Genomic DNA, 57,671 nt, shown 5'->3' on the forward strand with positions numbered 1-57,671 from the left:
CTGACGCCGTCGGCGGCGACTGAGACGTGGCGACCCGTACCGATGTGCCTCAGGAGGTGTCCGTTCCCGTGCGGTTCCAGGCGGAACGTCTCCTGGACGACCCAGCCTCCGGGCTGGTCGGCGGAGGCGCGGACCCGGCCGTCCTCGGCGACCGAGAGGTAGCGGCCGTCGGGCGCGCGCAGGGTCAGCACGCCCTCGCCCCAGTCGACGAGGGCGAGTTCGGTGCCGGCCCGGTCGCATGTCAGCGGGGGCAGGTCCGTACGGCCGGACAGCAGCGCCGGGTCGAGGGCGCCCTCGGCGCCGCGCACCTCGACGAGGGCCTGCGCCTCCGGGACGTACAGGAAGGCGCCGGTCGAGGTCTTCAGGCGGACGCGGTCCACGCCCTCCGCGAACTCCACCCGCTCGGCGCCGAACCGCTCGTACAGGCCCTCCAGCGGGGTCGAGCGGTGGATGAGCGTGCCGCTGTACCAGTCGAGCTTGCACTCGTCGGCGAGCAGGCCGACCACCGCGAGCCGGGTGTCGGGCGCGAGCGGCAGCAGCCCCGCGCCGTTCTTCAGCAGGACGACCGACTGCTCGGCGGCCTCCTGAGCGAGGGCGCGGTGGGCCGGGGTGTCGAAGTCCGTGGTGAGCGCGTGCGGGTCGTGCTGCGGGTCGAACTCGCCGAGCCGGAAGCGGACCGAGAGCTGGCGGCGCACCGCCGCGTCGAGGTCCGACTCGGTCAGCAGGCCCCGGTCCAGGGCGCCGCGGACGCGCGCGGTGATCTGCGAGCTGTCGGTGCCGTGGTCGGTGAAGCTGTCGACGCCGGCCAGCAGCGCGGCGGCCGTGGCTTCCTCGTGGGTGTCGAAGTAGTGCTCGGAGTCGACCAGGTTGGAGGGCGCGCCCGCGTCCGAGCAGACCAGGAGGTCCTCGTCGGTCCAGGTGCGCAGGTGCTCGTTCAGATACGGCGAGAGGTGGTTGGGGCGGCCGTTGACCAGGTTGTACGCCGGCATCACCCCGGCCGTCGCGCCCGCCTCGACCGTCTCGCGGAAGGCGCGCAGGTCGTACTCGTGGAGGACGCGCGGGCGCACCGAGGAGGACGTGACGTCGCGGCCCGTCTCGTTGTTGTGCGCCAGCCAGTGCTTGAGGACGGGCGCGGTGCGCCAGTACGTCGGGTGGTCGCCGCGCAGGCCACGCGTGTAGGCGGTGGCGAGGGCCGAGGTGAGCTTCGGGTCCTCGGAGTAGCCCTCTTCGCCCCGGCCCCACAGGGGGTGGCGCAGGAGGTTGACCGTGGGGGACCAGACGTTGAGGCCGACGCGGTCGTCGCGGGCGCGCATCGCGCGGGCCTCCTTGGAGACCGCCTCGCCGACGCGTCGTACGAGATCGGTGTTCCAGGTCGCGCCGAGGCCGACGGCCTGCGGGAAGACGGTCGCCGCACCCATCCACGCCACTCCGTGCAGCGCCTCCTGGCCGGTGCGGAAGGCCGCGATGCCCAGGCGCTCGACCGCGGGCGTGAACTGGTGCAGGAATCCGATCTTCTCGTCGAGGGTGAGGCGCGACAGCAGGTCGTCGATGCGCTTCGCGAACGGGAGTTGTGCATCGCGGAAAGGCGGCGTGTGCGGCGTGTGTGCGGTCACTTGGGGATCCCCTTGCGATGGATCGGCTTGGTTCTTTCGAAGCGCTTCGATGCTCATTCGACTGTGGGGTGGGTGTCAAGACACCTAGAAGGAATCTTGGAAGCGACTCTTGTGCACCCATGGGCGTTCACTTAACCTCGCTGCAACATCGAAGCGCTTCGACAGTGGGGTTGACGCAATGACGCCGAAAGCCGCCTCCTCCGCCTCCTCCGGACCGAGCCGGAGAAGCTTCCTCGCCTCCTCGGCGGTCGCCACCGCAGCGGTGGCCGGGGGGATGCCGCTGCTCGCCGCCTGTGGCGGAGCGGACAGCGGTTCGCGCGAGGGGACCACGTCGGGCAAGGACGCGAAGAAGATCCTGCCGGCGTACGTGGCCAGCAATGTGGTGACGCCGGACATCCCGTCGAAGAACGGCTCCTCGCTCGGCTTCACCAGCGAGCTGGACCTGGCGGACCTGAAGGCGTCGGTCCCGAAGAAGCTCGGCAAGGGCGGCAAGGTCACCATCATGTCGCCGTTCTGGGGCTCCCCGCCCAAGGGCGGCAACCCCTACTACACGGCGATGAACGACCTGACCGGCGTCGACGTCCAGTGGCAGAACCAGGACGGCAACACCTACGACCAGAAGCTCGGCGCGGTCCTCGCCTCCAGCGACGTCCCCGATGTCGTCGTGGTCCCCGGCTGGAACATGGGCGGCAAGATACCCAGTGCCATCATCAGCAAGTTCGCCGACCTCGGCCCCTACCTCTCCGGGGACAAGGTCAAGGAGTACCCCAACCTCGCGGCGATCCCGACGGACGCCTGGCAGCGCTCGATATTCGGCGGCGCGCTGCGCGGCCTGCCGATGCCGGCGTCGTACGTCACCAACATCGTGCCCCTCTACCGCCAGGACCTCTTCGACAAGGAGGGGTACCAAGTCCCCACCTCCACCGACGAGTTCCTGGCGCTGGCGAAGGACATCACCAACGCCAAGGCCAAGGTGTGGGCCTGCGGCGACATGAAGTGGACCGCGTTCAACTCCTTCGGCGTGCTTTCCGGTTCGGAGAAGCCGCTCGGCTGGAACCTCGTCGACGGCCATCTGGTCTACCGCATCGAGACGGAGGAGTACCTCGAAGCGCTGGAGTGGACGCGCAAGCTGTTCGCCGCCGGGGTCGTCCACCCCGACTTCGAGCTGGGCAAGAGCCAGGCCACCGACCCGCAGACCAAGTTCGCGGCCGGTGAGTTCCTGATCTACAACAACGACATCTCCAGCTGGTACGGCCTGACCGCCTCCCAGGCCGCCCAGAACCCGGACTTCAAGGTCTCGGGCATGGACATCTTCGGCGCCGGCGGCAGCGGCCCGAGCCCGTGGGCCGCGCAGCCCGCGGGCATCTTCGCGTTCATCAACAAGAACGCCGCCGAGTCCGTCGTCCGCGACGCGCTCGCCGTCGCCAACGTGACGGCGGCGCCGTACGGCACGAAGGAGTACATGCTCACCAACTACGGCGTCGAGGGCACCCACTACACCCTCAAGGACGGTGTCCCGGTCAAGACGGACCAGGGCAACAACGAGGTCCTCAACGCCTACGTGATGGTCGCGAGCCCCGCCTCCACCCTGGCCCACCCGGACTACCCGGCGGTCGCCAAGGCGCAGGTCGAGTGGCAGCAGCGGATGGGTGCCCGCACCAAGAAGTCGTCGTTCTGGGGCATGCAGATCACCGAGCCCGCCCGCTACACCAACCTCTCCAACGACTTCGAGCAGTTGGAGGACGACATCGCCCGCGGCCGCAAGAAGGTCAGCGACATGCAGCAGGCGGTCTCCGAGTGGAAGAGCAAGGGCGGCGACAAGCTGCGCGACTGGTACAAGAAGATCCTCGACGAGAACGGCAGCGCGGCCAACTGATCCGGGGCTCCAGACAAGGAGAAGGCCGTGTCCAACAGCACGGTGCCTCGGAGCAGGGCCGAGGCGAAGAGGAAGACCGCACGTGGGCGCACCGTGGTGGCGCCTGGCGTCGGCACCGGATCCGACGGGAAGCGTCCCTCGGGCAAGCAGAGCCGGATGGTCCGGTTCTGCCGCGACCGGCTGCTGCTCCTGATGACACTGCCGGCCGTCGTGCTGGTCCTGCTCTTCAACTACATACCGATCCTCGGCAATGTCGTCGCCTTCCAGGACTACGACCCCTACATCAGCGACAACGGCGTCGTCTCCATGCTGAACAGCCCCTTCGTGGGCATGGAGAACTTCCAGCGGATCTTCGACGACTCGGCCTTCTGGAACGCCGTCCAGAACACGCTGATCCTGTTCTTCCTCCAGCTCGTGCTGTTCTTCCCGATCCCGATCCTGCTCGCGCTGCTCATCAACAGCGTGGTCAGGCCCCGGATCCGGGCGGTCTCCCAGGCGATCCTGTATCTGCCGCACTTCTTCTCCTGGGTGCTGGTCATCGCCGTGTTCCAGCAACTGTTCGGCGGCGCCGGGATCTTCTCCCAGCTGCTGCGGCAACACGGATACGACGGCCTCGACTTCATGACCGACCCGAGCACCTTCCCGCTGCTGATCACCGCGCAGAGCGTGTGGAAGGACGCCGGCTGGGGGATCATCGTCTTCCTCGCCGCGCTCGCCTCGGTGCCGCCCGACCTCTACGAGGCCGCCGCGATGGACGGTGCGGGCCGCTGGCGGCGCATGTGGCACGTCACGCTTCCCGCACTGCGGCCGGTCATCGCCCTGCTGCTGGTGCTGCGGGTGGGGGACGCGCTGACCGTCGGCTTCGAGCAGATCCTGCTGCAACGGGACATGGTCGGGCCGGGCGCCGCGGAAGTCCTCGACACCTTCGTGTGGTGGAACGGCGTACGCAACCAGGACTTCGGCTACGCGGCCGCCGCGGGCCTGGTCAAGGGCGTGGTCAGCCTCGGACTGGTCCTCGCCGCGAACAAGGTGGCCCATCTCATGGGCGAGCAGGGGGTGTACAAGAAGTGACCGCCGTGATCGACAAGACGGTGCGGGGGCCCGGCCGGTGGGCCTCGGCGCCGCCCCGGCCCAGCTGGGAGGAGGAGCCCTCCAAGGCCGGGCTCGCCGGCAAGGGTCTCGTCCTGACGCTGGCCTGCCTCGGGATTCTCTTTCCGCTGTGGATCGTGGTCGTGACGAGCTTGTCGTCGCGCAAGACGATCGACGCGGCCGGTGGACTCGTGATGGTGCCGAAGGACATCACCTTCATCGCCTACAAGGAGCTGCTGAGCGGGGGGCAGGTCACCAGGGCGGCGGTCATCAGCGTGCTCGTCACCCTCGTCGGCACATTGTTCTCCATGGGCGTGTCCGTGCTGTGTGCCTACGGGTTGTCCCGGACCGGTTCGCTGGGCCACCGGTGGATTCTGATGGTGCTGCTGGCGACGATGTTCTTCAGCGCCGGGCTGATTCCGACGTATCTGTTGGTGCAGACGCTTGGGCTCACCGATTCCTATTTGGCGCTGATTCTTCCCAGTGCGGTGAGTGTGTTCAACATCCTTGTGCTGCGTGGGTTCTTCATGGGGATCTCGCAGGAGCTGATCGACAGTGCGCGGATTGATGGTGCGGGGGATTTCCGAATTCTCTGGCAGATCGTCATGCCATTGTCCCGGGCCGTCATCGCGGTGATCACGTTGTTCTACGCGGTGGGGTACTGGAGTGCGTGGTTCAACGCGTCGTTGTATCTGAACGATCAGGACATGATGCCGTTGCAGAACGTGATGATTCAGCTGGTGCAGAAGCAGGAGGCGCCGGTTGGGTTGGGGCAGGCCATCAAGACAGGGCAGTTGTCGGGGCTGGCCGTTCAAATGGCCGTGATGGTCATGGCGCTGCTGCCAGTTGCTGTGCTTTCTCCCTTTGTCCAGAAGCATTTCAAGAAGGGCATGCTCACTGGGGCCGTCAAGGGCTGATTGGCGGGTGCGGGTTGTTTGTGGCTGGTCGCGCAGTTCCCCGCGCCCCTTTGGGGCGCGCTCCACTCCCCCTGTTGCAGAGCGAGGTAAGTCCATGCGCACATCCGGCCTGAGCAGAAGAGCCGTCCTTGCCGGGACCGCTGCCGCCGCCGCGCTCACCACTGTCCCCTTCCTACCCGGGCGCGCCCAGGCGGCCGCCCCCACCTACCGCTGGCGTACCGCCGTCATAGGCGGCACCGGTTTCGTCACCGGCGTCCTCTTCCACCCCTCCGTCCGCGGCCTCGCCTACGCCCGTACCGACATCGGGGGCGCCTACCGCTGGGACGACCGTCACGAGCGGTGGGTCCCGCTGATCGACCACCTCGGCTGGGACGACTGGAATCTGCTCGGCGTGGAAGCCATGGCCGTCGACCCGGCCCACCCCGACCGGCTGTACCTCGCCCTCGGCACCTACGCCCAGTCGTGGGCCGGCAACGGAGCCGTGCTGCGTTCCGACGACCGCGGTGCCACCTGGACCCGTACCGACCTCGCCGTGAAACTCGGGGCCAACGAGGACGGGCGTGGGTGCGGGGAGCGCCTGCTCGTCGATCCCCGGGACAGCGACACGCTGTGGCTCGGTACCCGGCACGACGGGCTGCTCAAGTCGACGGACCGGAGCGCCACCTGGCAGGCCGCGAGCTTCCCGGCCACCCCCAGTGCCACCGGCCAGGGCGTCACCTTCCTCGTCGTCGTCGGCCGTACCGTCTACGCCGGCTGGGGCGACTCCGACGGCACGGCCGACGAGCCCAACCTGTACCGCACCACCGACGGCACCACCTGGGAGCCCGTCCCCGGCCGGCCCACCGGCACCGTCGCCAGGGTTCCGATCCGCGCCTCGTACGACTGCCACACCCGTGAGCTGTACGTGACGTACGCCGACGCGCCCGGCCCCAACGGCCAGTCGGCCGGCAGTGTGCACAAGCTGCGGACGACGGACGGGAAGTGGACCGAAGTCACGCCGGTGAAGCCCGGCGGCACCGACACCTTCGGCTATGGCGGTGTCGCCGTCGACGCCCGCCGCCCCGGCACCGTCGTCGTCTCCACCAACAACCGGTGGGCCGACATCGACACGCTGTACCGGACCACCGACGGCGGTCGCACCTGGACGTCCCTGAAGGACACGGCCGTCCTCGACGTCTCCGAGACGCCCTACCTCAAGTGGGGTGAGGGCAAGCCCAAGTTCGGCTGGTGGATCCAGGCGGTCGGCATCGACCCGTACGACTCGCGGCACATCGTGTACGGCACGGGTGCGACCCTCTACGGCACCCGGGATCTCACGCACTGGGCCCCGCAGATCCGTGGCCTGGAGGAGACGTCCGTCCGTCAGCTGCTCTCGCCGCCGGCCGGGGAAGCGCATCTGATCAGCGGCAACGGGGACATCGGCGTGGTGTACCACGAGTCGCTCACCGCGTCCCCGGCGCGTGGCATGGCCACCAATCCCGTGTTCGGGTCGTCCACCGGGCTCGCGCAGGCCGCGGCCAGGCCGTCGTACGTCGTCCGGGCGGGCTGGGGTGACCACGGCAACGGCGCCCACTCGAACGACGGCGGGCAGACCTGGGCCCCCTTCGAGGCACAGCCCGCCATCGCCAAGGACGCGCCGGGGCCGATAGCCGCCAACGCCGACGGCAGCGTGCTGCTGTGGTCCTTCGTGCACTGGGACGGCACCCCCTACCCGACTCAGCGCTCCGCCGACAACGGCGCCACGTGGTCCGAGGTCACCTCCTTCCCGAAGGGGGCCACCCCGGTCGCGGACCCGGCAGACCCGTCCGTCTTCTACGCGTTCGACACCGCCACCGGCACCCTCCACGCCAGCACCGACGGCGGTCTGACGTTCGCCGCGCGGGCCGGCGGGCTCAACTCGGGGGACAGGGAGTTCCAGCTGGCCGTGGCGCCGGGCCGGTCCGGTGACCTGTGGCTGAGCCTCAAATGGAACGGCCTGTACCGCTCCACCGACGGCGGCGCGACCTTCAGCAAGGTCTCCAGCTGCTGGGCCTCGTACACCCTCGGCTTCGGCAGGGCGGCCCCGGGCGCCTCCTACCCGGCGCTCTACATGGTCGGCGCCACCGAGAGCGTCACGGCCGTCCACCACTCCGACGACGAGGCCGGGACCTGGGTGCGGATCAACGACGACCGGCACCAGTGGGGCTGGATCGGCGCGGCCGTCACCGGCGACCCGCGCATCCACGGCCGTGTCTACCTCGCCACCAACGGGCGGGGTGTGCAGTACGGGGAGCCCGTCTGATGCCGGACCTGAGCGTCGCCACCCGTGGCCGCATCCTCTTCGGCGGCGACTACAACCCCGAACAGTGGCCCGAGGAGACCTGGCACGAGGACGTCCGGCTGATGAAGGAGGCAGGCGTCAACTCGGTCACCCTCGGCGTCTTCTCCTGGGCGAAGCTCGAACCCCGGCCGGGAGCACGCGAGTTCGGCTGGCTGGACCGGCTGATGGACCTGATGCACGACAGCGGCATCGGCGTCGTCCTCGCCACCCCGACCGCCTCGCCGCCGCCCTGGATGGGCCGCCTCCACCCCGAGACACTCCCGCGCGACGAGGACGGCCGCACCGAGTGGTGGGGCTCGCGCCAGCACTTCTCCCACTCCAGCGCGACCTACCGCCGCTACGCCGCCGCCATCACCGAGGACCTCGCCGCCCGCTACGGCAGCCACCCCGCGCTGCGGATGTGGCACATCAACAACGAGTACTGCACCTACGACTGGGGAGACGAGGCCGAGGACGCCTTCCGCGGCTGGCTCCAGGCCAGGTACGGCACGCTCGACGCCCTCAACCGGGCCTGGGGGACCGCTTTCTGGAGCCAGGGCTACGGCGACTGGTACGAGGTCCTGCCGCCGCGCCGGGCGCACTACATGAAGAACCCCACCCAGGTTCTGGACTTCCAGCGGTTCACGTCCGACGCGCTGCTGGAGTGCTACCTCGCCGAGCGGGACATCGTCGCCCGGCACAGCCCGCACATCCCGGTCACCACCAACTTCATGGCGCTGTGGCAGGGGCTGGACGCCTGGCAGTGGGCCGAGCAGGAGGACGTCGTCTCGATCGACATCTATCCGGATCCGCGGGATCCGTTCGGCGGGCAGTACGGCGCCCTCGTGCACGACATGACGCGTTCGCAGGCCCGCGGCGGGCCCTGGACGGTGATGGAGCAGGCCGCCGGGCCGGTCAACTGGCGCGGGGTCAACCACCCCAAGCCCGCCGGCCTGGGCCGCCTCTGGTCCCTCCAGGCCGTGGCCCGCGGTGCCGACGCCGTCTGCTACTTCCAGTGGCGGCAGTCCCGGCAGGGCTCGGAGAAGTTCCACTCCGGGATGGTCAGCCACGCGGGCGAGCACGGCCGCACCTTCCAGGAGGTCAAGCGGATCGGTGCCGAACTCGCCCTGCTGAGCGAGCGGGTGACGGGCACCCGGGTCGAGGCCGCCGAGGTCGCCGTACTCCTCGACTTCAACGCCTGGTGGGCGAGCCTGCAGGACGGGCGGCTGTCCGGCGAGGTCGACTTCCCGCAGGTCGTCCGCGCCTGGCACCGCGCTCTGTGGGAGGCGCACGTCGTGGCCGACTTCGCCCACCCCGAGCACGACTTGTCCGCCTACAAGCTGGTCGTCGTGCCGCAGCTGTATCTGATGACGGACGCGGCGATCGACAACCTCGTCGCCTACGTCCACCAAGGCGGCACCCTCGTCTGCGGCTTCCAGACCGGCATCGCCGACGAGGACGACCGGGTCCGCGAGGGCGGCATGGACGCCCGGCTGCGCGCCCTGTTCGGCATCGGCGTCCTGCACGACTGGTGGCCGCTCGACGCGGGCGAGACGGTGGACGTCGCGGGCTTCCACGGCACCCTGTGGTCCGAGGAGATCGAGGCGGCGGACGACGTCGACGCCGTCACCCCGTACAAGGGCGGCGAGCTGGACGGGCTCCCGGCGGTCCTGCGCAAGGGACGCGCCTGGTACCTCTCCACCCTCCCCGAGTCGCACGCCCTGCGCACGCTGCTCGCCGACATCGCCGCCGAGACGGGCGTACGACCGACCCTCGCGGGGCTCCCGGCAGCGGTCGAGGCGGTACGGCGGGGCGGGCTGCTCTTCCTGCTCAACCATGGGCGCGACGGGGTCACCGTGCCGGTGCCCGGCCGCCATCGCGACCTGCTGACCGGGGCCGACGTCACCGACGCGGTCGAGCTCGGGCGGTACGGGGTCGCGGTACTGGAGGCCGTCGCATGAGCGGGCCGGCGCACGGCACCTGGGAGCCGGCCCCCGCCGCCCGCTGGGAGGACGCCTTCCTGAGCGGGAACGGCCGACACGGCGTCATGGTGTTCGGTGATCCGAACACCGACCGGGTCATCGTCAACCATCACACCCTGGTCCGCCCCAACGGCGCCGAACACGCCCGACCGCCCGCCCTCGCCGCCGAACTCCCGCTTCTCCAGGACCGGTTGCTGGCCGGAGACGTCACCGCCGCCGAGAGCTTCACCGACGGGCGGGAACTCCAGTGGGTGCGGCCCTTCCATCCCGCCTTCGGGATACGGCTTCGCAACCAGAGCGCCGAGCAGCCCGACGGCTACCGTCGCGAGGTCGATTTCCCGACCGGTGTGGTCAGTGCCCGGTGCGGCGGCCGGCGCAGCGAGGTCTTCGTCTCCCGTGCCGACGACGTCATCGTCCACCGCGTCACCGAGCCCGGCCTCAGCGCCGAGGTGACCCTGGACCACCAACTGCCGGGCGCACCGCATGACTTGGCTGTGGGGCACAGTGCCGTCCTCGCCCCCGAAGGTGCGCTCCTCACGCTCCGCGTCCGCCGTCCCGGCAGCGACCGCGCCTACACGGGCATCACCCTCGCCGTCGTCACCGGCGGACCGGACGGCCGTATCGGCACCTCCCTCCCCGGCATCCGGATCGAGAACGCCCGCTCCCTGCTCCTCCTCACCCGCGTCCGGCGCCACACCGGCGAGCTGGACGCCCTCGCCGAGGCACGTGAGCTGCGCGCGCTCCTGCCCGAGGGCGACGACGACCCGTACGCCTCCCTGCTCGCCCGCCATGTCGCCCTGCACCGCCCCGCCTACCTCCGCGCCGGCCTCGACCTCGGCGGCGACGAACGCGAACGCACCCTGCCCGGCTCGGAGTTGCTCCGCCGCTCGAAGAGCCCCGCCCTCCTGGAACGCCTCTTCGCGGCCGGCCGCTACCACCTGCTCTCCGCCTCCGGCATGCTGCCGCCCCGCCTCACCGGCCTGTGGACCGGCGACTGGAACACGGCCTGGTCGGGCGCGTTCACCACTGACGCCAACCTCAACCTCCAGACCGCCTCGGCAGCGGCGGCCGCGCTCCCGGAGGTGACCGAGGCCCATGCCGCCCTCGTCCACGGCCAGGTGGACCACTGGCGCGACAACGCCCGCGCGATCTTCGGCACCCGTGGCGTCGTGGCGCCCGCCCACACCGACGGCGAGTCCGGGCACATCTACCACTTCAGCCGCGAGTACCCCCTGCACCTGTGGACCGCGGGCGCCGACTGGCTCCTCAAGCCCCTCGTCGACCACGACGAGACCCGGGGCGAACGCGACCCGCGCACCGCCGCCCTCCTCGCCCAAGTGGCTGAGTTCTACGAGGACTTCCTCACTCGCACCGACGCCGAGGGCCATCTCGTCGTCGTCCCCTCCTACTCGCCCGAGAACCGCCCGGGAGGCGCGAGCTGGGGCACGATCAACGCGGCCATGGACCTCTCGGCCGCCCGGCACGCCCTGCGCACGGCCGCCCACTACCACCCGGGCACCCCCGAGGCCGATCGCTGGCGCGCCCTCGCCGACCGTCTCCCACCGCACCGGATCAACGCCGACGGCGCCCTCGCCGAGTGGGCGTGGCCCGGCCTGCAGGACACCTACGACCACCGCCATCTCAGCCACCTCTACGGCGTCTGGCCGCTGGACGAGATCACCCCGTACGACACCCCGGACCTCGCGTCGGCCGCCCATCGCGCCCTCGAACTGCGCGGCGCCGAGAACGACTCCGCGCACGGCCACCTCCACCACGCCCTGATCGCGGCCCGCCTCAGGGACGGCGACCGGGTCGCCCACGCCCTCGACCAGGTCCTCGGCGGCGACTTCTTCCACGCCTCCCTGATGAGCGCCCACTACCCGAACCGCGGCGTCTACAACGCGGACGCGGCGCACACCCTGCCCGCCGTACTGATCGAGATGCTCGTGCAGTCGACCCCGGACCGGCTGGTCCTGCTGCCGGCACTGCCGCCCGACCTGCCGGAAGGCCGACTGCGGGGCATCCGCACCCGGTTCGGCGCGCAGCTCGATCTGACCTGGGCGCCCGGCGGGGTCACGGCGATCCTCAGGTCGACCCGCACCCTCCGTATCGAACTCCGGACTTCCTCCGGCGCCGCTCGACCGCTCGACCTGGTGGCCGGAGAAGACCACGTCCTCAGCCTCGGGGCGTGGTGACCCCCGCAACTCCCCCCACCCATGGAAGGGACACCATGGCACACAGCAAACTCCGCAAGATCACCATGGCCGTGCTGGCCCCGGCGATGGCCCTCGGCGCCACCGTCGGCCTCGCCTCCGCCCCGGCACAGGCCGCCGTCTGGAACTCCTGCGACCAGTGGGGCAACACCAGCCTGAACGGCTACACCCTCTACAACAACATCTGGGGCTCCGGCGCCGGCAGCCAGTGCGTCTGGGCCAACTCCGGTACCAACTGGGGCGTCTGGGCCAACCACCCGAACACCGGCGGCATCAAGTCCTACCCGAACGCCAAGAAGGTGATCAACAAGACGATCGCCTCCCTCGGCTCGCTCACCAGCAGCTACAACGTCACGGTCCCGTCGTCCGGCGCGTACAACACGTCGTACGACATCTGGGACACCGACTACGACTACGAGATCATGCTCTGGGTCAACTACAACGGCGCCGTCGGCCCGCTCGGCACCTCGCAGGGCAATGTCACCCTCGGCGGCCACACCTGGACCGTCTACAAGGGCAGCAACGGAGTGAACGAGGTGTTCTCGTTCCTGCGGACCTCCGACTCCAGCTCCGGCAGCGTGGACATCAAGCCGATCCTCGGCTGGATAGCCAACACCAAGGGCTGGATGTCCAGCGGCGAGACCATCGGTGACGTCCAGTTCGGCTACGAGATCACCTCGTCGTCCGGCGGCCTCGACTTCGTCACCAACAACCTGACGGTCAGCAGTAGTTGACCGCTTCCCGGGCCGATGCCGTACGCCCACGCGGCGCCGGCCCGGGTCCCTCGGCCGTCAGTGCTTGAGCTCCTCCAGCAGCTTGGTGGCCGCCATCGCCCAGGTCCGCTTCTGGGCCAGCGCGGAGCGGACCGTCGCGGCGTCGGCGAACGCGGCGTCCAGATGGCCGAGAGCCATCGCGATCGCCATCCTCCAGTCGTCGACGTTGGCATCGTCGTGCCGCTTCCCGTTGCGCACCGGCACCACGAGCCGGGTGATCATCTCCGGCAACTCCTGGGACAGGAGTTCCTCCAGCAGCAGACCCAGACCGCTGGCACCGCTGATCAGGACGGGCGTGCCCGAGGTGATCGCTTCCAGTCCGGCCAGCCCGAATCCCTCGACCCGTGAGGGCATCAGAACCAGGCTGGAGGTGCGCAGATCGCTGCGGATCACCTCCAGATCGTCGGTGAAGTTCCGGGGCAGCACCTTGACCGCAGGGCAGTCGGCCAGGTCCTCCAGATGCTCCTTCAGCGCTTCGGCGTTGTCCTCCGGCCGCATCCCTCGCACCATGAGCTGCACCTCACGGTGCGCAGTACGGCCCCGCATGGCTGCGCCGACCGCGCGCGCCGCCAGGTCGACGCCCTTGATCCCGTCGTCGGAGAGCCGGCCGAAGAGCAGGATTCTCGGCACGAACGGAGGCCGGGTGCGGGGTTCCTTGCTGAATCCGTCGGGTCCGTCGAACCCCGGGTCGAGCCGCACCGGCGAAGCGATGCCCGCCCTCTCGTGCACATGGCGGGCGAACCACTCGTGCAGCAGCGGCCCGACGCAGACCGTGAGCTTCGCCCCCCGCGCCAGGTCCTCCTCGGCGCTCGCGCGCTCCTCGGCCACCGCCGCCGAGTTCGTCGCGGCACCGGGGTCGCGCCGCTTGAGGAAAGGGGTGTCGTCGGCGGACATGTGGATGAAGTGCACCCGCTGCGCGTTCGGGAAGTAGCTCTGCATCACCTTGGCGTAGTAGCCGGTGACCCAGCTGTGCCCGATGACGATGTCCGGCGTGACACCGCCGGGCAGCTCCGGCTTCTGCATGAGGGCTTCCTGACGCGGCCGTCCCGGAGGCACGGGCGCGCCGATCAGCCGCACGTCGTACTTGTCGGCGTCCGCCGCCTCCTTCGCAGAGGGTTCGGGCACCAGGCAGTACGTCTCCAGGCCCAGGGCCGCGAAAGCCAGGCACAGATAGCGGCTGAACGCGCTCAGGCCTCCCTTGGCGGGCAGCCATTCGTCGGCGACCACCAGGATCCGCTTGCCAGGGGAACCGCCGCCCCCTGCCGCACCGGGCACATCCGGCTCCGGCGCGGCCTGTGCCGGCGGAACCGCCCGCCCGGCGAATCCGGCCGGCGGTGCCTCGCCCGGATGGTCGGCCCGCGCCTCCTCGGTCCACGCCGTCCCGTCCCACACCATGGGTGCGCTCGCCCACTCGCCGCCGAGCACCGGACCCAGCAGCGCGGCGGCCTCGGCGGGCGTCCCGCTGTCGATCCACGCCACGGCGCCCGTCTCCCGGTTGACCAGTTCCACCCGGACCGAGCCGGCGACCGCGGGCGGGGCCGACGCAAGCCATCCCACGATCTCCCGCGAGGCCCGGCCCAGTGACCGCTCGCCGTCCTCCCCGGCTGCGCCGAACGCGCTGACCACGACGGCGGTGACCGCATGTCCGCCCGCTCCCTCCGGGCCGCGGTCACCCAGGTCGAGACCGGGCTTGGCCTGAACTCCCGCCTTCCGGAAGCGATCGAGGAGAACGTCGGCGACGAACGACCTGGTCGACTCGGCGAACAGCCCAGCGGCAACCTGGACGATCAGAGAGAACATCGCGTCGGCCATGCCCCGATGATGTCAGAGAACCCACGGTTTCTCCCTCTGTACCGAGCTCACCGTGATTGCATGACCACGTGCTGTCGAGCCCCGGAACTCCGCTCCTGGAAACCCTGTTGGTGCCGGACGCCGTGTTCCGTACCGCGCCCGGCGAGCCGCCGGATCCGGAGCTCTTGCAGCGTGCGGCCCGGGCCGCGGCCGGACTGCACCAGGCCGCGCGGTGGCGCGAACTCGCCGGGTTCTACGGCGACCTGGCCGACGACGCCTGGCGGGACGGCCGGTATCGGCGCAGCCTGCGGTTGTTGCTCGCCGCCCGCGTGGTCGCCGTCCGAGCGGGGGACGACGCGAAGGTCGTCGGCGTCACGAGCCTGCTCGCCATGCGCCACCGGCTGCGCCGTGGCTTCCTGGTCGCCGAGATGTGGGACCACGTCCAACTCGCCCTCCCGCTGGAGGAGCCGACGGCCAGGGCGCACGCGGTCGCATGGCGGGAACTGGCCACACTGCGCGGGCTGACCGGCGAGTACCAGGAGGGCATCGCTCACTGCGAGCGGTCGCTGGAGGTGTGCCGCGCTTTCGCGGACCGGCCCGGGATGACCCTGATCCATGTACAGACCCTGCTCGAACGCAGCCTCGACGAACGGCTGTCGGGCCGGCTGGACCTCGCGACCGCGACCCTGGCGCAGGCGCGGACCCTTGCCGAGGCGCACGAGAAGGAGGTGAACGACCTCACCCGCGGCATGATCGCCGTGCGCCAGGCGCGACTTCATGTCATGACCGGCGCCCCGGAGGCGGGACTCGCGGCCTACCTGCGCGCCGAGGCCCTGTTCACCGGGGTCAGCGCCGACAACCTCGCGATCACGAAGATCTCCCGGATCGAGTGTCTGGGAGCACTGGGCCGCACAGCGGAGGCGCTGGCACTGGCCGACGAACTGGCCGAGGAGTGCGAGCGGACCGGTGAGCAGTCCCGGCTCGGCCAGGTCCTGCTGGAGCGGGCCGAAATCCAGTACGCGGCCGGGGACTTCGCGGGCGCCGAGGCCACGGCCCGCCGAGCGGGGCGAGTCCGGCCGGACGACGACTCCCTCGAAGCACTGCGCCGCCGGCGGCACCTGGCGCGCGCCCTGCTCGCCTCCGGCGGTGACCAGCGCGAGGCGGCGGCCCAGCTGGCTGTGATCCTCGCGACCGCTTCCCGCCCGGACCGCCGGGATCTGGCCCGCACCTGGCAGGCCCTCCACGACGCACTGTCGATCTCCGACGAGTCGGTGCTGCCCTCCGCCGTCTGGTTCGCTGCCGGACGTGGCGCGCTCACCGGTGCGGAGCTGCAACGCGACCTGCTGAGCGACCCGGCCGCGCGCTGGGGTGTGCACGCGGAGCGCGAAGAGGCGTACACCGCCGCGATCAGGCTCCACTGCGCCGTCTCGGATCACGAGGCCGTCGCCCAGGTCATGGAGCTGGGCCGGGCCGACCTGCTCAACCGGGTGCTGTCGGACGGGAATTCGCTCGCCGGCCCGCTGACCGGGCTGCCGCTGCTTCCCCCGCCGGCCGACGAGCACCTGTTGCACGACCTGTTCGCGCTGGGCTCCGCCGTGGCGCAGGTGCTGGCGGGAGGGGGCGACGACGAGGTCGGTGTTCTGCCGCTGCCGGGCGGGCTGCCCTCCGCCCAGGCCCTGGACGCGCTCGCGGACGTCGTCGTGATGGTGCAGCTCGGCCACGGCACCGCGGGCTGGTGGTCGGCGACGGCCGTACGGGAACGGGGCGGCCGCTGGCACGCGACGGTGGAGCCGGTGCCCGAGCGGCTGGACGGGGTGATCGGACGGCTGGCCGCCGGTGAGCTGCTGCCACCACGCGGCGTGACCAGCTCCGTGTGGCGGGCGCTGGGCGAGGTCCTGCTGCCCGCCCGGGAGATCTGGCGAGGCAGTCTGGACGCTCCGCGCTCGGTCGTTGTCTGCCCGGACCCCCGTCTGTGGCATGTGCCCTACGGCGCCCTCCTGCGCGGGGACACCGCTCTGCTGGACGTGGCGGAGGTCGTGCTGACGCCGAGCCTGCGCACCCTGTGCCTGGTCCGTGACCGGGCGAGGCCCGCCGGTTCGACGGGAGAAGGCGCAGGGCCGGCGGGCAGCCTCCTGGACGACGCGCTGCCCGCGCACACGCAGGAGCGGGCCGCGCTGGACGCCTGGCCCGGCGGGCACCGGCCGCTCGGCGGCCTGGCCGACGTGGCGGGGCTCGCGCACCCGGCCCTGCTCTACGTCAGCGGTCACTCGGCCGCCCCGGGCGATGCGGCGCTGGGCCCGTCCGCGGTCACCCTGGACTCGCTCGCCGCCCTGCCACTGCCCGAACTGCTGCTGCTCGTGGGCTGCTGGAGCGCCACCGCGGCCAGCCGCTATGGCCGGGACCCGCTGAGTCTCGCCGTCGGAGGCCTGCTCGGAGGCGCGCGGACCGTGCTCGCCGGGGTCGGGCGGATCGGCGAGCAGGCCGCCGCCCGTATCGCCGCCGAGGCCTTGCGGCAGATCGCCGACGGAAGGCCGGCGCGGTCGGCGCTGCGGACCGCCGCGCGGGAAACGCGCGACCGGTACCCCGAGCTCGGCCCGTACGACTGGGCCGGCATGTGCGTGATGGGGGCCGGGGACTGATCCGGGGTCAGCCGGCCGTCGCCGGGCGCAGCCCCGGCCGGGGCTCGAAGGCCGACGCCGAGACGTCCCGGGCGAGAACGGCGCCCTGGACGCCGTAGGTGGGGATCGCCTCGATCCGCAGAACCACGCAGAAGCGCTCCGTGCTCGCCAACCGGGCCGACAGCTCCCGGTGGGAGCGGCGCAGGAAGATCATGGCCGCGTGGTTGGCGAGGGCACTCTGGCCGCACACGACGAACACCGGCCGGGTCGCGGACGGCGGCCGGAACTTGGCGACGAGCGCGTGTTCGCGCTGCCCGCGCTCCCAGGGGAAGGTTTCGCCTCCCACGACGACGGCCATGGAGTCCGGCCGGTCGCTGAAGGGCCGGAGCTCGACCCCGGGAACGTTGTGCTCCAGATGCCCGGCGGTACGGACGTTGGAGCCGTTCTCCGGGCCGCCGATGCAGAACTCCGCGCACGGACCGTTGCTGTCGCGGAACTCCCCGCTGACCCGCATCGACACCTCGCAGCCCAGTTCCCGGGCCAGCACGACGGCCTCGACCATGGCCTGCACGTCGTGGTGTGCGGCCACCCCGGGCCGGTCCCACTTGTGGTTCATGACGACGATGCACGTCTCGCCCGGCCGCATACCGAAGAACCCTGCCATCCGATGCAGCGCACGTGCCTTGCGGCCGTGGTGCCACAGCCAGACGAATGCCGCGCTGAGCATGCTGGTGAGCAATCCGATCGCCACGTTCAGCGTGAGCCCCGCCACCACCGTCCCCCTCCGTCGAACCACCGTCTGACGTCGTTGGTGCGCCGTCATTCTCCCGGTTCGACCGGGCGCCTTCCAGTTCCCCGGAGCGGCGCCCGGCGTCGAGCGGTCCGCCGCAGTAGCCGCTACTCGGCGATCGGCAGAAAGGCCCCGTCCCGCAGGAACAGCGGTATGCGGTCCAGCGGAGCGTCCACCGTCACGGTCGTACCGCCGTCGTACGTCTCACCCGTCCACGCGTCCGTCCAGCTCGCGCCCGCCGGGAGATACGCCGTGCGGGCCGTCGCGCCCGCCGTCAGCACCGGGGCGACCAGCAGGTCGCGGCCGAAGAGGTAGGCGTCGTCGACCGACCAGGCCGGCCGGTCGTCGGGAAACTCCAGGAACAGCGGCCGCATCACCGGCAGGCCCTCCTCGTGGGCCTCCCGCATGACGTCCAGGACGTACGGCTTCAGACGCTCGCGCAGCCGCAGGTACTTCTCCAGGATCGCGCCGGCCTCCTCGCCGTACGACCACACCTCGTTCGGGCCGCCGGTCATCTCCGGGCCGAGCGGCATGCCCGGGTCGCGGTAGCCGTGCAGGCGCATCAGCGGGGACAGGGCGCCGAACTGGAACCAGCGGACCATCACCTCGCGGTACGCCGGGTCGTCCGGGTCGCCGCCGTGGAAGCCCCCGATGTCGGTGTTCCACCAGGGGATGCCGGAGAGCGCGGTGTTGAGGCCGGCCGCGATCTGGCGGCGCAGGGTCGGGAAGTCGGTGCCGATGTCGCCGGACCACAGGGCGGCGCCGTAGCGCTGACTGCCCGCCCACGCCGAGCGGTTGAGGGTGACGATCTCCGACTCGCCCTCCGCGCGCAGGCCTTCGTGGAAGGCGCGGGAGTTCTCGGCCGGGTAGATGTTGCCGACCTCCAGCCCGGGGCCCGCCCAGTAGCGCAGGTTCTCCTGGAAGCCCGGCTTCAGCTCCGGCTCGCAGGCGTCCAGCCAGAAGGCGGTGATGCCGTAAGGGTCGAGGTAGTTCTGCTTGATCCTCGACCACAGGAATGCACGGGCGTCGGGGTTGGTGGCGTCGTAGAACGCCACCTGGACGGTCGACGCGACCTCCTTGTCGGGCCAGTCGGCGTGCGCCATCGGGCCGTACTGGGTGCCGATGAAGTGGCCGCGCTGCTCCATGACCGGGTGGTTCTCACTCAGCGGCGAGACCGAGGGCCACACGCTGACCACCAGCTTGATGCCGAGCTCGTCCAGCTCACGGACCATCGCCGCCGGGTCGGGCCACTCGGCCGGGTCGAACTTCCAGTCGCCGAGGTGCGTCCAGTGGAAGAAGTCGCAGACGATCGCCGAGACCGGCAGGCCCCGGCGCTTGTACTCCCGTGCCACGGCGAGGAGTTCGTCCTGGGTGCGGTAGCGCAGCTTGCACTGCCAGAAGCCCGCCGCCCACTCCGGCAGCATCGGCGTGCGGCCCGTGACCGCGCTGTAGCGGCGCTGGCCGTCGGCCGGGGTGCCCACGGTGATCCAGTAGTCGATCTGGCGGGCGGAGTCGGCGACCCACCGGGTGCCGTTGTGCGCGAGCTCCACGCGGCCGATCGCCGGGTTGTTCCACAGCAGGGTGTAGCCGCGGCTGGAGGCGAGCACCGGGATGCCGACCTCGGCGTTGCGCTGGACCAGGTCGAGGACCAGGCCCTTCTGGTCGAAGCGGCCGTGCTGGTGCTGGCCGAGGCCGTACAGCTTCTCGTCCTCGTAGGCGGCGAAGCGCTGCTCCAGCCGGTGATGGCCGTTGCCGACGGCTGTGTAGAGGCGCGGGCCCGGCCACCAGAAGTGGGCGCGCTCCTCGGCGAGCACCTCCGTGCCGTCCTCGGTGCGCAGGAAGCGGATCAGACCCTCGGCATCGACGCGGACGGTCAGTGCGCCCACGGTCAACTGTGCCTCTTCGTCACCGATCTTGACCGAGCTCTCGGTGGCCTCAGGCTCGTCGAGCAGGGCATTCGGCAGTCCGTCGAGGATCGGTCCACCGAGCCGGGTACGCACCCGGACCGCGTCCGGCCCCCATGGCTCGACGGACACGGTCTCCTGGCGGCCGCTCCACTCCAGCGCGCCGTCCCGCTCGCGGAACGTGCCGACGGTGGGGGAGGACTGCGCGAGAGAGACCTTCGGCTGGTGTGCGGCAGGCTGAGACACGAGGCGCGCTCCTGGAGGAATGCAGACAGGGGTGTGCGTACAGGCACGTGAGGCAGGGGCCGTCAGGAGGCCGACGGCGCCGGGCCCGTGCTCGCCCGGACCGTCAGCTCGGGCGCGATCAGGACGACTTCGTCGCTGCCGCGCCCGTCCAGCTTGGCGATGAGCTGCTGCACCGCATGCCGGCCCATCTCCTGCGCGGGGATGGAGACCGACGTCAGCCGCACCGAGGCCTGGATGGCGACCTGGTCGGGGCAGACGGCGACGACCGACACGTCCTCCGGCACGGCACGGCCCTGCTGGCGCAGCAGGGCGAGCAGCGGCTCCACGGCCGACTCGTTCTGCACGACGAACCCCGTGGTGCCCGGGCGCTCGTCGAAGATCCGGGCGAGGGTGACGGCCATCGCGTCGTACCCGCCCTCGCACGGCCGGTGCAGCAGCCGCATCCCCAACTCCTGGGAACGCAAGCGGAGTCCGTCGAGCGTGCGCTCCGCGAAACCGGTGTGCCGCTCGTAGACGGCCGGGGCCTCCCCGATGACAGCGATGTCGCGGTGCCCCAGCGTGGCCAGATGCTCCACGCACAGCGCGCCGGTCGCCTTGAAGTCGAGGTCGACGCAGGTCAGGCCGGTCGTGTCGGCGGGCAGCCCGATCAGCACGGACGGCTGGTCGGTGCCGCGCAGCAGCGGCAGCCGCTCGTCGTCGAGCTCGACGTCCATCAGGATCATCGCGTCGGCGAGCCCGCTGCCGGTGACCCGGCGCACGGCGTCGGGGCCCTCCTCGCCGGTCAGCAGCAGGACGTCGTAACCGTGTGTGCGGGCCGTGGTGGCGACCGCGATGGCGATCTCCATCATCACCGGCACATACATGTCGGTGCGCAGCGGGATCATCAGCGCGATGATGTTCGACCTGCTGCTGGCCAGGGCACGGGCACCCGCGTTCGGGTGATAGCCGAGCTCGCGGATGCTCTGCTCGACCCGCTGCCGGGTGGTCGTGGAGATGGACCGCTTGCCGCTGAGGACATAGCTCACCGTGCTCGCCGAGACTCCGGCGTGCTGGGCGACCTCGGCGAGGGTGACCATCCGCTCTCCAAGCTTTGTGAAGCGCTTCGACAGTGCGCGATGCGAACATGGGCGGGTGTGAGGGTGGTTCGACAGTAGCCCCGGCAGGCTTGGGTGTCCATAGGTTGTCGAAGCGCTTCGACAGTTTTTCCAGGACGCAGGCGTATTCAAGGGCACGGGCCGCCTGGACACCAAGGCGTACTCCGTCAGTATCGGCTGAACGGACGCGCGCAGGGTGGTGGGGTCGCCCGTAATCGGGTACATACGATCGGGTAGCACCCGTCGGTAACCAAACGGCCCATGATCCCGATTCGCGGCGAGGTGAGCCTCATGTCCGCAGCACCCACGAAACCCACTGTCAGTGAGCGTGAGGCCCGTCAGGTGGCGGAGGCTGCCCGAGAACAGGACTGGCGCAAGCCCAGCTTCGCCAAGGAACTGTTCCTGGGCCGCTTCCGCCTCGACCTCATCCACCCCCACCCGATGCCCACCGACGAGGCGTCCCAGCGCGGCGAGGAGTTCCTCGCCAAGCTGCGCGACTTCGTCGAGACGAAGGTCGACGCGGCCCTCATCGAGCGCGAGGCCCGCATCCCCGACGAGGTGATCGACGGCCTCAAGGAGCTCGGCGCCCTCGGCATGAAGATCGACACCAAGTACGGCGGGCTCGGCCTCACCCAGGTCTACTACAACAAGGCCCTCACCCTCGTCGGCTCGGCGTCCCCCGCGATCGGCGTGCTCCTCTCCGCCCATCAGTCGATCGGCGTACCGCAGCCGCTGAAGTTGTTCGGCACCCCCGAGCAGAAGGAACAGTTCCTGCCGCGCTGCGCCCGCACCGACATCAGCGCCTTCCTGCTGACCGAGCCGGACGTCGGTTCCGACCCGGCGCGCCTGGCCACCTCGGCCGTACCCGACGGGGACGACTACGTCCTCGACGGGGTCAAGCTGTGGACGACCAACGGCGTGGTCGCCGACCTCCTCGTCGTCATGGCGCGGGTGCCGAAGTCCGAGGGCCACAAGGGCGGCATCACCGCCTTCGTCGTGGAGACCAACTCGCCCGGCATCACCGTCGAGAACCGCAACGCCTTCATGGGCCTGCGCGGCATCGAGAACGGCGTCACCCGCTTCCACCAGGTCAGGGTCCCCGCAGCCAACCGCATCGGCCCCGAGGGCGCGGGCCTGAAGATCGCCCTCACGACCCTGAACACCGGGCGGCTCTCGCTCCCCGCCTCCTGCGTCGCGGCCGGCAAGTGGTGCCTGAAGATCGCCCGCGAGTGGTCGGCGGCGCGCGAGCAGTGGGGCAAGCCGCTCGCCGCGCACGAGGCCGTCGGCTCGAAGATCTCCTTCATCGCGGCCACCACCTTCGCCCTGGAGGCCGTCACCGACCTCGCCTCGCAGATGGCCGACGAGGACCGCAACGACATCCGCATCGAAGGCGCCCTCGCCAAGCTGTACGCCTCCGAGATGGCCTGGCTCATCGCCGACGACCTCATCCAGATCCGGGGCGGCCGCGGCTTCGAGACGGCCGAGTCGCTCAGGGCGCGCGGCGAGCGCGGCGTCCCCGCCGAGCAGGTCCTGCGCGACCTGCGCATCAACCGCATCTTCGAGGGCTCGACGGAGATCATGCACCTCCTCATCGCCCGCGAGGCCGTCGACGCCCACCTCTCGGTCGCCGGCGACCTCATCGACCCCGACAAGTCCCTCCAGGACAAGGCGAAGGCGGGAGCGAGCGCCGGCGTCTTCTACGCCAAGTGGCTGCCGAAACTGGTCGCGGGCCAGGGTCAACTGCCGTATTCGTACGGCGAGTTCAAGCGCGGCGTCGACCTCTCCCCGCACCTGCGCTACGTCGAACGCACCGCCCGCAAGCTCGCCCGCTCCACCTTCTACGGCATGTCCCGCTGGCAGGGCCGGATGGAGACCAAGCAGGGCTTCCTGGGCCGGATCGTCGACATCGGCGCGGAACTGTTCGCCATGAGCGCGGTCTGCGTCCGCGCCGAGCACCTGCGTGCCCGGGGCGACCACGGCCGTGAGGCCTACCAGCTCGCCGACGCCTTCTGCCGGCAGTCCCGGCTGCGGGTCGAGGAGCTCTTCGGCCGGCTCTGGTCCAACACCGACGACCTCGACGGCAAGGTCGTCAAGGGTGTGATGGCAGGCACCTACGAGTGGCTGGAGTCGGGCATCGTCGACCCGTCCGACGACGGCGGCGTGTGGATCGCGGACGCGACGCCGGGCCCGAGCGAGCGGGAGAACGTGCACCGTCCGATCGGGTGACCGACCGGTGAGGGGCGCTGACGGGTCACGGCCCGCAGCGACCCCTCACCATCCTGTTACCTGCCCGATGGGGACGCCCTGTCCTCCCTGTCGGTCCGTGCGGCCACAATGGGGGGATGAGCGACAGTCCAGCCCCCCCAGGGCGCGGGTCGGAAGCCCCGTCTGCCCCGCGACGCCATGCACGCACTCTCGCCGCACCGGACGCTGACCCAAGTACATCCAGTACGAGGGTCAGCGCCCGGCACGGCGAGAGCACGCACCTGCTGTCGACATCAGCCGCTCCGCGGCGGGCGCAGGGCCCGCCCTCCGGGCGGACGACGGGGCTTCCGACCCGCACCCTGGCCGACCCGCATCTCGTCTACGACCCCGTGGCGGGCGACGGCCCCAAGGACGTGGTGATCCTAGGCTCCACCGGCTCGATCGGCACCCAGGCCATCGACCTCGTGCTGCGCAACCCGGACCGCTTCCGCGTCACCGCGCTCTCCGCCAACGGCGGCCGGCTCGCCCTCCTCGCCGAGCAGGCGTACCGGCTGAAGGCGCGGACCGTCGCGGTCGCCCGCGAGGACGTCGTACCGGCGCTGCGCGAAGCCCTCCAGGCCCAGTACGGCACGGGGGAGCCGCTTCCCGAGATCCTCGCGGGACCGGACGCGGCCACCCAGGTCGCCGCCTCCGACTGCCACACCGTCCTGAACGGCATCACCGGCTCGATCGGCCTCGCCCCCACCCTCGCCGCCCTGGAGGCGGGCCGCACCCTCGCGCTCGCCAACAAGGAGTCCCTGATCGTCGGCGGCCCGCTGGTCAAGGCGCTCGCCAAGCCCGGGCAGATCATCCCGGTCGACTCCGAGCACGCGGCCCTGTTCCAGGCGCTGGCGGCCGGGACGAGGGCCGACGTACGAAAGCTGGTCGTCACGGCGTCCGGCGGGCCGTTCCGGGGCCGCACCAAGGCGGACCTGGCTCAGGTGACCGTCGAGGACGCCCTCGCCCACCCCACCTGGGCCATGGGCCCGGTGATCACGATCAACTCCGCGACCCTCGTCAACAAGGGTCTGGAGGTCATCGAGGCACACCTCCTCTACGACATTTCCTTCGACCGCATTGAGGTGGTCGTGCATCCCCAGTCGTATGTTCACTCGATGGTTGAGTTCACGGACGGATCCACGATCGCCCAGGCGACGCCCCCCGACATGCGCGGGCCGATCGCCATCGGCCTGGGCTGGCCGGAGCGCATCCCCGACGCCGCGCCCACGTTCGACTGGAGCAAGGCGTCGACCTGGGAGTTCTTCCCCCTCGACAACGAGGCGTTCCCCTCGGTCAACCTGGCGCGCCACGTGGGCGAGCTCGCGGGCACGGCACCGGCGGTGTTCAATGCGGCCAACGAGGAGTGCGTGGAGGCCTTCCGGGCCGGCGCACTGCCGTTCAACGGGATCATGGAGACCGTGACGCGGGTGGTGGAGGAGCACGGCACCCCGCGTGCGGGAACTTCGCTGACCGTCGCGGACGTCCTCGAAGCGGAGAGCTGGGCCCGTCGGCGGGCCCGGGAACTGGCGGTACACACGGCGGAGGCCCGTGCATGACGACCCTGATGTTCATCCTCGGCATAGTGCTTTTCGCGGTCGGGCTGCTCGCCTCGATCGCCTGGCACGAGCTGGGCCACCTGTCCACGGCCAAGATGTTCGGCATCCGGGTGCCGCAGTACATGGTCGGCTTCGGTCCGACGATCTGGTCGCGGAAGAAGGGTGACACCGAGTACGGCGTCAAGGCGATCCCGTTCGGTGGCTACATCCGCATGATCGGCATGTTCCCGCCGGGACCGGACGGCCGCCTGGAGGCCCGCTCCACATCCCCCTGGCGCGGCATGATCGAGGACGCCCGCTCGGCGGCCTTCGAGGAGCTGAAGCCCGGCGACGAGTCCCGCCTGTTCTACACACGTAAGCCGTGGAAGCGGGTCATCGTGATGTTCGCGGGCCCGTTCATGAACCTGATCCTCGCGGTGGCCCTGTTCCTCACCGTGCTGATGGGCTTCGGTATCCAGCAGCAGACGACCACCGTCAGCTCGGTCTCGCCGTGCGTGATCGCCCAGACCGAGAACCGCGACGAGTGCAAGGCCTCCGACCCCAAGTCCCCGGCCGCCGCCGCGGGCATGAAGGCCGGCGACAAGATCGTCTCCTTCGGCGGGGTACCGACCGAGGAGTGGAACTCCCTCTCCGACCTCATCCGCGACAGCGCCGGCAAGGAGGTGCCGATCGTCGTCGACCGCAAGGGCGAGCAAGTGACCCTGCACGCGAAGATCGCCACCAACTGGGTCGTGAAGAAGGACGCGAGCGGGGCCTACGTCAAGGACGACTACGTCCAGGCCGGCTTCCTCGGCTTCAGCGCCGCCACCGGCGTCGTCAAACAGGACTTCGGCGACTCGGTGACCTGGATGTCCGACCGGGTCGGCGAGGCCGTCGACTCCCTCATCGCCCTGCCCTCCAAGGTCCCCGCCCTGTGGGACGCGGCCTTCGGCGACGGCCCGCGCGAGCCGGACTCCCCGATGGGCATCGTCGGCGCGGCGAGGGTGAGCGGCGAGATCGCGACGCTGGACATCCCGGCGTCGCAGCAGCTGGCCACGTTCGTCTTCCTCCTGGCCGGCTTCAACCTCTCCCTCTTCCTCTTCAACATGCTCCCGCTGCTGCCACTGGACGGCGGCCATATCGCGGGCGCCCTGTGGGAGTCGCTGCGCCGTAACCTCGCGCGCGTGCTGCGCCGCCCGGACCCCGGCCCGTTCGACGTGGCGAAGCTGATGCCGGTGGCGTACGTGGTGGCGAGCGTCTTCATCTGCTTCACGCTGCTCGTGCTGGTGGCGGACCTGGTTAACCCGGTCAGAATCTCCTAGTCATACGGAGTTCGCGGCGGCCCGGGATCGTATGTCCCGGGCCGCCTTCTAATGAGTGGGTTTACCGGGCGTGATGTGCTGGGGTGAGTCTCGGTGCCGTAATCTCGAAGCCTGGAGCCCGCTGCTGACGGGACCGGATCTTGATCCACGACTTGGGGTTGCACAGCAGATGACTGCGATTTCTCTCGGCATGCCGTCCGTTCCGACCAAGCTCGCCGAGCGCCGCAAGAGCCGTCAGATCCAGGTCGGATCCGTGCCGGTCGGCGGGGACGCGCCGGTCTCGGTCCAGTCGATGACGACGACGCGTACGTCCGACATCGGCGCCACGCTCCAGCAGATCGCCGAGCTGACGGCGTCCGGCTGCCAGATCGTGCGTGTGGCGTGCCCCACGCAGGACGACGCCGACGCGCTCGCGACCATCGCCCGCAAGTCCCAGATCCCGGTGATCGCGGACATCCACTTCCAGCCGAAGTACGTCTTCGCGGCCATCGAGGCCGGCTGCGCCGCGGTCCGGGTCAACCCCGGCAACATCAAGCAGTTCGACGACAAGGTCAAGGAGATCGCGCGGGCCGCCAAGGACCACGGCACCCCGATCCGCATCGGCGTCAACGCGGGTTCCCTCGACCGGCGCCTGCTGCAGAAGTACGGCAAGGCCACGCCGGAGGCCCTCGTCGAGTCGGCCCTGTGGGAGGCGTCCCTCTTCGAGGAGCACGACTTCCGGGACATCAAGATCTCGGTCAAGCACAACGACCCGGTCGTCATGGTCAGGGCCTATCAGCTGCTGGCCGAGCAGTCCGACTACCCGCTGCACCTGGGCGTCACGGAGGCCGGCCCCGCCTTCCAGGGCACGATCAAGTCGGCCGTCGCCTTCGGCGCCCTGCTCTCCCAGGGCATCGGCGACACGATCCGCGTCTCCCTGTCGGCGCCCCCCGCCGAGGAGGTCAAGGTCGGCATCCAGATCCTGGAGTCCCTGAACCTCAAGCAGCGTGGCCTGGAGATCGTCTCCTGCCCGTCCTGCGGCCGCGCCCAGGTCGACGTCTACAAGCTGGCCGAGGAGGTCACGGCAGGCCTCACCGGCATGGAGGTCCCCCTCCGCGTCGCGGTCATGGGCTGCGTCGTCAACGGCCCCGGCGAGGCCCGCGAGGCCGACCTCGGCGTCGCCTCCGGCAACGGCAAGGGCCAGATCTTCGTCAAGGGCGAGGTCATCAAGACCGTCCCCGAGTCCAAGATCGTCGAGACCCTCATCGAGGAGGCCATGAAGCTGGCCGAGAAGATGGAGGCGGAGGGCGTGGAGTCGGGCGAGCCGTCGGTGGCGGTGGCCGGCTGAGAGGTCCGGGGGCGCCGGGCAGTTGTATTTCAGCCTGTCCGGCGTTTGAGGACGAGGCCCTTTGGGGCCGAAGCGGGGGTCTGGGGGCGGCAGCCCCCAGGGAGGGTGCCCTGGCCGACGGTCACCGGCAAACGAACGGCAACCTCCACTGGGCGGCACGGCAAAGCTTCCGCAGGTACAGTGCGGGGACCAGCAGAACCCCAGCGTGAGGCCCCCGCACCGTGTTGACCCAGACCACCTCACGGGTCCTCGAACCGAGTGACCTGGACGCCGCGCTCGCCGTCCTCGACCGCGAGCCGGTCGCGAACGCCTTCGTGACGTCCCGCGTCCGGATCGCCGGCCTCGACCCCTGGCGCCTCGGCGGCGAGATGTGGGGCTGGTACGAGGACGGCATGCTGACGTCCCTGTGCTACGCGGGCGCCAACCTCGTCCCGATCTGCGCCACCCCCCGAGCCGTACGGGCCTTCGCCGACCGCGCCCGGCGCTCGGGCCGCCGCTGCTCCTCCATCGTCGGCCCGGCCGATTCCACCGCCCAGCTGTGGCGCCTGCTGGAACCCAACTGGGGCCCGGCCCGCGAGATCCGCCCCCACCAGCCCCTCATGATCACCGACCACATGCCGGCCGGCATCACCCCGGATCCGTACGTCCGCCGCATCCGCAAGGACGAGATGGACACGATCATGCCGGCGTGCGTGGCCATGTTCACCGAGGAGGTCGGCGTCTCCCCGATGGCCGGCGACGGCGGTCTCCTCTACCAGGCCCGGGTCGCCGAACTCGTCGGCTCGGGCCGCTCCTTCGCCCGCCTCGACCAGGACGGCAAGGTCGCCTTCAAGGCCGAGATCGGTGCGGCCACCGACCGCGCCTGCCAGATCCAGGGCGTCTGGGTGGCCCCCGAGTACCGCGGCCAGGGCCTGGCGGCCCCCGGAATGGCGGCCGTGCTCCGCTATGCCCTCGCGGACGTCGCCCCGGTGGTGAGCCTGTACGTCAACGACTTCAACACGGCGGCGAGAAGGACGTACACGAGGGTGGGCTTCCAAGAGGTCGGCGCCTTCATGAGCGTCCTTTTCTGAGCACGCCCCCTTGCGGGGGACGGCGGGACAACATCCCCCGGGGCGCGGGTAACTGCGCGACCAACCACGGACAGACCGCACCCAAACGACAACCTGTGGTCCCCTGTACGCTCCCCACATGCGACTTCCCGGTCACGCACACCGCCGCCACCCCGACGACGTCGTGATCGGCCCGCTGGACCTCCCCACCAACGTCGACGAAGCCCTCGCCGTCCAAGCAGTGGCCTTCGGACTCGGCCCCGACGAGGTGGCCGTACGCCGCCAGATCGTCCTGCGCCACATGACCTACCCGGGAGCAAGGGCCCTCGGCGCGACCGCCTCGGGCCTGCTCGTCGGCTTCGTGTACGGCATGCCGAACGACCGCACCCACTGGTGGTCCACCGTCGTGGAGCCCTACCTCCGGGCCCAGGGCCACGACGCCTGGCTCGACGACTCCTTCGTCATCACGGAACTGCACGTCCACCCCCGCTACCAGAACCGGGGCGTCGGCCGCTCCCTGATCACCACGATCACCGACACCGCCGCCGAACCCCGCTCGATCCTCTCGGCGATCGACGTCGACAGCCCGGCCCGCGGCCTCTACCACTCCCTCGGCTACCGCGACCTCGCCCGCCAGGTCCTGTTCCCGAGCGCCCCGAAGCCGTACGCCGTGATGGGCGCCCCTCTGCCGCTGCGCCGCCGATAGGCACGGGCCACGGTTAACCGATTTCCACCGTCCCGTACCACCCGGCTAACCTCCTGCCATAACCCAACCCGGCAGGAGTACGAGAACGATGGCGAACGCACCGGTCCAGCGCATGTCCCAGTTGATGGCGAAGACGCTGCGCGACGACCCGGCGGACGCCGAGGTCCTCAGTCACAAGCTGCTGGTCCGCGCGGGCTACGTCCGCCGCACGGCGGCCGGCATCTGGTCCTGGCTGCCCCTCGGCAAGCGGGTCCTCGCCAACGTGGAGCGCGTCGTCCGCGAGGAGATGGACGCGATCGGCGCCCAGGAGGTGCTGCTCCCCGCGCTGCTGCCGCGTGAGCCGTACGACGCGACGGGCCGCTGGGACGAGTACGGCCAGGAGCTGTTCCGCCTCAAGGACCGCAGGGGCGGCGACTACCTGCTCGGCCCGACCCACGAGGAGATCTTCACCCTGCTGGTGAAGGATCAGGCGTCCTCCTACAAGGACCTGCCGGTCATCCTCTACCAGATCCAGAACAAGTACCGCGACGAGGCCCGCCCCCGGGCCGGCGTCCTGCGCGGCCGTGAGTTCCTGATGAAGGACTCGTACTCCTTCGACACCGATGACGAGGGCCTCGGCCAGTCCTACGCCCTGCACCGCCAGGCCTACCAGCGCGTCTTCGAGCGCCTCGGCCTCGACTACCGCATCTGCGCCGCCACCGCCGGCGCGATGGGCGGCTCGAAGTCGGAGGAGTTCCTCGCCCCGGCCGAGGCCGGCGAGGACACCTTCGCGGACTGCCCGAACTGCGACTTCGCGGCCAACACCGAGGCGATCACGTACGAGCTGAAGCCGGTGGACGCCGCGGGCGTGGCCGCGCTCGAGGAGATCCCGACCCCGGACACCCCGACCATCGAGACCCTGGCCGCCCACCTCGGCGTCGAGGCTTCCGCGACGCTCAAGAACCTCCTCGTGAAGGTCGACGGCGAGATCGTCGCCGTGGGCGTCCCCGGTCACCGCGAGGTCGACATGGGCAAGGTCGAGGCGCACTTCGCCCCGGCCGTCGTCGAGATGGTCACCGAGGCGGACTTCGCCGGGCGCCCGGACCTGGTCCGCGGCTACGTCGGTCCGCAGGGCCTGGGCGAGAAGGTCAAGTACCTCGCCGACCCGCGCGTGGCCCCCGGCACCTCGTGGATCACGGGCGCCAACAAGGAGGGCACGCACGCGAAGAACGTCGTCGCGGGCCGTGACTTCGAGGTCGACGAGTACGTCGACGTCGTGGTCGTCCAGGAGGGCGACCCCTGCCCGAAGTGCGGCACCGGCCTCAAGCTGGACCGTGCCATCGAGATCGGCCACATCTTCCAGCTGGGCCGCAAGTACGCGGACGCCCTGAAGCTCGACGTCCTCGGCCAGAACGGCAAGCCGGTCCGCGTGACCATGGGCTCCTACGGCATCGGCGTCTCCCGCGCCGTCGCCGCCCTCGCCGAGCAGACCGCCGACGACAAGGGCCTGTGCTGGCCGGCCGAGGTCGCCCCGGCCGACGTCCACGTGGTCGCCGCGGGCAAGGCACTCCAGACCGAACTCGCCCTCGACGTCTCCGAGAAGCTGGCCACGGCCGGCCTGCGCGTCCTGTGCGACGACCGCGCCGGTGTCTCGCCGGGCGTGAAGTTCACGGACTCGGAGCTGATCGGCGTACCGCAGATCCTGGTCGCCGGGCGGCGCGCGGCCGAGGGCGTCGTCGAGCTCAAGGACCGCAGGACCGGCGAGCGCGAGGAACTGACGGTGGACGAGGCGATCGCCCGCCTGACGGCGTAAGGAACCCCTCAGCAGGGCTGCTCCCCGACCGTGGGACGTGACACAGCGTCAGTGTCACCACGGAGGGGAGCGGTCCTGCCTGCTCGGCCCGTCTCAGCCGGCCTCGGCCGCGAGGACGCGGGGGAGGAGTTCGTGGGGGAGTTCCACGCGCATGCCGCAGAAGCAGCGCAGGGGCCCGCCGCGTGAGACGGGGGCGCCCAGGTCGATCATCAGGATGTCCGCCACTTCCCGGAGCACGTCACCTGCCGGGGCGCCTCTGGCGACGCGGATGCTGACCTCGTCCGGATCCCAGACCGCGATGCCCGCCAGATTCTCCGTCACGGCAATGTGGACGCACACGACTGTCTCCCCAGGGATGCACTACAGCACGGAGTGATCCGCTCCGGGAGGTCAGCGGCTGACTGATGGTACCGACGGCGGTCGGGTGCGTGAGGAGTTTCGTCATATTCTCCCGCCGCACCGGAAGCTTCCGTCACACCCGGCACGCGGCAGCGAGAGGGCTCGTTGGCCGAAAACGCGCCGCTGACCTCACCCGATGCGGCTGACCTGAAGCATGGCTTCGGCGTCCTTCAGCAGTGCGCGCTGACGTGCCTCCGGCAATTGCCGGTACAGCTTCAGGAGCCGGGCCTCGCGCTCGTCCCCGCTGGGTCCGGGTACGGGGCGGCCCACCGCCTCGAAGAACTCCCTCGGCGTCGTCCGCACGCCCCAGCGCCGGAACACATCGACCATGGCCCGCAGCTTCTCCGGGTCTATGCGCGAGGTGCCGCGGGTGCGGTTCACCCAGGCGTTCAGCGTCGGATAGGAGATGCCGGCCTCCGCCGCCAGGTCCTTCTGGGTTCGGTCCGGCGCCTGCGCCAGCAGACGTTCGAGCAGAGTGGCCAGGTCCTCTTCCAGGCGCGAGGGATCCTGGCCCTGGTCCGGGGCTCCTGAGCGGCTCTGCTGGTTCGTCACGCATCCGAGGATCCGTCATCAATATCTACAAGCGCAAGTAGATCGCAGATCGGTCGTGAAGGGTTCGGGGGCGTGCGGGAGCGCTGCGCGGACGATGACGAAAACGCGCGCCCCCACCCTCGTGCGGATGCCCGCCTTTCCTCACGTTCCGTGGGCGCCTTGACACTATCTGCATCTACATGAAGACTGTAGATGGCACCGGATGTGGATGGCGGCTCCTGGCGTGGGCCGTGCCCGTGCGTTCAGGTAATCTACATCTACATGAATATTGAAGATTCAGGATGATGTCGACGGGAGATCCGATCGTGTCCTTACCGAACAGCGTCACCGCCGCTCCGGACGACCCGGAACCCGAGCTCGTCGCCCGGGCCCGCAGGGGCGACCGGGAGGCGTTCGCGGCGCTGTACCACCAGCACTACCGCCTCGTGTACGGCTTCCTGCTCGTGCGCACGCGCAACAGACATCTGGCGGAGGACCTGACCCAGGAGGCGTTCACCCGCGCCCTGCGGCGCATCGATTCCTTCACCTGGCAGGGCACGGCTTTCGCCGCCTGGCTGACCACCATCGCGAAGAACCTCCACCTCGACGAACTCGACCGCGGCCGCACCCGCCTGGAGACGCCGGTAGCCGAGTTCGACGAGCCCAGGGAGGCCGGCCGGGACGCCGAGACGCTCGCCCTGCGCGCACTGGAGGCCGTCGAGGCCCACGAGGCGGTCCGCACAGCCCTGCACATGCTCAACGCCCAGCAACGGCACTGTGTGGAGTTGCGCTTCCTCGACGAACTGACGCCGCAGGAGACGGCGTTGGCGATGGGCCGGAGCGTCGGCGCGGTCAAGACGCTGACCTATCGCGCCCTGCGCAAGCTGCGCCGGCCGGCCGGGGCGGTGTCCGTGTGAACAGCAACTTCCCGCACGCCGTCGGTGTGATCCGCGCGGTACTGGAGTCCGCCGCCCACGACCGTGCGACCGCCGTCGCGCACGCGCTCGACTCGGCCCGCCTCCTGGTCGACCCCCTGCGCTCCTTCGGCGTCGTACTGCACCGGACGCCGGACGGCGGTTGGTGCCGGGTTCCGCGCCCGCTCACCGACCTGGAGCACCAGGCCCTGGCCTGGGACGCCTCGTGCGCGCGGGCGCGGTCCCTCGCGTGCGACATCGAACGCAGGCTGGCCGGGCACGCCGGTCCGTCCGGCGTCCGTGTGGACGGTGACCGGGTGCGGGTCGCGCTCCGTGTCGACGGCCCCGTCGCATGGGCCCGTTGGCGTGCGTACCTGGGCATCACTGTCGTCGGGGCAGGCATCCGCCTCCACACGGTGACGGGCGAGGGGGAGCGCGGCGGTGTCCGGGTGACGGTGGTGGCCCACGGCGCCACGACGGCACCCCCGTCCGCCGTGACCGGACCACAGGCGCGTCCCTTCCGACTCGGCGGCGCCACGTACGACCTGGCGTTTCCACAGCGCGACGCGCACGGGGACGTCTGGTACTTCCAGGGCTGGCGAACCCACGACGGCATGCCCCTGATGTCCCTGGACGGCCGCACCGAGCGATGCTCCCTCGCCAACGTGGCGGCACATCTGGGGCCGTTGTCGCCGATGCGGACCGTCGGCCGGGGTGCCGCGTCCGACGGCGACGGGGCGCTGCGTACGACGTCAGCACCGCTGTCCCCACCTCCGTCCGTGATGCCGACGGGGCCCGGGCCTGTGCCGTTGAGCGCGACTTCGGCTGCAGTGCCGGCGGCGCCTGGGCCCGGGCCGTCGTCCGCACCCTCGACGGCACCGCCATCCACATCCCCGCCCGCTCCATCGTCGGCACCGTTGCGAGGCCAGATCGGGCCGGTCGGATGACCCGCAGTGAGGCGGGCCTGCGGAGCCGGGGGGAGGTCGGGGCGGGGGAGGGCTCGCGGGCGTGGGAGGCGCGTGCCGCTTGCCGGGAGCGCGACGCCGACCTCTGGTTCTCCCGCCGTTCCCGGCCGACGGCCGTCGCGATCTGCGCCGCCTGCCCCGTGCTCGATCCCTGTCGGGCCGCCGTGCTGCAACGGGAGAAGGGCCTTCCCCGGTGCCGTCGCCAGGGCGTCGTCGCCGGGCTGACAGGCCCTCAGCGCCATGACTTGGAGCGCGCCGCCAACCCGCGGGCACAGCCGTACCGACAGGCGTCGCCGCCCGCCGAGCCCACCCCGCCCCTCGATTCGGCCGGACCTCCGCCCACGCTGCTCGCCCCCTGCGGGACGCGCGCGGCCTACCAGCGGCACCTGCGCCGCGGCGAGCCCGTCGACGAGGCGTGCCGCGCGGCCAACGCCCGGGAGGCCGGCCGCTATCGCCGAACCGGGTCCACCGCCGGCACCCGTTTCACCCCCGAGTAAAGGGAGCCCACCCACCTCCACGACCCCACCCGACACCGCGCCGGGTCATTCGCCGACCCGAACTGACCCCACCCCACCCCACCCCTCACTCTCAACGCACCGGAGTACCTCATGTCCTCGCCCCCGTCGGATCCCCCGCCCGACGAATCCGGGTCCGGTGACGCCCGGACCCCGGGTCTCCTCGGCCGAACGGCCACGGTCCTGCGCAGGTTCTTACGGCCGCGCGGCAGACCCCTCGTGCCGCGAACAGGCACGCGTCGGCGCCTGGCACGGGAGATGGACGACTGCCGACAGGAACGCGACCGCTGGCAGTGGCACGCCGACTCCTACGAGCGGGAGTTGACCCACGCCCTGCGCGAACGCGCAAATCTGCTCGCCTGGTTGGCGGCGCTGCACCCGTCGAGTGCCGTTCTCGTCGCCGACGTCGGTGCCGGACCTGGCGACGTCCACCTGCTGCGCATCGAGGTCGGCGGACAGCAACTGTCGTGGCCGCTGCCACCGGCCGACCTGCCGCTGTTCGCGCACGTCCCGTACGCGTACTCGGTCACCAAGGACGGTCGTGCGGCCCCGGACCAGGCGGCGCACATCCGCGGGCACACCCGGCTGTTGGCGATGGAGGAGACCCTCTTCGGCGCACCGGCGCAGACGTGGGCGGCGGTGCGGCCCCTGCGCCCCGGCGACCGCTGAAGCCGCTCGGACGGGTGTCCCGGCGGCCACACGAGACTCCGGCCGCCAGGCTCGGGAGGCAAGACGGCCGGATCCACCACGCCCCCTGCCCCGATCACAGCAGGGGGCGTGGTCCCGGTCATGTCCCCGTACCGGGCCGCCGCTAGAGCCAGCCCGCGAATTCCAGCAACAACTCCGCGTCCTGAGCCCGCCCGACCCGCCGAGCCCGCACGCCCGACTCGACGGCCCGGAACAGCGTCCACCCGCGCAGCCGTTCCTGATCCACGTCCAGCGACTCCGCGAGGCGCTTGACCCGCCGCCGGGTCGTCCCCGCGCCCGACGGCGAGGCGATCAGGTCCTCCACCCGATCCCGCACCAAGCGCGCCAGATCGAATGCGCACTCACCGACGACCGGGTCCGGCCCCACCGCCAGCCACGGCGTCCGCTCCCCGGCCAGTACCTTGCTCTGCCGGAACGTCCCGTGCAGCAACCGCCGTTCGGGCGGCGCGGCCAGCAATTCCTCGCGGGCGGCGAGCGCGGCGTCGACCAGCGTCGCCACCTCCGCGTCCGCCGACGCGGTCGCCCGCATCGCCTCGGCCTGCCGGCCCGTACGCTCGGCCACCGTCTCGAAGTGGTGGTCGGCCGGGGGCTGCACCCACAGCCGCCGCAGCGTCCCCGCCGCCTCCAGCAACGCCTTCGCCTCCGGCAGCGATCGCACCGACAGATCCGGTTGCAGCCGCTCCAGCAGGAGCACACCCTCGGTCACGGACGAGTCCACAAGCTGTACGGCGCCCACGCCGCCCCAGTGCGCGAGAGCGGCCCGCTCGCTCTCCGGGCGGGCCCTGGGCGGCGCCAGCTTGAGCACGGCCGGGGTGCCGTCCGGCTGCCGCACCAGCATCACCAGGCTGCTGCGGCCGCCCGGCATCTGCACCCGCTCAACGGTCAACTCGCGTAGCGCGACGGCCTGGTGGGCCGCCTCCGGCAGCTTCTCCAACCAGTCGTCACCGTCCGGTGCCGTCTCACCGAGCGCCCTCACCAGACGCTGCGGCGGTTCGAAAGCCATGCGCGAGTCGTTCCTTCCCGTACTGCCCCTACGTGTGCTGCGGCCCGCGTCACGCGGAGGGCGCCGCCGACGTCGACGTGGTGCCCGCCCGCTCGGCGAGACCAGGGAAGGCTACGCTCTCGCCCCGCCAGCGCACCGCCCGCACCGCGGCTTCCCGCAGCGCCTCGGCGGCCGTGCCCCGCAGCTCACCCTCGGCTGCCCGCACCAGGTCGGAGTACACCCCGGCCACCCGGTCCTCCAACTCGGCGGCGAGCCGGACGGCCGACGCCGAGTCCGGCACCGGGAACGGCAGCGCGTACGCGGCGCTCGCGGAGACCGGTTCGGCGCCCCGGTCGCGCACCTCGCGCGCCAGCGCGTCCCGCCGGGCCCGGTGCGCCGCGTATGCCGCCTGTGCTTCCGTGCGCCGCTCCTCGCCGATCCGGCCGCCGACGACGCCGTATCCGTACACGGCCGCGTGCTCGGCGGCGAGCGCCGCCTGGAGGGCCGTGACCGTCGCCTTCTTCGCCTCGCTCACTTGGCCGCCTCCGTCAGCAGATACGCGTGCGCCGCCCCTGCCGCCGCCACTGAGGCCAGCAGCCGCGCCAGTTCACCGGGCAGGTCGAGGAGCGCCTTGGCCCGCCGGTCCGCGAGCGCCCGTTCGGCGGCGGCGAGCTCGGCCAGCGCGTCCCGCTCGTGCGCGGGAACGGGCGCGCTCGCCGAAGGGGAGGCCGACGGCGACGCCTTCCCGGCCTTCGGCGCCCCGGACGTCGTGGGCGATCCGGCGGACGGTCCGGACGAACCCCCGCCGAACGCCCCCGCATGCCGCAGGGCCTGCGCCCGCAACGGCCCCAGCAGTTCGGTCAGCACCGGATGGACGGCGAGTACGGCGTCGTACTGCCCGACCAGGCCCTCGCTGTCGCGGGCCGCACGCGCGCGTGCCCGCTCGGCGAGCGACGGGCTGCCGCTCGTGCCGCCGTCCGAATCGTCGGGCCGGGAGGTGCAGCCCACAAGGAGGGCGGCCCCGGCGGCCGAGGCCAGCAGGGTTCTTCTGCGCGGCCCCGAGGGGGAGCGCGGTGGCGAGGGGAACGGCACGGCAGACGTCCTCGGGGAGCTCGTACGAAAGCAGTTGCGAAAGCGGCTGCGGAGTCGGCGGACCGCAGGCCCGTGATCACCGTACCCGCGCATGCGCCCCGCACCACTCACCGGCACCGCTCGCCCGCAGGTGGACGGCAACACTCCTCGCGACCCGATACCCTTTGACCAGACACGCGACCCATCCCACAACAGCACACGCGGCCGAGGAGTCACCCGGATGAGCACGACCCAGAGCGAGAGGCTGCGAGAACTTCTGGAACCGCTCGTCAGCTCTCAGGGCCTCGATCTCGAAGAGATCGCAGTGGACTCCGTCGGACGCAAGCGCGTGCTGCGTGTCGTCGTCGACTCCGACACCGGGGCGGACCTGGACACGATCGCCGATGTGAGCCGCGAGCTCTCGGCGAAGCTCGACGAGACGGACGCGATGGGCGCGGGCGAGTACACCCTCGAAGTCGGCACCCCGGGCGCGGAACGCGCCCTCACCGAGCACCGCCACTACGTGCGTGCCGTCGACCGGCTGGTGAAGTTCCAGCTGGCCGACGGCGGCGAGCTGGTGGCCCGCATCCTGAAGGCCGACGACGATGGCCTCGACCTCGAAGTGCCCGGCGTGAAGGGCCGCAAGGCCACCAGCCGCAGACTCGGCTTCCCGGACATCGACAAGGCGCGCGTGCAGGTCGAGTTCAACCGCAAGGACAGCAAGAACGAGAAGGAAGAGGAGGCGTAGCCGTGGACATCGACATGAGTGCCCTGCGGGGCTTGGTACGGGAGAAGGAGATCTCCTTCCCCCTGCTGGTCGAGGCGATCGAGTCGGCCCTCCTCATCGCCTACCACCGCACCGAGGGAAGCCGCCGCCACGCGCGCGTGGAGCTGAACCGGGAGACCGGCCATGTGACCGTGTGGGCGAAGGAGGACCCCGAGGACCTCGAGGAGGGCCAGGAGGCCCGCGAGTTCGACGACACCCCGTCCGGCTTCGGCCGTATCGCCGCCACCACCGCCAAGCAGGTCATCCTGCAGCGGCTGCGCGACGCCGAGGACGACGCGACGCTCGGCGAGTACGCCGGCCGCGAGGGCGACATCGTCACCGGCGTGGTCCAGCAGGGCCGCGACCCGAAGAACGTGCTCGTGGACATCGGCAAGCTGGAGGCCATCCTGCCGGTGCAGGAGCAGGTCCCGGGCGAGGCCTATCAGCACGGGATGCGGCTTCGGTCGTACGTCGTACGAGTGGCGAAGGGCGTCCGCGGCCCGTCCGTCACCCTCTCGCGCACGCACCCCAACCTGGTGAAGAAGCTCTTCGCCCTGGAGGTGCCGGAGATCGCCGACGGTTCGGTGGAGATCGCCGCCATCGCCCGCGAGGCCGGCCACCGCACCAAGATCGCCGTACGGTCCACGCGCAGCGGTCTGAACGCCAAGGGCGCCTGCATCGGCCCCATGGGCGGCCGGGTGCGCAATGTCATGGGCGAGCTGAACGGCGAGAAGATCGACATCGTCGACTGGTCGGACGACCCGGCCGAGATGGTGGCGAACGCGCTGTCCCCCGCCCGGGTCTCCAAGGTGGAGGTCGTGGACATGGCCGCTCGCTCCGCGCGCGTGACCGTGCCCGACTACCAGCTGTCCCTGGCGATCGGCAAGGAAGGGCAGAACGCCCGGCTCGCGGCCCGGCTCACCGGCTGGCGGATCGACATCCGCCCGGACACCGAGCAGGCCGGGGAATAGATCAAGCCGCGAGACGCTTGGATCACGTCGGGTTACCGAGCGGCAACTGTTCGAATCCTGCCCCAAAGGGGTGAGGTCGGTACGGGGAGGTAGACTTAAAGGTGTCTGGCCGGACACGCGACCGCGCCTGCCCTGAACGTACCTGTGTGGGGTGCCGGGAGCGAGCGGCCAAGGCTGATCTGCTGCGGATCGTGGCGATCAAGGACGAGTGCGTCCCTGATCCTCGCGGTACGCTGCCCGGCCGGGGTGCGTATGTACACCCCGCACTGGTCTGTCTCGACCAGGCGGTACGCCGACGGGCGTTCACGCGGGCGTTGCGCGCCCCGGGAGCGCTCGACACAAAGGCGTTGCGCCAGTACGTCGAGCAGAGAACAGTTGCTGACCAGGCAACACCGTAAGAAGCGTCGTGCGGAACCCCCGCGCGGCCCAGGTACCCCGCGAGTTGGAAGTAGGTCGAGATTGCGATGAGCACTCGATGAGCACGCGATGAGTACGCCCATGAAGTAGCGACGGTCCGGACGCAACCCGGACCTAAAAGGAGCGAAGTGGCTAAGGTCCGGGTATACGAACTCGCCAAGGAGTTCGGGGTTGAGAGCAAGGTCGTCATGGCCAAGCTCCAAGAACTCGGTGAATTCGTCCGTTCGGCGTCTTCGACCATCGAAGCGCCCGTCGTCCGTAAGCTGACGGACGCCCTCCAGCAGGGCAACGGAGGCGGCAAGCCCGCCTCCGCACGCAAGGCTGCCCCGGCGAAGCCGGCAGCCCCCTCTCCGGCGCAGGCAGCCCGTCCGGCTCCGCCGCGCCCGCCGGCCCCCAAGCCGGCAGCCGAGACGCCCGCGGCCCCGGCCGCGCCGGCTGCTCCCGGCGGCACCCGTCCCACTCCGGGCCCGAAGCCCGCGCCGCGGCCTGCCCCGGCGTCCCCGGCTCCGACCGCGCCCGAGTTCACGGCACCCCCGGCGGCTCCCGCAGCTCCGGCTCAGGGCTCCGGCCCGCGTCCGGGTGCTCCGCGTCCGGGCGGCCAGGCTCCGCGTCCCGGCGCCCCCCGTCCGGGTGGTCCCGGTCAGGGCGGCCAGGGCCGTGGTGAGCGCGGCGACCGCGGTGACCGCGGTGACCGTCCCGGCGGCGGTCGTCCGGGTGGCGGCGCTCAGCGTCCCGGTGCCCGTCCGGCCGGTCCCCGTCCGGGTAACAACCCGTTCACCTCTGGTGGCTCCACCGGCATGGCGCGCCCGCAGGCGCCCCGTCCGGGCGGCGCCCCGCGTCCGGGCGGCCCCGGTGGCCCCGGCGCTCCCGGCGGCGCTCCGCGTCCGCAGGGTCAGGGCGGTCCCCGTCCCCAGGGCGCGGCGGGCGGTCCTCGTCCGCAGGCTCCGGGCGGCTCGCGTCCCAGCCCGGGCGGCATGCCCCGTCCGCAGGGCGGCGGTCCCCGTCCCGGCGGTGGCCCCGGTGGTCCCCGTCCCAACCCCGGCATGATGCCGCAGCGTCCTGCTGCCGGCCCGCGTCCCGGTGGTGGCCCCGGCGGTGGCCGTGGTCCCGGTGGCGGCGGTCGTCCCGGTGGCGGTGGCGGCGGTCGTCCGGGTGGCGGCGGCGGCTTCGCCGGTCGTCCCGGTGGTCCCGGTGGCGGTGGCGGCGGTTTCGCCGGTCGTCCCGGTGGTCCCGGTGGCGGTGGCGGCGGTTTCGCCGGTCGTCCCGGTGGTCCCGGTGGCGGTGGCGGCGGTGGCCGTCCCGGCTTCGGTGGTCGTCCCGGCGGTCCCGGTGGCCGTGGTGGCACGCAGGGTGCCTTCGGTCGTCCCGGCGGTCCCGCGCGTCGTGGCCGCAAGTCGAAGCGGCAGAGGCGCCAGGAGTACGAGGCCATGCAGGCCCCGTCGGTCGGCGGCGTGATGCTGCCTCGCGGCAACGGCGAAGCCATTCGCCTGTCGCGCGGTGCGTCGCTCACCGACTTCGCGGAGAAGATCAACGCCAACCCGGCGTCCCTCGTCGCGGTCATGATGAACCTCGGCGAGATGGTCACGGCCACGCAGTCCGTCTCCGACGAGACGCTGGAGCTCCTCGCCGGCGAGATGAACTACACGGTTCAGATCGTCAGCCCCGAGGAGGAGGACCGCGAGCTGCTCGAGTCCTTCGACATCGAGTTCGGCGAGGACGAGGGCGGCGAGGAAGACCTCGTGGTCCGTCCTCCGGTCGTCACCGTCATGGGTCACGTCGACCACGGTAAGACCCGACTCCTCGACGCCATCCGCAAGACGAACGTCATCGCGGGCGAGGCCGGCGGCATCACTCAGCACATCGGTGCCTACCAGGTCTCGACCCAGGTCAACGACGAGGACCGCGCGATCACCTTCATCGACACCCCGGGTCACGAGGCGTTCACCGCCATGCGTGCCCGTGGTGCCCGGTCGACGGACATCGCGATCCTGGTCGTCGCGGCCAACGACGGCGTCATGCCGCAGACGGTCGAGGCGCTCAACCACGCCAAGGCGGCCGACGTCCCGATCGTCGTCGCGGTCAACAAGATCGACGTCGAGGGCGCCGACCCGACCAAGGTGCGCGGTCAGCTCACCGAGTACGGGCTGGTGGCCGAGGAGTACGGCGGCGAGACCATGTTCGTCGACATCTCCGCCAAGCAGGGTCTGCACATCGACTCGCTGCTGGAGGCCGTGGTCCTCACGGCCGACGCCTCGCTCGACCTGCGGGCCAACCCGCACCAGGACGCGCAGGGCATCTCGATCGAGTCCCGTCTCGACCGCGGCCGCGGTGCCGTGTCGACGGTCCTCGTCCAGCGAGGCACCCTGCGGGTCGGCGACACGATGGTCGTGGGCGACGCCTACGGCCGAGTGCGCGCCATGCACGACGACAACGGCAACAACGTCACCGAGGCGGGCCCGTCGACGCCGGTCCAGGTCCTGGGCCTGACCAACGTCCCGGGTGCGGGCGACAACTTCCTGGTGGTGGACGAGGACCGTACGGCCCGTCAGATCGCCGAGAAGCGTGCCGCCCGTGAGCGCAACGCGGCCTTCGCGAAGCGCACGCGTCGTGTGTCGCTGGAGGACCTGGACAAGGTGCTCAAGGCCGGCGAGGTCCAGCAGCTGAACCTGATCATCAAGGGTGACGCTTCTGGTTCCGTCGAGGCCCTGGAGTCCTCCCTGCTCCAGCTGGACGTCGGCGAAGAGGTCGACATCCGCGTCCTGCACCGCGGCGTCGGTGCGGTCACGGAGTCCGACATCGACCTGGCGATGGGCTCCGACGCCATCGTGATCGGCTTCAACGTGCGCGCCGCCGGGCGTGCGCAGCAGATGGCCGAGCGCGAGGGCGTGGACGTCCGGTACTACTCGGTCATCTACCAGGCGATCGAGGAGATCGAGGCGGCCCTCAAGGGCATGCTCAAGCCGGAGTACGAAGAGGTCGAGCTCGGTACGGCGGAGATCCGCGAGGTCTTCAAGTCGTCCAAGCTGGGCAACATCGCCGGTGTCCTCATCCGCTCGGGCGAGGTCAAGCGCAACACCAAGGCGCGCCTCATCCGCGACGGCAAGGTGGTCGCGGAGAGCCTCAACATCGAGGGTCTGCGTCGCTTCAAGGACGACGTCACCGAGATCCGCGAAGGGTTCGAGGGCGGTATCAACCTCGGCAACTTCAACGACATCAAGGTCGACGACGTCATCGCGACGTACGAGATGCGGGAGAAGCCGCGGGCGTAACAGCCAACGGTTCGTGCTGGCCGGCGGGACTTCGGTCCCGTCGGCCAGCACGGCGTTTGCCGCCGGGCACCGAGACGGGCGGCGACGGTCTACGGAGCGTAATATCCGTCGATCGTCCCGGTCCCTTCGTTGTACGGTTTCTGATGTCCCTGCCCCACGGAGGGCAGGACCATCGATCCCGTACCGGCGGGTGAACCGGTTACACACATGTTCGTGGGGACACTGTCCTTCGACCTCCTCCTCGGCGACGTACGGTCGCTGAAGGAGAAGCGCTCCGTCGTCCGCCCGATCGTCGCCGAGCTTCAGCGCAAGTACGCGGTGAGCGCGGCCGAGGTGGACCACATGGACCTCTACCGGCGGGCCGGAATCGGCATCGCCGTGGTGTCCGGCGACGCCGGACACCTGACCGACGTACTGGACCAGTGCGAACGGCTGGTCGCCGGCCGTCCGGAGGTGGAACTGCTGTCGGTACGACGGCGTTTCCACGGTGACCACGACGACTGACGACCACAAGCCAAGAACGTTGAAGAAGAAAGAACGGGAGACGGACCAGTGGCCGACAACGCGCGGGCGAAAAGGCTGGCGGACCTCATCCGAGAGGTGGTGGCCCAGAAGCTGCAGCGCGGGATCAAGGACCCGCGGCTCGGCTCGCACGTCACCATCACGGACACCCGCGTCACGGGTGACCTGCGGGAGGCGACCGTCTTCTACACGGTGTACGGGGACGACGAGGAGCGGACGGCAGCGGCCGCCGGACTGGAGAGCGCCAAGGGCGTCCTCCGCTCGGCCGTCGGGGCGGCCGCGGGCGTGAAGTTCACGCCGACCCTCACGTTCGTCGCCGACGCCCTCCCGGACACCGCCCGGACCATCGAGGACCTCCTCGACAAGGCGCGGCAGTCCGACGAGAAGGTGCGCGAGGTGTCCGCGGGCGCGAAGTACGCCGGCGAGGCGGACCCGTATCGCAAGCCGGGCGACGAGGACGAGACGGACGGCGACACCGCGGAATGACGCAGAAGCACACCACGCCCGACGGCCTTGTCATCGTCGACAAGCCGTCGGGCTTCACTTCGCACGACGTGGTCGCCAAGATGCGCGGCATCGCGCGCACCCGCCGCGTCGGGCACGCCGGCACCCTCGACCCCATGGCGACGGGCGTCCTCGTCCTGGGCGTCGAGAAGGCGACGAAGCTCCTCGGTCACCTTGCCCTGACCGAGAAGGAGTACCTGGGCACCATCCGCCTGGGCCAGAACACGCTCACCGACGACGCCGAGGGCGACATCACGTCGTCCGCCGACGCCTCCAAGGTCACCCGCGAGGCCGTCGACGCCGGGATCGCCAAGCTGACCGGCGACATCATGCAGGTGCCGTCCAAGGTCAGCGCCATCAAGATCGACGGTGTGCGCTCCTACAAGCGGGCACGGGAGGGCGAGGAGTTCGAGATCCCGGCGCGGCCGGTCACCGTCTCGTCCTTCTCGGTGTACGACGTCCGGGAGGCCGTCGCCGACGACGGCACCGCCGTCCTCGACCTGGTCGTGTCGGTGACCTGCTCCTCCGGCACCTACATCCGGGCCCTGGCCCGTGACCTCGGTGCCGACCTGGGCGTCGGCGGCCACCTCACCGCGCTGCGCCGCACCCGCGTCGGGCCGTACAAGCTGGACTCCGCGAAGACGCTGGACCAGCTTCAGCAGGAGCTGACGGTGATGCCGATCGCCGAGGCCGCCGCGGCAGCGTTCCCGCGCTGGGACGTCGACGCCAGGCGCGCACGGCTGCTCACCAACGGTGTCCGCCTCGACATGCCCGATGAGTACGAGGGCTCCGGCTCCGTCGCCGTCTTCGACCCCGAGGGACGCCTGCTGGCGCTCGTGGAGCCGCAGAAGGGCAAGGCGAAGAGCCTGGCCGTGTTCGGCTGAGGCTGCCCCCCCGAGGAGCTTGTCGGGGTGCCTGCCCGTGGAGCGGCGGTCACGGGGTTGTCCTCTGCCCGCCGCTCCACGGTCCCCCCTCGGTTCCCCCACCTCTAGGGTGTATCCAACGACCCCCGCCTGTTCACCCGTCCGGGCAGGCGCTCGGAGTGAACCGAGGGAGCGGAAGGGGGCGCGTTCGCCACGTGATCTGTCCCGCTGATCACAACCCGCCTACCGTCGGAAAAAAGCGGCACGGACGAATGGGCGAACGGGCGCGGTGCGGGGAGGTTCGACGATGGCGGGACGGGGCCCGCGGGCGGGCGGTGCCCGCCGGACGCCGGAAGGCACGCGACAGCAGGACTGCGGGGACGAGAAGGACGCCGGTGCGCAGGACGCGCGCCGCTGCGACCACCGCGACGACGCCCTGGTCCGCATCCACGACCTGGCCGGCCGGCCCCGGGGCCTCGGCTTCGTGGCCGACCACCACGGCACCGTCGTCACCAGCCACGAGGTCGTCGACGGCCTGCCCCGGCTGGTCCTGCTCGCCGCCGGCGGCGACCGCAGCTGTGTGGTGCCGGCGGCCGCGGTGACCTCGCTGCCCGGACTGGATCTCGCCCTTGTGCGCACGGAGGGGCTGGGCGTGGACCCCTTGCCGGTGACCGTGCGGGAGCGGATCGGGACCGGCTCCTATGTGCGGATCGCGGCCGGTGGCTGGCGCGAGGCCAGGGTGCTGGGCGCGACGTCCGTGACGTACACGGCGACGGACCGCGTCCATCTCCTCGACGACGCCCTGGAGCTCGCGATCGGCACGGCCGGCCGGGACGCGCTGCGGCTCGGCGGAGGCGCGGCCGGAGGGCCGGTGCTCGACGCCGCGACCGGCGCGGTCGTGGGCGTCCTCGGCACGGCCCTGCAAGCCGGCCCGCGCGACGCCGGATTCGCCGTACCGCTGTGCCCGACACCGGACGGGCCGCTGGCCGACCTGATCGCCGAGAACGCGGCGACCGTGCCCGCGTACGGCGCCGACCTGAACCTCGCGGGCGTCCTGGAACTGACGGCCACCTCGGTCGGGCAGGACGGTCCGCCGGGGACGCTGGCGGGCTACGTGGGCCGCGCGGACGGTGGGGGAGCGCAGGCCCTGAAGCCGGTCGAACGGGCAGCTACGGCAAGGGAGTTCGACGCCTTCGCCGAGAGCCGGGCCTCGGTGCTCGCCCTCGTCGGGCCGCCGGGCAGCGGCCGTACGACGGAGCTCGCGGCCCTTGCCGCCCGCCGGGGCCGTGGCCCGCAGTCGGCTCCCACGCTGTGGCTGCGCGGCGCCGACCTGCAGGACGAGGACGCCTCGGTGGCCGACGCCGCGCGCCGGGCGCTGGCGCGGGCCGCCCGCATCGTCGCCGCCCCGTCCGACCGCGCCGCCCTCGGCGACACGACCCCGGAGCGCCTGGCCCACCTCGCCCTCGGCGCCGGCCGCCCGCTCCTGCTCCTCCTGGACGGCCCGGAGGAGATGCCGCCCGTGCTGGCCCACCGCCTCACGGACTGGACGGACGGCACGGCGCAGTGGCTGCGGGAGACGGGGGCGCGGCTGGTGGTGGCGTGCCGGGCGGAGTATTGGGAGGGGGCGGGGGCCGAGTTTCCGGAGGAGATGCTGTACGAGGTCCGGCATGATCCAGCCCGTCCGGCGTTTGAGGACGAGGCCGCTCAGGCCGATGGGGGCGCCGGGGGCGGGACAACCCGGCGGTTCCCCCCGTGCGTACCGCTCGACGACCTCACCGCGGACGAGGCCCGCCTGGCCCGTGTCCGATACGGCATCCCGGAAGGCGCCCTCGCCGGTCCCGACGCCGGTCACCCGCTCACCCTGCGTCTGCTCTCCGAGGTGCGCGCCGCCCTCCCCGGCACGCCCACCCCGCACGGAGTCGACCGGCACGACGTCCTCTCCGCCCACCTCGACCTCATGTGCCTGCGCATCGCCGTCCGCCTCGCCGCCGAGAACGGCCTGCGCGGCACCGCCGTACGCCGGCTCGCCGCGAAGGTCTCCGGGCAGGTCCACGAGGCCGCCCGCCGCAGCCTCGGACCGGGCCAGGGGGAGCTGGACCGCGCGTCCTTCGAGGCCGTGTTCCCCTGGGGGCCGGCCCCCGCGGTGCTCGGCGGCGGCACCGGGTGGGCGTCCGCCGTCCTCACCGAGGGGCTCCTCGTCCCCGCCGGCGACGGCTACCGCTTCGCCCACGAGGAGCTCGCCGACTGGATCCAGGGCATGCACCTCGACCTCGACGAGGCCCTGCACGCCCTCGTCCACCGCCGCCGCACCCACCCCGACGCCGCGCACCCCCTCCCCGTGCCCCATCATCGCGTCGGCCCCGTCGTCCAGGCCCTCCTGTTGCTGCCACGGCACCACGGACCCCGCCAACTCGCCTTCCAACTGGAGGAGTTGACGCACGCGCTGGACGCCGACCGGCACTCCTGGTGGGCCGCCCGACTGCTCACCGAGACCCTGCTGCGCGTCCCCGACGCGACGCCGTACCTGGACGTGCTGCATCTGCTCACCGACCGGATCGTCGCCTGGCGCCGGCACCGGCGCTCCGTGTCGCGCGAGTTCGGTCCGCACTTCTGGACCGCGCTGCCGCTCCCGGACAGCGAGCGCTTCGATCTGCTCCGCCGCCTCGTCCTCGCCGACGGCCCGCCGACCGATACCGACGACGCCGACGAGTCGGGGCACCCCCGGTATCTGGACGCCGTCGCCCGGCTTCTCGCCGCCGACCCCACCGCCGTACAACGCCATCTCACCCGCTGGTTCGACGACGACCGGCCGCTGCCCGCGACCCCCCACGCGACCGTCGCCCGAGCCGCGCAGGCCCTGCTGCACACGCACCGTCACCGTGCCCTGGACGAGCTCACCGAGACGCTCGTCGACAGCGCGCACCGCAAGGCCGACGAGCTCCTCGCCGTCCTGTCCGACGAGGAGTCGTCCGCCGTCTGCCGGGCCGTCGACCGGTGGGCCCACGACGAACGGCCCGGGCGGCGCGTCGCCGCGGCGGCGTACGGACTGCGCGCCGCGCCCCACGTCCGTACCGAGGCCGACCGCGAACTCCTGCGCTACGCCGCCCTCGCCCTGCTCGCCCGCCCCTCCGACTGCACCCTGCACGGCGCCGCGCTCGCCCTCCTCGTCCGTGATCCCCGCACCCGTGACCGTCATCTCCCGCAGGCGCTGGCGCACTTCACGGCCGCCGACCCGCAGTTCCCGGCCAGATCGCTGGTCGCCGCCCTGGTCACGCACACCGAGCCGGTCCTCGAAGCCTTCCGGGTCCGGCTGCACAGGCCGGGCGCCAAGGACGCCCTGCGCACCCTCGCCGACGTCACCATGCCCGCGCTCGCCCGCCGGGTCGCCGCCCTCGTCCAGGAGATGGTGGAGCTGCGGCCGGAGACGGCGGCCGACATGGCGGTGTTCGTCGACCGGCGCCTGGACCAGGGCCCGAGCGCCCGAGCCGTGCTCCTCCCGCTGGTCACGGGCCTGCTGGACGGCGGCCCGGAACAGGTGCGGGCCGCCCTCGCCGCCGTACTCGCCACTCCCGGCACTCCCGGGTCCCGCCCGCTGCGCCGCGAACTGCGCGAGTTCCTCCTCTCCCACGAACGCGCCCCCGGCGTGCTGGACGCCTTCCTGCACGCCACCGTCCAGGAGAGCGGCGACCGGGCCGACGACGACCTGCGCGGCCTGGTCCACCACACCGGCCTGCTGCTGGTGCGCACCCCGGACGGCGCGGCCCGGTTCGACCGCGGCCTGGTCGACCTGGGCCGTCATGTGCCCGGCTTCGCCGTGCGGGTCGCCGGCTGGCTGACCGACACCCCGCAGGACTGGTCGGCCGTGGTGGGCCCGAGCACCCGGCGGATGATCGAGAACCTGGCCGGTGTGCGGGTCCCCGCCTGACGACCGCGTCGTCGCGTGCACCCGGTCACAGCGCCCATGCCGATGAGGGCGGGAAGCGCCCGGCATGGCACCCTTAGACCTGCGTAAGACCGTATGAGCAAAGACGGACACGGGTTCGACGAGTTTGCGACAAGGAGCAGGCACAGTGCAGCGCTGGCGTGGCTTGGAGGACATCCCCCAGGACTGGGGGCGCAGCGTCGTCACCATCGGCTCCTACGACGGAGTCCACCGCGGGCACCAGCTGATCCTCCGGCATGCCGTGGACCGGGCCCGTGAGCTGGGCGTCCCCGCCGTCGCCGTCACCTTCGACCCGCACCCCAGCGAGGTCGTCCGGCCCGGCAGCCACCCGCCCCTGCTCGCCCCGCACCACCGCCGCGCCGACCTCATGGCCGAGCTCGGCGTGGACGCGGTGCTGATCCTGCCCTTCACGACCGAGTTCTCGAAGCTCTCGCCGGCCGACTTCGTCGTCAAGGTCCTCGTCGACAAGCTGCACGCCAGGGCGGTCGTCGAGGGCCCGAACTTCCGCTTCGGGCACAAGGCCGCGGGGAATGTGGAATTCCTCGCCGAGCAGGGCAAGACGTACGACTTCGAGGTCGAGGTCGTCGATCTCTACGTCACCGGTGAGGCGGGCGGCGGGGAGCCGTTCTCCTCCACGCTGACCCGGCGCCTGGTCGCCGAGGGCGACGTCGAGGGCGCCGCCGAGATCCTGGGCCGCCCGCACCGCGTTGAGGGCGTCGTCGTGCGCGGGGCGCAGCGGGGCCGCGAGCTCGGCTTCCCGACCGCCAACGTCGAGACGCTGCCGCACACCGCCATCCCCGCCGACGGCGTCTACGCCGGCTGGCTGCACGCCCAGGGCGAGGTGATGCCGGCCGCGATCTCGGTCGGCACGAACCCGCAGTTCGACGGCACGGAGCGCACGGTGGAGGCGTACGCCATCGACCGGGTCGGGCTCGATCTGTACGGGCTGCATGTGGCGGTGGACTTCCTCGCCTATGTGCGCGGGCAGGAGAAGTTCGAGTCGCTGGACGCACTGCTGAAGGCGATGGCGAAGGACGTGCAGCGGTGCCGGGAACTGATCGGGGCCGCCGAGGCACCCGGGGTCGAGGGCGGCGGGATCGCCTAGCGCCTGAACCGGGCGACGCTTTCGGACACAGGCGAGAGGGCCGGCACCTTCATGGTGCCGGCCCTCTCGCCTTGTCGTGCTACTGCTGAGTCCAGCCGGGCGGTACGGAGCCCTGCTGCGGATCCTGCGCGGGGGCCTGCGGCGGCTGTTGCTGCTGCCAGCCCTGGCCCGGTGGCGGCTGCTGGGGCGCCTGACCCCAGCCCTGACCCGGCTGCGGGGCGCCGCCGGGCTGGGCGTAGGGCTGCTGGGGCTGCTGCTGCGGAGCGGGGTACCCCTGCTGCTGCGGCTGTTGCTGCTGCTGGTACTGCATGTTCGGGTTGCCGAAGCCCTGTTGCGTACGGGCGATGTCCTCGGCGATGAGGGCCGCGAGATCGAAGTAGGCCTCGCGGGTCTTGGGACGCATCATGTCGAGGTCCACCTCGGCGCCCGCCGAGAGGTGCTCGTCGAAGGGGATCACGACGACACCGCGGCAACGGGTCTCGAAGTGCGCCACGATGTCCTCGACCTTGATCATCTTGCCCGTTTCGCGGACACCCGAGATGACCGTGACCGATCGCTGGACGAGGTCCGCGAAGCCGTTCGCCGACAGCCAGTCGAGCGTCGTCGAGGCGCTGCTCGCACCGTCCACCGACGGCGTGGAGATGATGATGAGCTGGTCGGCGAGGTCCAGCACGCCGCGCATCGCGCTGTAGAGCAGACCGGTACCGGAGTCCGTGAGGATGATCGGGTACTGGCGGCCCAGCACGTCGAGCGCGCTGCGGTAGTCCTGGTCGTTGAACGTGGTGGAGACCGCCGGGTCCACGTCGTTGGCGATGATCTCCAGGCCCGAGGGCGCCTGCGAGGTGAAGCGGCGGATGTCCATGTAGCTGTTGAGCTGCGGGATCGCCTGGACCAGGTCACGGATGGTGGCACCGGTCTCGCGCCGCACGCGTCGGCCGAGCGTGCCGGCGTCCGGGTTGGCGTCGATCGCCAGGATCTTGTCCTGCCGCTCGGTGGCGAGGGTGGCGCCCAGCGACATGGTCGTCGTGGTCTTGCCGACGCCGCCCTTGAGGCTGATCACCGCGATCCGGTAGCAGGACATCACCGGCGTACGGATCAGACCGAGCTTGCGCTCCCGCTCCGCCTGCTCCTTCTTGGCGCCGAGCTTGAAGCGCGACGGGCCCTGGTTGTTCTTGCGGGCCTTCGGCTGGTTGCGCAGCAGCCGGTCGGAGGACAGCTCCACGGCGGCGTTGTAGCCGAGCGGGGTACCGGGCGCCGCTTGCTGCTGCTGCGGAGCACCGGGACCGGCCTGGGGGCCGGGCGGGGCGGTCCAGCCCTGGTTGCCGTAGGCGGCGGGGTTCTGCTGGGCGGGGGGCTGCTGCGGGGCCTGCTGCTGCTGCGGCTGAGGCTGCGGCGGCTGCTGGGCCGGGGGTTGTTGCTGCGTTGCCGGTTGCTGCTGCTGATCGGGCTGAGGGTAGCCGTAGCCGCCCTGCTGGGGTGGGTAGCCGTAGCCGGGCTGGGGTTGGGGCTGTGCCTGAGGCTGGGGCTGGGGTTGTGCCTGCGGCGGCTGCTGCTGCGGCTGCTGTTGCGGGTAGCCGTAGCCGTAGCCGTCGGGCTGGGGCTGCGGCTGAGGCTGCTGCGCCTGCTGGGGGTAGCCGTATCCGGCGGCCTGCGGGTGCGGGGCCTGCGCGTGCGGCGCCTGTGGGGGCTGCTGTGCCGCCTGACGCGGGTCGACCGGCGCGGGCTGTCCGGCCTGGGCGGGGTATCCGGCCTGCGCGGGATAGCCGGCCTGCGCGGGATAGCCGGGCTGAGGCTGAGCCGGGCCGAACCCGCCCTGGGCCGGGGCCTGGTGAGCGGGCTGACCGGTCTGGTCGGGGTGCGGCTGGGCCGGGGGCTGAGCCTGGGCGTGGGGCTGGGGCTGCGGCTGACCGGGCTGCTGCGCCTGCTGGGGGTAGCCGTAACCGGGGGCCTGACCGGCGGCCGCGGCAGCGGCGGCGGCCTGCGGGTCCGGGTGCCCTGCCTGCTGCGGTGCGCCATGAGGCGGCTGCGCGGGAACGAAGCCCTGGGGCAGCGGGGGGAGTCCCTGGTTGCCCTGCTGCGGCGGGGGGACCTGGCCGGTGGGCTGCGCCTGCGGTTGTGCTTGCGGCTGGGCCTGCGGCTGCGGCTGCGGTTCCTGGTTCTGTGCCGTGGGCGGGGTCGCGGGGGCGGGCGGCGTCGGGGCTGCCTGGACCTCCGGCTCCGCGGTCGCCGGCGCGGGCTCGGCGTCGGGCTGTGCGGGGGAGTCCGCGTCGGCCTGGACCTGCGTCGGCTCGTCGCTCTGCGCTGCGAACACGGACCCGGTGGAGTCACCCGTCTCCGTCTCGTCGGCGCGCTCCTCCTCCGGCTCGTCGTCATCGCCGCCGAACAGCCGGGCCGCCTCCGCGTCAGCCGCGGCGTGGTTCAGCTCGACCTCCGGCTGCGCCGCCACCGGCGGTACGGGGGTGGGCTCTTCGGGAGCGGGCGCCGCCGGTACACCGGCCGCCGGGGTGGCGGTCGGGGACGGGGCCGCGGCCTGGGCGTCCTCGTCGACCGGCCGCAGCACGGGGAAGCCGGGCGCGGCGGGCGGGACCGACGACTGCTGGGCGGGTGAGGGTGCGGGTGCCACCGGCGGTACGGGGGTGGGCGTTGCGGGTGCGGCGGGCGGCTGGGCAGGCGTGGGCTGCTGCGGGTAGCCGTATCCGCCGGACGCGTCCTGGCCGGGCTGGGGAATGCCGTATCCGCCGGAGGTGTCCTGTGCCGATTGCGGAACGCCGTAGCCGCCGGACGTGTCTTGGCCGGGCTGGGGAATGCCGTAGCCGCCGGAGGTGTCCTGTGCCGTCTGCGGAACGCCGTAGCCGCCGGACGTGTCTTGGCCGGGCTGGGGAATGCCGTAGCCGCCGGAGGTGTCCTGTGCCGACTGCGGAACGCCGAAGCCACCCGACGTGTCCTGGCCCGGCTGCGGCACGCCGAAACCGCCGGACGTGTCCTGGCCCGGCTGCGGCGCACCGGCCGGTCCCGGCTGCTGGGGGTAGCCGTATCCGCCGGCTGCGGGGGCGCCGCCCGTGGCGGACTGCTGCTGCGGGAAGCCGTAGCCACCCGTGGCCTGGCCCTGCTGGTTCGCGGGCGTGCCCTGGGCCGGGGTGTGCGGGGACGGCTGAACCGGCTGCGAGGGCTGGGCGGGCTGCTGCGACGGGACGCCGAAGGACTGGGGCTCCGGTGCGGGAGTCTGCGGCGCGGGACCCTGCGCGGGCACGCCGGGCGGCCCGGTGGGTGTGCCGACGGGTGATCCGGTCGGTGGTGGTGGCGCCTGGCCGGTGTCCTGTCCGCCCCCGGAGGAGCCACCCTGCGTGCTTTGGGCGTACCAGGCGGGAGGTGTGTAGACGATTTCGAACTCGCCGGTGAGATCCACCTCGTGATCGTCCCCGTCCGAGGAAGGGCTCCCGCCGTTGTACTCGGACCGATCCCTGTTCACTGCTTGCCTCCTGGTCAGCCACTGCTGCTGAGCTGGTCGTCGTCGCGGCCGGGCGGACCGAGTGGCGAGTCCCACGCGACTGCGATCGTCACCGCACCACCAGAAGCCTAATCACTCGCATGGCGGGACGGAAAAGCCCCCATGGGCGCGGACGCTATAGCTCAGGCTGCCGGGACGGAAGGGCCTCATGGGTGCGGGCGGAACGCCCCCTGGGCGCGGCGCAGTTCGCACGCGCGCCCGGCGACGACGACGGGTCAGTCCATACGGCGGGCCACACCGAGCAGGCCCGTCTCGGCATCGGTGGGCTCGGTCATGACGAACTTCTGGTGCTTGCGGGTGCACCACAGGGCGACCCCGTCGTGCAGCGTCGGCAGGTGCTGGAGCTGGTCCTCGGGGACACCGAGGGTGTCCCGGACGGCCTCGGTCTCGTACGGCGAGATGCGCTGGATGCCGACCAGATGGGCCTGCGCCAGCCAGCGCGGCGCGTGCTCGCTGACGAAGGGCAGCACCGTCACGACGGCCTGCCACGGCACGGACGTCACACGACCGCGAGGAGGACGAATGCCGCAGTCCCGGAACAACACGACCGGACTGGACACCGACGGCCCCTGCGCGGGCACCCGGCCCACCGGATACACCGTCACACACTGCTGGCCGCCGCCCGCCGCCTGGGCCAACTGCTGCCAGGCCTGCGGACGACCGGTCTCGACACCCACGCGCGCTCCCGTCGCGGCGGCGCGCAGCGCCAGCACCTGGGCGAGCCACAGGCCGCCCACGAGCACGACGTCGAAGGGGGTCGGACGGGACAGCCCGAGCACCGCCGGATGCGAGTCCGGGTCGGTGCCGATGATCACGCCGTCGTCACCGAGCGGCATGCTGATCGCGACGAGCTCGTCGGCGGTGACGACATGACGGTTGCGACGCGGGCCGCGCAGCCCGAACCCCGGGCTGAAGATACGGCGTTGCTGCTGCGGTGCATCCGGCTGCCGGATGATCGGGATCAGACCGGTGTCGGTGGGCGAGGCCACGTGCGCGGGCGGGCGTGCGGGGTTACGGCCCTGCTGTCCCGGGGGCATGGTCGGGGCGGGCTGGGACATCAGTACGTACCTCCGAGCGGCAAAGTGGCGAGGGCTCCGGGGACCTGCTCGCGGTCGAGGCGGACCAGGCCGACCTTCGAGGCACTCGCGGCCCGCTCCAACTCACGCCCCACCTGGCCGAGTTCACTGTCACCGCGGGCGGTGACACGGATGTGCCCGGTGAGCGAGACACCCCGGTTCCCGGCCTTGCTCAGGGTCATGCTGAACGTCGTGGCGAGCACCGGCAGCGAGGTGAACCGCGTCACCAGCTCGGGCAGTGCCGCACCGCCGCTGCCCAACTGCGGCCAGCGGGAGACCCAGTACGTCGTGTGGTACCGGTCGTCGACCCGCCAGTTCCGCACCGACTCGACCGTACGGCGCTGGGTGCGCCCGTCCTGTCCGTGCTGGGCGTTGGCGCGCGGGTTGAGGCAGCTGGACGTCGCCAGGGCCTGCATCAGCTCGGTCTCGTCCAGCAGGGTCGCCTTGAAACCGGCACCGGCCAGCCGGCTCGCCAACTGGTCGGCCACGCGCAGCAGTGCGCGCTGCGCGCCGGGAACACCGTCACCGCGAGCCTGCACCGCCTCCGGGCACAGCTCCGGGTCGAGCTTGAGGGCGACCCAGGTGAGCCGCAGCGCGGGAGAACCGGCCTGCGCCTGAAGGGGGCCGTACGACCGCGCGGCGAGCGACTGCTGCGGCAGGTGCGGAGCGGGCGCCGGCTGGGTGTGCTGCACGACCTGGGCGGAGGCGAGCCGGATCCCGTCGACCTCCAGGGCGTCCTGGACCAGCCGCAGCGGCAGTTGCCGTCCGGCGGCCCCGGGGCGCAGCGGCTGGTCGCCGGGCTGGACGAAGAGGACGGCGGTCAGGAAGGTGCCGTCGCCGATCATGCCGATCGAGCGGTCGTCACGGGAGACGAAGGAGTACGTCCGCAGCGCGGGGTCGCACTCCACGACGGGCACCAGCATCGCGTCGGTCCCGGGCGGGACGGGCATCTTGGCGTCGCGCCGGCGCTGCCTCAGCGCACGCGTCGTCTCGTACCACTCGGGCAGCGGACGGCGCCCGCGGCGCAGCACCGCCATCAGAAGCAGCAGCGCCGCCACGACGCCGGCCGGAACCAGCAGCCAGGAGGCGTCGGCGGCCCAGGCGACCACCATGACCGCGGCCGCGAGCTCCACCAGGATCAGCTGCTGCAGCCGCACCGGGCCGAGGCCGCCGGGACGGGGCAGCGTACGCGGCGAGGCGGCGGTGGGAGCGGCGGGTGCCGCCGACGTACGTCTGCCGCCCGGACCCCCCTGTTGCTGCTGTGCGCGGCGTCCGCGCCGGGTGCTCGTAGCGCTGCTCATCCCCCGGGACATCCCTTTCGCGAAGTAGTGGCCGTCGGTCGGGCGGGATCCGCTGTCCGGGATCCCGGCGACGGGCCAGGGGCATCGATGGCCCACAACATCCATGCGGGTGGCTCACGGTACCCGCTGCAGAACACCAGGCGACACAGGGGACACCCAAACCCCAGGTGGTCAGCCTGTCATGGACCGGCGCCGCTTGGTGGAGGGCTGTGGAGAAGCTCTGTGAAGATGCCGGGGCGGCCGCACACCTGATGGATCGTCGCCGCGTCGCGCAGTGCATAGTAGGTGCCTGCGTGGCCGTATCGGCCTTTTCGAGCGGGATCGAAGCATCACAAACGGGAGAAACGGGGACCATGGCAAAGCAGCGTCGGGATGAGCTCGCCGCCTACACCTTTGCTCGCAAGCGCACCGTCGCGGCGTTCCTGGCGCCGTCGCCGGGCGGCTCGGAGGAAGGCGCGCCGCGTCCGGTCCGTACGGTGATGCCCAGCCTTGCGGTGGGTGTGGTGCTGGTGATCGGCTTCATCGCCTGGGGCGTGATCAAGCCCACCGCGCCCAAGGGCTGGGACACGCCGGGCGAGTACATCATCGTCGACAGTGACTCCACGACGCGGTACGTGGTCCTCGATCCGGACCCGAAGGACAGCAAGGTGGAGAAGGTCCTCCACCCGGTCCTCAACTACGCCTCCGCCAAGCTCCTGCTCGACAAGGGCAAGGGCACCGTCCTCGAGGTCCCCGGCAAGGAGATCGACAAGAGCGGCATCCGGCACGGCGCGACGATCGGCATCCCGTACGCCCCCGACCGGCTGCCCTCCAAGGAGGACGCGGAGCAGGTGAAGAGCTGGGCGGTGTGCGAGCGCCCGGCGCCGGGTGAGGAGGGTGCCATCGACCGGGCCGTGTTCGTGTTCGACGCGGAGGACGCCAAGTCGCTCGGGAACTCCGGGAAGGTCGACCCGCTGGAGGCCTTGTACGTCACGGACACCAAGACCGAACGGAACTACCTGGTCGACGGCAGGGGCAACCTCTTCCTGATGGGCGACGAGTCGGGCCTCGACGACACCTCCATGGAGCAGATGCGTTCCGCCGTCATCGGCAGCAGCACCACGGCCAAGGCGCAGCCGGTGAGCCAGGAGTGGCTGAGCACCCTCAACCGGGGTGAGGACATCGTGTTCCCGACGGTCCCGAACGCCGGCGACGCGACCTCGGTCCAGGGACTTTCCGGCGTGACAACGGTCGGCCAGGTGCTCCGGGCACGGGACGCCCAGACCGACGAGTTCTACGTCGTCCTCAAGGACGAGGTCGCCTCCATCACGCCCTTCGTCGCCGCCCTGCTGGTCGCCCACGACGGGACCGCCCCCGTGAAGGCCAGTACGACGGACATCATCACGGCCAACGGCGGCCCGGCGGACAGCTTCTACAAGGACAAGGGCTGGCCCTTGATCGTTCCGAAGCAGGCCAACTCCGCGGCCACGGCCTCCGGCGAGGCCCGCACCACCTCGTGCAGCGTCTACAAGGGCGAGTTCGGCACGGACAGGAAGCCGCAGCTCGCCGCCTGGGCCGGGACGAACTATCCCAAGAAGGTCATCAGCGACTCGCTGAGTGCTTATGTCTCGTCCGGCTCGGGCCTCCTGTTCAAGGAGGTCACCGGTGCGGCCGCCGGCGGCGGCCGGACGTACCTGCTGACCGACACGGGCCTGAGGTACTCGCTGCCGTCGGGCCCCGACAGCGAGGCGGAGGGCAGCGGCTCCGGGGCGTCCTCGTCCTCGTCCTCGTCGGATGGTGTCTCGTCGCAGGGCGAGGCGAGCGAGACGGACAAGGCACGCACGAGGCTCGGCTACGAGGACCTCGCCAACCCCGCGATCGTGCCGCAGACGTGGGCGACGTTCATCCCGAAGGGCCCGACGCTGGACACGGCGAGCGCGGCGCAGCCGCAGAGCCAGTGACGTAAGCCCGACGAACCGGCCTCGCCCGGGAGCCCCTCAACGGGCCGACGGGCGAGGGCACTTGAAAGTAAGACGGTGCACGGGTCACAGGACGATCGCCCAAGTGTGTGAGCCGTGTAACTGATTCGCCTTGCCTGTGGTTGAGTGACAGGCTGACGATAGAGTGTTTGCAGCGCTCAAGCGCGCGAAGCTCTTCCGGGGACCGGAACACAGGTTTCCCG

At 71.5% G+C, this 57,671-nt stretch carries 42 protein-coding genes (1 of these 42 only partly in view); 29 read left to right on the top strand and 13 right to left on the bottom strand.

Annotation, left to right across the window (positions count from 1 at the left end; translation table 11 throughout):
- Nucleotides 1–1,613: the 5' portion of a glycoside hydrolase family 3 C-terminal domain-containing protein gene (locus OG254_RS34790; RefSeq protein ID WP_405589745.1), read on the bottom strand. Its footprint begins 1,228 nt before the window's first position; the window shows 1,613 of its 2,841 coding nt (coding positions 1–1,613); its start codon is at nucleotides 1,611–1,613; its stop codon lies off the left edge, out of view.
- Nucleotides 1,614–1,791: 178 nt separating this feature from the next.
- On the opposite strand from OG254_RS34790, the gene OG254_RS34795 reads away from it, so the two are divergent.
- The 7 genes from OG254_RS34795 (at nucleotide 1,792) to OG254_RS34825 (ending at nucleotide 12,723) form a co-directional block, all read left to right on the top strand.
- Complete coding sequence (locus OG254_RS34795; protein WP_405589748.1) at nucleotides 1,792–3,489, top strand: extracellular solute-binding protein; 1,698 nt, start codon at nucleotides 1,792–1,794, stop codon at nucleotides 3,487–3,489.
- Nucleotides 3,490–3,516: 27 nt separating this feature from the next.
- Nucleotides 3,517–4,560, top strand: a complete 1,044-nt coding sequence (locus OG254_RS34800; RefSeq protein WP_405589751.1) for an ABC transporter permease — start codon at nucleotides 3,517–3,519, stop codon at nucleotides 4,558–4,560.
- Complete coding sequence (locus OG254_RS34805; protein WP_405589754.1) at nucleotides 4,557–5,495, top strand: carbohydrate ABC transporter permease; 939 nt, start codon at nucleotides 4,557–4,559, stop codon at nucleotides 5,493–5,495. The genes OG254_RS34800 and OG254_RS34805 overlap by 4 nt, the downstream gene beginning before the upstream one ends.
- A 94-nt stretch (nucleotides 5,496–5,589) precedes the next feature.
- Nucleotides 5,590–7,776: a 1,4-beta-glucanase gene (locus tag OG254_RS34810; protein ID WP_405589757.1), complete on the top strand. Its 2,187-nt coding sequence runs from the start codon at nucleotides 5,590–5,592 to the stop codon at nucleotides 7,774–7,776.
- The gene (locus OG254_RS34815; protein ID WP_405589760.1) at nucleotides 7,776–9,755 is read left to right on the top strand and encodes a beta-galactosidase; all 1,980 of its coding nucleotides are present in this window, start codon (nucleotides 7,776–7,778) and stop codon (nucleotides 9,753–9,755) included. The genes OG254_RS34810 and OG254_RS34815 overlap by 1 nt, the downstream gene beginning before the upstream one ends.
- Nucleotides 9,752–11,971 carry a glycosyl hydrolase family 95 catalytic domain-containing protein gene (locus OG254_RS34820; protein ID WP_405589762.1) on the top strand — a complete coding sequence of 740 codons (2,220 nt, stop codon included), beginning with the start codon at nucleotides 9,752–9,754 and terminating at the stop codon, nucleotides 11,969–11,971. The genes OG254_RS34815 and OG254_RS34820 overlap by 4 nt, the downstream gene beginning before the upstream one ends.
- 35 nt (nucleotides 11,972–12,006) lie before the next feature.
- On the top strand, nucleotides 12,007–12,723 hold the full coding sequence (locus tag OG254_RS34825) for a glycoside hydrolase family 12 protein (protein ID WP_405589765.1): 717 nt from the start codon (nucleotides 12,007–12,009) through the stop codon (nucleotides 12,721–12,723).
- A 57-nt stretch (nucleotides 12,724–12,780) separates the two neighbouring features.
- Here the strand turns inward: OG254_RS34825 and OG254_RS34830 are convergent, their stop codons facing one another.
- On the bottom strand, nucleotides 12,781–14,574 hold the full coding sequence (locus OG254_RS34830) for a glycosyltransferase family 4 protein (protein WP_405589768.1): 1,794 nt from the start codon (nucleotides 14,572–14,574) through the stop codon (nucleotides 12,781–12,783).
- Nucleotides 14,575–14,642: 68 nt separating this feature from the next.
- Between OG254_RS34830 and OG254_RS34835 the strand changes: the two genes are divergently transcribed.
- A complete protein-coding gene (locus tag OG254_RS34835) occupies nucleotides 14,643–17,192 on the top strand; it encodes a CHAT domain-containing protein (RefSeq protein ID WP_405589771.1) in 2,550 nt (849 codons plus the stop codon).
- Between the two features lie 7 nt (nucleotides 17,193–17,199).
- Here OG254_RS34835 and OG254_RS34840 read toward each other — a convergent pair whose 3' ends face one another.
- The 3 genes from OG254_RS34840 to OG254_RS34850 form a co-directional block, all read right to left on the bottom strand.
- Entirely contained in the window at nucleotides 17,200–17,946 is a 747-nt protein-coding gene (locus OG254_RS34840; RefSeq protein WP_405589774.1) for a hypothetical protein, read from the bottom strand.
- A gap of 122 nt (nucleotides 17,947–18,068) precedes the next feature.
- A complete protein-coding gene (locus OG254_RS34845) occupies nucleotides 18,069–20,111 on the bottom strand; it encodes a TIM-barrel domain-containing protein (RefSeq protein WP_405589777.1) in 2,043 nt (680 codons plus the stop codon).
- 62 nt (nucleotides 20,112–20,173) lie between these two features.
- On the bottom strand, nucleotides 20,174–21,187 hold the full coding sequence (locus OG254_RS34850; protein WP_405589780.1) for a LacI family DNA-binding transcriptional regulator: 1,014 nt from the start codon (nucleotides 21,185–21,187) through the stop codon (nucleotides 20,174–20,176).
- Between the two features lie 309 nt (nucleotides 21,188–21,496).
- Here OG254_RS34850 and OG254_RS34855 point away from each other — a divergent pair, with 309 nt between their 5' ends.
- The 7 genes from OG254_RS34855 (at nucleotide 21,497) to OG254_RS34885 (ending at nucleotide 31,180) form a co-directional block, all read left to right on the top strand.
- Complete coding sequence (locus tag OG254_RS34855) at nucleotides 21,497–23,431, top strand: acyl-CoA dehydrogenase family protein (protein WP_405589783.1); 1,935 nt, start codon at nucleotides 21,497–21,499, stop codon at nucleotides 23,429–23,431.
- 368 nt (nucleotides 23,432–23,799) lie between these two features.
- A complete protein-coding gene (gene dxr / locus OG254_RS34860; RefSeq protein ID WP_405595373.1) occupies nucleotides 23,800–25,005 on the top strand; it encodes a 1-deoxy-D-xylulose-5-phosphate reductoisomerase in 1,206 nt (401 codons plus the stop codon).
- 8 nt (nucleotides 25,006–25,013) lie between these two features.
- Nucleotides 25,014–26,306 carry a M50 family metallopeptidase gene (locus OG254_RS34865; RefSeq protein WP_405595375.1) on the top strand — a complete coding sequence of 431 codons (1,293 nt, stop codon included), beginning with the start codon at nucleotides 25,014–25,016 and terminating at the stop codon, nucleotides 26,304–26,306.
- Between the two features lie 169 nt (nucleotides 26,307–26,475).
- Nucleotides 26,476–27,633 (top strand): flavodoxin-dependent (E)-4-hydroxy-3-methylbut-2-enyl-diphosphate synthase, encoded by a 1,158-nt coding sequence (gene ispG, locus OG254_RS34870; RefSeq protein ID WP_405589786.1) that lies wholly within the window; start codon nucleotides 26,476–26,478, stop codon nucleotides 27,631–27,633.
- A gap of 221 nt (nucleotides 27,634–27,854) precedes the next feature.
- Nucleotides 27,855–28,703, top strand: coding sequence for a GNAT family N-acetyltransferase (locus tag OG254_RS34875; protein WP_405589789.1), 849 nt, complete (start codon nucleotides 27,855–27,857; stop codon nucleotides 28,701–28,703).
- Nucleotides 28,704–28,821: 118 nt separating this feature from the next.
- Complete coding sequence (locus OG254_RS34880; RefSeq protein ID WP_405589792.1) at nucleotides 28,822–29,388, top strand: GNAT family N-acetyltransferase; 567 nt, start codon at nucleotides 28,822–28,824, stop codon at nucleotides 29,386–29,388.
- Between the two features lie 88 nt (nucleotides 29,389–29,476).
- Nucleotides 29,477–31,180 carry a proline--tRNA ligase gene (locus OG254_RS34885; protein ID WP_405589794.1) on the top strand — a complete coding sequence of 568 codons (1,704 nt, stop codon included), beginning with the start codon at nucleotides 29,477–29,479 and terminating at the stop codon, nucleotides 31,178–31,180.
- 93 nt (nucleotides 31,181–31,273) lie between these two features.
- Here OG254_RS34885 and OG254_RS34890 read toward each other — a convergent pair whose 3' ends face one another.
- Together OG254_RS34890 and OG254_RS34895 are read right to left on the bottom strand one after the other, a co-directional pair.
- Nucleotides 31,274–31,519: a hypothetical protein gene (locus OG254_RS34890; RefSeq protein ID WP_147994083.1), complete on the bottom strand. Its 246-nt coding sequence runs from the start codon at nucleotides 31,517–31,519 to the stop codon at nucleotides 31,274–31,276.
- A 189-nt stretch (nucleotides 31,520–31,708) separates the two neighbouring features.
- Nucleotides 31,709–32,131 (bottom strand): helix-turn-helix transcriptional regulator, encoded by a 423-nt coding sequence (locus OG254_RS34895; protein ID WP_351188588.1) that lies wholly within the window; start codon nucleotides 32,129–32,131, stop codon nucleotides 31,709–31,711.
- A 305-nt stretch (nucleotides 32,132–32,436) separates the two neighbouring features.
- On the opposite strand from OG254_RS34895, the gene OG254_RS34900 reads away from it, so the two are divergent.
- From OG254_RS34900 to OG254_RS34915, 4 genes are all read left to right on the top strand, one after another.
- A complete protein-coding gene (locus OG254_RS34900; RefSeq protein ID WP_405589799.1) occupies nucleotides 32,437–33,027 on the top strand; it encodes a sigma-70 family RNA polymerase sigma factor in 591 nt (196 codons plus the stop codon).
- Nucleotides 33,024–33,971 carry a BN159_2729 family protein gene (locus tag OG254_RS34905; RefSeq protein ID WP_405589801.1) on the top strand — a complete coding sequence of 316 codons (948 nt, stop codon included), beginning with the start codon at nucleotides 33,024–33,026 and terminating at the stop codon, nucleotides 33,969–33,971. The genes OG254_RS34900 and OG254_RS34905 overlap by 4 nt, the downstream gene beginning before the upstream one ends.
- Entirely contained in the window at nucleotides 33,968–34,486 is a 519-nt protein-coding gene (locus tag OG254_RS34910) for a WhiB family transcriptional regulator (protein ID WP_405589803.1), read from the top strand. The genes OG254_RS34905 and OG254_RS34910 overlap by 4 nt, the downstream gene beginning before the upstream one ends.
- Nucleotides 34,487–34,762: 276 nt before the next feature.
- The gene (locus OG254_RS34915) at nucleotides 34,763–35,173 is read left to right on the top strand and encodes a hypothetical protein (RefSeq protein WP_405589806.1); all 411 of its coding nucleotides are present in this window, start codon (nucleotides 34,763–34,765) and stop codon (nucleotides 35,171–35,173) included.
- Between the two features lie 142 nt (nucleotides 35,174–35,315).
- On the opposite strand, the gene OG254_RS34920 is transcribed toward OG254_RS34915, so the two are convergent.
- The 3 genes from OG254_RS34920 to OG254_RS34930 are packed head-to-tail and all read right to left on the bottom strand — an operon-like array spanning nucleotide 35,316 to nucleotide 37,286.
- Complete coding sequence (locus OG254_RS34920) at nucleotides 35,316–36,215, bottom strand: aminoglycoside phosphotransferase family protein (protein ID WP_351188599.1); 900 nt, start codon at nucleotides 36,213–36,215, stop codon at nucleotides 35,316–35,318.
- Between the two features lie 49 nt (nucleotides 36,216–36,264).
- Nucleotides 36,265–36,729, bottom strand: a complete 465-nt coding sequence (locus tag OG254_RS34925; RefSeq protein WP_405589808.1) for a ferritin-like domain-containing protein — start codon at nucleotides 36,727–36,729, stop codon at nucleotides 36,265–36,267.
- Nucleotides 36,726–37,286 carry a hypothetical protein gene (locus OG254_RS34930; RefSeq protein WP_405589810.1) on the bottom strand — a complete coding sequence of 187 codons (561 nt, stop codon included), beginning with the start codon at nucleotides 37,284–37,286 and terminating at the stop codon, nucleotides 36,726–36,728. Before OG254_RS34930 ends, OG254_RS34925 begins: the two co-directional genes overlap by 4 nt.
- A 220-nt stretch (nucleotides 37,287–37,506) precedes the next feature.
- On the opposite strand from OG254_RS34930, the gene rimP reads away from it, so the two are divergent.
- The 9 genes from rimP (at nucleotide 37,507) to OG254_RS34975 (ending at nucleotide 49,625) form a co-directional block, all read left to right on the top strand.
- Nucleotides 37,507–38,013, top strand: a complete 507-nt coding sequence (rimP, locus tag OG254_RS34935; RefSeq protein WP_405589812.1) for a ribosome maturation factor RimP — start codon at nucleotides 37,507–37,509, stop codon at nucleotides 38,011–38,013.
- 2 nt (nucleotides 38,014–38,015) lie between these two features.
- Nucleotides 38,016–39,002 carry a transcription termination factor NusA gene (gene nusA, locus OG254_RS34940; protein ID WP_147994090.1) on the top strand — a complete coding sequence of 329 codons (987 nt, stop codon included), beginning with the start codon at nucleotides 38,016–38,018 and terminating at the stop codon, nucleotides 39,000–39,002.
- Nucleotides 39,003–39,103: 101 nt separating this feature from the next.
- Nucleotides 39,104–39,400: a YlxR family protein gene (locus OG254_RS34945; RefSeq protein WP_351188607.1), complete on the top strand. Its 297-nt coding sequence runs from the start codon at nucleotides 39,104–39,106 to the stop codon at nucleotides 39,398–39,400.
- Between the two features lie 147 nt (nucleotides 39,401–39,547).
- Entirely contained in the window at nucleotides 39,548–42,688 is a 3,141-nt protein-coding gene (gene infB / locus OG254_RS34950) for a translation initiation factor IF-2 (protein WP_405589815.1), read from the top strand.
- Between the two features lie 207 nt (nucleotides 42,689–42,895).
- Nucleotides 42,896–43,192 (top strand): DUF503 domain-containing protein, encoded by a 297-nt coding sequence (locus OG254_RS34955; protein ID WP_351188610.1) that lies wholly within the window; start codon nucleotides 42,896–42,898, stop codon nucleotides 43,190–43,192.
- A gap of 48 nt (nucleotides 43,193–43,240) precedes the next feature.
- A complete protein-coding gene (rbfA, locus tag OG254_RS34960; RefSeq protein WP_147994094.1) occupies nucleotides 43,241–43,696 on the top strand; it encodes a 30S ribosome-binding factor RbfA in 456 nt (151 codons plus the stop codon).
- Nucleotides 43,693–44,598 (top strand): tRNA pseudouridine(55) synthase TruB, encoded by a 906-nt coding sequence (gene truB, locus OG254_RS34965; protein WP_405589817.1) that lies wholly within the window; start codon nucleotides 43,693–43,695, stop codon nucleotides 44,596–44,598. The genes rbfA and truB overlap by 4 nt, the downstream gene beginning before the upstream one ends.
- Nucleotides 44,599–44,884: 286 nt before the next feature.
- Entirely contained in the window at nucleotides 44,885–48,502 is a 3,618-nt protein-coding gene (locus OG254_RS34970; RefSeq protein ID WP_405589819.1) for a trypsin-like peptidase domain-containing protein, read from the top strand.
- Nucleotides 48,503–48,647: 145 nt separating this feature from the next.
- Entirely contained in the window at nucleotides 48,648–49,625 is a 978-nt protein-coding gene (locus OG254_RS34975; protein ID WP_405589821.1) for a bifunctional riboflavin kinase/FAD synthetase, read from the top strand.
- 79 nt (nucleotides 49,626–49,704) lie between these two features.
- Here the strand turns inward: OG254_RS34975 and OG254_RS34980 are convergent, their stop codons facing one another.
- The 3 genes from OG254_RS34980 to eccE form a co-directional block, all read right to left on the bottom strand.
- The gene (locus tag OG254_RS34980; RefSeq protein ID WP_405589823.1) at nucleotides 49,705–53,094 is read right to left on the bottom strand and encodes an SCO5717 family growth-regulating ATPase; all 3,390 of its coding nucleotides are present in this window, start codon (nucleotides 53,092–53,094) and stop codon (nucleotides 49,705–49,707) included.
- Nucleotides 53,095–53,348: 254 nt separating this feature from the next.
- A complete protein-coding gene (locus tag OG254_RS34985; RefSeq protein ID WP_405589825.1) occupies nucleotides 53,349–54,191 on the bottom strand; it encodes a hypothetical protein in 843 nt (280 codons plus the stop codon).
- On the bottom strand, nucleotides 54,191–55,510 hold the full coding sequence (eccE, locus tag OG254_RS34990; RefSeq protein WP_405589827.1) for a type VII secretion protein EccE: 1,320 nt from the start codon (nucleotides 55,508–55,510) through the stop codon (nucleotides 54,191–54,193). Before eccE ends, OG254_RS34985 begins: the two co-directional genes overlap by 1 nt.
- Before the next feature lie 353 nt (nucleotides 55,511–55,863).
- Here eccE and eccB point away from each other — a divergent pair, with 353 nt between their 5' ends.
- Nucleotides 55,864–57,450 carry a type VII secretion protein EccB gene (gene eccB, locus OG254_RS34995; RefSeq protein WP_405589829.1) on the top strand — a complete coding sequence of 529 codons (1,587 nt, stop codon included), beginning with the start codon at nucleotides 55,864–55,866 and terminating at the stop codon, nucleotides 57,448–57,450.
- Nucleotides 57,451–57,671: the final 221 nt, after the last annotated feature.

The sequence above is a fragment of the Streptomyces sp. NBC_01092 genome, from assembly GCF_045039535.1.
Classification (GTDB): domain Bacteria; phylum Actinomycetota; class Actinomycetes; order Streptomycetales; family Streptomycetaceae; genus Streptomyces.

Excerpts from the sequence above, each read along its gene's own strand:
- OG254_RS34850 (WP_405589780.1), bottom strand. The coding sequence starts at position 21,187 with ATGGTCACCCTCGCCGAGGTCGCCCAGCACGCCGGAGTCTCGGCGAGC.
- OG254_RS34855 (WP_405589783.1), top strand. The coding sequence starts at position 21,497 with ATGTCCGCAGCACCCACGAAACCCACTGTCAGTGAGCGTGAGGCCCGT.
- OG254_RS34865 (WP_405595375.1), top strand. The coding sequence starts at position 25,014 with ATGTTCATCCTCGGCATAGTGCTTTTCGCGGTCGGGCTGCTCGCCTCG.
- OG254_RS34985 (WP_405589825.1), bottom strand. The coding sequence starts at position 54,191 with ATGTCCCAGCCCGCCCCGACCATGCCCCCGGGACAGCAGGGCCGTAAC.
- ispG (WP_405589786.1), top strand. The coding sequence starts at position 26,476 with ATGACTGCGATTTCTCTCGGCATGCCGTCCGTTCCGACCAAGCTCGCC.
- OG254_RS34820 (WP_405589762.1), top strand. The coding sequence starts at position 9,752 with ATGAGCGGGCCGGCGCACGGCACCTGGGAGCCGGCCCCCGCCGCCCGC.
- OG254_RS34810 (WP_405589757.1), top strand. The coding sequence starts at position 5,590 with ATGCGCACATCCGGCCTGAGCAGAAGAGCCGTCCTTGCCGGGACCGCT.
- OG254_RS34825 (WP_405589765.1), top strand. The coding sequence starts at position 12,007 with ATGGCACACAGCAAACTCCGCAAGATCACCATGGCCGTGCTGGCCCCG.
- rimP (WP_405589812.1), top strand. The coding sequence starts at position 37,507 with ATGAGCACGACCCAGAGCGAGAGGCTGCGAGAACTTCTGGAACCGCTC.
- eccE (WP_405589827.1), bottom strand. The coding sequence starts at position 55,510 with ATGAGCAGCGCTACGAGCACCCGGCGCGGACGCCGCGCACAGCAGCAA.
- OG254_RS34880 (WP_405589792.1), top strand. The coding sequence starts at position 28,822 with ATGCGACTTCCCGGTCACGCACACCGCCGCCACCCCGACGACGTCGTG.
- OG254_RS34955 (WP_351188610.1), top strand. The coding sequence starts at position 42,896 with ATGTTCGTGGGGACACTGTCCTTCGACCTCCTCCTCGGCGACGTACGG.
- OG254_RS34915 (WP_405589806.1), top strand. The coding sequence starts at position 34,763 with ATGGACGACTGCCGACAGGAACGCGACCGCTGGCAGTGGCACGCCGAC.
- truB (WP_405589817.1), top strand. The coding sequence starts at position 43,693 with ATGACGCAGAAGCACACCACGCCCGACGGCCTTGTCATCGTCGACAAG.
- OG254_RS34815 (WP_405589760.1), top strand. The coding sequence starts at position 7,776 with ATGCCGGACCTGAGCGTCGCCACCCGTGGCCGCATCCTCTTCGGCGGC.
- eccB (WP_405589829.1), top strand. The coding sequence starts at position 55,864 with ATGGCAAAGCAGCGTCGGGATGAGCTCGCCGCCTACACCTTTGCTCGC.
- OG254_RS34885 (WP_405589794.1), top strand. The coding sequence starts at position 29,477 with ATGGCGAACGCACCGGTCCAGCGCATGTCCCAGTTGATGGCGAAGACG.
- OG254_RS34970 (WP_405589819.1), top strand. The coding sequence starts at position 44,885 with ATGGCGGGACGGGGCCCGCGGGCGGGCGGTGCCCGCCGGACGCCGGAA.
- OG254_RS34910 (WP_405589803.1), top strand. The coding sequence starts at position 33,968 with ATGACCCGCAGTGAGGCGGGCCTGCGGAGCCGGGGGGAGGTCGGGGCG.
- OG254_RS34795 (WP_405589748.1), top strand. The coding sequence starts at position 1,792 with ATGACGCCGAAAGCCGCCTCCTCCGCCTCCTCCGGACCGAGCCGGAGA.
- OG254_RS34830 (WP_405589768.1), bottom strand. The coding sequence starts at position 14,574 with ATGGCCGACGCGATGTTCTCTCTGATCGTCCAGGTTGCCGCTGGGCTG.
- OG254_RS34920 (WP_351188599.1), bottom strand. The coding sequence starts at position 36,215 with ATGGCTTTCGAACCGCCGCAGCGTCTGGTGAGGGCGCTCGGTGAGACG.